Source organism: Sphingomonas antarctica (assembly GCF_965137005.1).
In the GTDB taxonomy this organism is placed as follows: domain Bacteria; phylum Pseudomonadota; class Alphaproteobacteria; order Sphingomonadales; family Sphingomonadaceae; genus Sphingomonas_O; species Sphingomonas_O antarctica.
In genome coordinates this window covers 233,005-287,741 of sequence record NZ_CBCRXM010000003.1, presented here as the reverse complement: position 1 = coordinate 287,741, position 54,737 = coordinate 233,005, and the positions used below count along the sequence as shown (strand labels likewise).

At 66.3% G+C, this 54,737-nt stretch carries 57 protein-coding genes (1 of these 57 running past the window's edge); 23 read left to right on the top strand and 34 right to left on the bottom strand.

What is annotated here, in order from left to right; all coding sequences use genetic code 11:
* Positions 1–721, bottom strand: the 5' portion of a protein-coding gene (locus ACM9ME_RS05235) for an RsmB/NOP family class I SAM-dependent RNA methyltransferase (RefSeq protein WP_415642385.1). Its footprint begins 473 nt before the window's first position; only the first 721 of its 1,194 coding nucleotides appear in the window; the start codon lies at positions 719–721; its stop codon lies beyond the left edge, outside the window.
* Here ACM9ME_RS05235 and ACM9ME_RS05230 point away from each other — a divergent pair.
* Complete coding sequence (locus tag ACM9ME_RS05230; protein WP_415642384.1) at positions 660–899, top strand: DUF1674 domain-containing protein; 240 nt, start codon at positions 660–662, stop codon at positions 897–899. The two genes, ACM9ME_RS05235 and ACM9ME_RS05230, sit on opposite strands and share 62 nt — an antisense overlap.
* 84 nt (positions 900–983) lie before the next feature.
* Here the strand turns inward: ACM9ME_RS05230 and ACM9ME_RS05225 are convergent, their stop codons facing one another.
* Together ACM9ME_RS05225 and tsaD are read right to left on the bottom strand one after the other, a co-directional pair.
* Positions 984–1,961: an NAD(P)H-dependent glycerol-3-phosphate dehydrogenase gene (locus tag ACM9ME_RS05225; RefSeq protein ID WP_415642383.1), complete on the bottom strand. Its 978-nt coding sequence runs from the start codon at positions 1,959–1,961 to the stop codon at positions 984–986.
* Entirely contained in the window at positions 1,958–2,995 is a 1,038-nt protein-coding gene (gene tsaD / locus ACM9ME_RS05220; protein WP_415642382.1) for a tRNA (adenosine(37)-N6)-threonylcarbamoyltransferase complex transferase subunit TsaD, read from the bottom strand. Before tsaD ends, ACM9ME_RS05225 begins: the two co-directional genes overlap by 4 nt.
* A 92-nt stretch (positions 2,996–3,087) precedes the next feature.
* On the opposite strand from tsaD, the gene ACM9ME_RS05215 reads away from it, so the two are divergent.
* From ACM9ME_RS05215 to ACM9ME_RS05195, 5 genes are all read left to right on the top strand, one after another.
* Positions 3,088–3,738 (top strand): uroporphyrinogen-III synthase, encoded by a 651-nt coding sequence (locus tag ACM9ME_RS05215; protein WP_415642381.1) that lies wholly within the window; start codon positions 3,088–3,090, stop codon positions 3,736–3,738.
* Complete coding sequence (locus ACM9ME_RS05210; protein ID WP_415642380.1) at positions 3,728–4,546, top strand: hypothetical protein; 819 nt, start codon at positions 3,728–3,730, stop codon at positions 4,544–4,546. The genes ACM9ME_RS05215 and ACM9ME_RS05210 overlap by 11 nt, the downstream gene beginning before the upstream one ends.
* Positions 4,547–4,552: 6 nt before the next feature.
* Positions 4,553–5,260, top strand: a complete 708-nt coding sequence (pgl, locus tag ACM9ME_RS05205) for a 6-phosphogluconolactonase (RefSeq protein ID WP_415642379.1) — start codon at positions 4,553–4,555, stop codon at positions 5,258–5,260.
* 37 nt (positions 5,261–5,297) lie between these two features.
* The gene (locus ACM9ME_RS05200) at positions 5,298–6,623 is read left to right on the top strand and encodes a glycosyl transferase family protein (protein WP_415642378.1); all 1,326 of its coding nucleotides are present in this window, start codon (positions 5,298–5,300) and stop codon (positions 6,621–6,623) included.
* A gap of 251 nt (positions 6,624–6,874) precedes the next feature.
* Complete coding sequence (locus ACM9ME_RS05195; RefSeq protein ID WP_415642377.1) at positions 6,875–7,645, top strand: hypothetical protein; 771 nt, start codon at positions 6,875–6,877, stop codon at positions 7,643–7,645.
* Here the strand turns inward: ACM9ME_RS05195 and ACM9ME_RS05190 are convergent.
* Genes ACM9ME_RS05190 through ACM9ME_RS05170 form a run of 5 tightly spaced genes read right to left on the bottom strand, consistent with a single transcriptional unit; the run spans position 7,642 to position 14,167 of the window.
* Complete coding sequence (locus ACM9ME_RS05190) at positions 7,642–8,832, bottom strand: PQQ-dependent sugar dehydrogenase (protein WP_415642376.1); 1,191 nt, start codon at positions 8,830–8,832, stop codon at positions 7,642–7,644. The two genes, ACM9ME_RS05195 and ACM9ME_RS05190, sit on opposite strands and share 4 nt — an antisense overlap.
* The gene (locus ACM9ME_RS05185) at positions 8,829–12,212 is read right to left on the bottom strand and encodes a chromosome segregation SMC family protein (RefSeq protein WP_415642375.1); all 3,384 of its coding nucleotides are present in this window, start codon (positions 12,210–12,212) and stop codon (positions 8,829–8,831) included. Before ACM9ME_RS05185 ends, ACM9ME_RS05190 begins: the two co-directional genes overlap by 4 nt.
* Positions 12,213–12,258: 46 nt before the next feature.
* Complete coding sequence (locus ACM9ME_RS05180) at positions 12,259–12,987, bottom strand: thioredoxin domain-containing protein (protein ID WP_415642374.1); 729 nt, start codon at positions 12,985–12,987, stop codon at positions 12,259–12,261.
* The gene (locus ACM9ME_RS05175; protein WP_415642373.1) at positions 12,987–13,643 is read right to left on the bottom strand and encodes a DsbA family protein; all 657 of its coding nucleotides are present in this window, start codon (positions 13,641–13,643) and stop codon (positions 12,987–12,989) included. The genes ACM9ME_RS05180 and ACM9ME_RS05175 overlap by 1 nt, the downstream gene beginning before the upstream one ends.
* Entirely contained in the window at positions 13,643–14,167 is a 525-nt protein-coding gene (locus ACM9ME_RS05170) for a DUF721 domain-containing protein (RefSeq protein ID WP_415642372.1), read from the bottom strand. Before ACM9ME_RS05170 ends, ACM9ME_RS05175 begins: the two co-directional genes overlap by 1 nt.
* An 11-nt stretch (positions 14,168–14,178) precedes the next feature.
* Between ACM9ME_RS05170 and mutY the strand changes: the two genes are divergently transcribed.
* Genes mutY through nudC form a run of 3 tightly spaced genes read left to right on the top strand, consistent with a single transcriptional unit; the run spans position 14,179 to position 17,331 of the window.
* On the top strand, positions 14,179–15,201 hold the full coding sequence (mutY, locus tag ACM9ME_RS05165; protein ID WP_415642371.1) for an A/G-specific adenine glycosylase: 1,023 nt from the start codon (positions 14,179–14,181) through the stop codon (positions 15,199–15,201).
* A complete protein-coding gene (locus ACM9ME_RS05160; protein ID WP_415642370.1) occupies positions 15,182–16,471 on the top strand; it encodes a serine hydrolase domain-containing protein in 1,290 nt (429 codons plus the stop codon). The genes mutY and ACM9ME_RS05160 overlap by 20 nt, the downstream gene beginning before the upstream one ends.
* Entirely contained in the window at positions 16,471–17,331 is an 861-nt protein-coding gene (nudC, locus tag ACM9ME_RS05155) for an NAD(+) diphosphatase (protein ID WP_415642369.1), read from the top strand. The genes ACM9ME_RS05160 and nudC overlap by 1 nt, the downstream gene beginning before the upstream one ends.
* Here the strand turns inward: nudC and ACM9ME_RS05150 are convergent.
* Positions 17,328–17,852 carry a GNAT family N-acetyltransferase gene (locus ACM9ME_RS05150; protein WP_415642414.1) on the bottom strand — a complete coding sequence of 175 codons (525 nt, stop codon included), beginning with the start codon at positions 17,850–17,852 and terminating at the stop codon, positions 17,328–17,330. The two genes, nudC and ACM9ME_RS05150, sit on opposite strands and share 4 nt — an antisense overlap.
* 1 nt (position 17,853) lies before the next feature.
* Positions 17,854–18,747, bottom strand: a complete 894-nt coding sequence (locus ACM9ME_RS05145) for a prephenate dehydratase (protein WP_415642368.1) — start codon at positions 18,745–18,747, stop codon at positions 17,854–17,856.
* Between the two features lie 91 nt (positions 18,748–18,838).
* Between ACM9ME_RS05145 and ACM9ME_RS05140 the strand changes: the two genes are divergently transcribed.
* Positions 18,839–19,501: a c-type cytochrome gene (locus ACM9ME_RS05140; protein WP_415642367.1), complete on the top strand. Its 663-nt coding sequence runs from the start codon at positions 18,839–18,841 to the stop codon at positions 19,499–19,501.
* Here the strand turns inward: ACM9ME_RS05140 and ACM9ME_RS05135 are convergent.
* On the bottom strand, positions 19,498–20,334 hold the full coding sequence (locus ACM9ME_RS05135; RefSeq protein WP_415642366.1) for an LOG family protein: 837 nt from the start codon (positions 20,332–20,334) through the stop codon (positions 19,498–19,500). The two genes, ACM9ME_RS05140 and ACM9ME_RS05135, sit on opposite strands and share 4 nt — an antisense overlap.
* A 9-nt stretch (positions 20,335–20,343) precedes the next feature.
* On the bottom strand, positions 20,344–20,979 hold the full coding sequence (locus ACM9ME_RS05130; protein WP_415642365.1) for an extensin family protein: 636 nt from the start codon (positions 20,977–20,979) through the stop codon (positions 20,344–20,346).
* A 103-nt stretch (positions 20,980–21,082) separates the two neighbouring features.
* Here ACM9ME_RS05130 and ACM9ME_RS05125 point away from each other — a divergent pair, with 103 nt between their 5' ends.
* The 3 genes from ACM9ME_RS05125 to ACM9ME_RS05115 all read left to right on the top strand — a co-directional run bounded on the left by ACM9ME_RS05125 (position 21,083) and on the right by ACM9ME_RS05115 (position 24,853).
* Complete coding sequence (locus ACM9ME_RS05125) at positions 21,083–22,252, top strand: phosphoserine transaminase (RefSeq protein WP_415642364.1); 1,170 nt, start codon at positions 21,083–21,085, stop codon at positions 22,250–22,252.
* Between the two features lie 95 nt (positions 22,253–22,347).
* Positions 22,348–23,928, top strand: a complete 1,581-nt coding sequence (gene serA / locus ACM9ME_RS05120) for a phosphoglycerate dehydrogenase (RefSeq protein WP_415642363.1) — start codon at positions 22,348–22,350, stop codon at positions 23,926–23,928.
* A 10-nt stretch (positions 23,929–23,938) separates the two neighbouring features.
* Positions 23,939–24,853, top strand: coding sequence for an ATP phosphoribosyltransferase regulatory subunit (locus ACM9ME_RS05115; RefSeq protein WP_415642362.1), 915 nt, complete (start codon positions 23,939–23,941; stop codon positions 24,851–24,853).
* 4 nt (positions 24,854–24,857) lie between these two features.
* Here the strand turns inward: ACM9ME_RS05115 and ACM9ME_RS05110 are convergent, their stop codons facing one another.
* On the bottom strand, positions 24,858–25,166 hold the full coding sequence (locus ACM9ME_RS05110) for a hypothetical protein (RefSeq protein WP_415642361.1): 309 nt from the start codon (positions 25,164–25,166) through the stop codon (positions 24,858–24,860).
* 89 nt (positions 25,167–25,255) lie between these two features.
* Between ACM9ME_RS05110 and ACM9ME_RS05105 the strand changes: the two genes are divergently transcribed.
* Positions 25,256–26,542 (top strand): adenylosuccinate synthase, encoded by a 1,287-nt coding sequence (locus ACM9ME_RS05105; protein WP_415642360.1) that lies wholly within the window; start codon positions 25,256–25,258, stop codon positions 26,540–26,542.
* Here ACM9ME_RS05105 and ACM9ME_RS05100 read toward each other — a convergent pair.
* The 3 genes from ACM9ME_RS05100 to ACM9ME_RS05090 are packed head-to-tail and all read right to left on the bottom strand — an operon-like array spanning position 26,539 to position 30,927.
* Entirely contained in the window at positions 26,539–27,309 is a 771-nt protein-coding gene (locus ACM9ME_RS05100) for an arginyltransferase (protein WP_415642359.1), read from the bottom strand. The two genes, ACM9ME_RS05105 and ACM9ME_RS05100, sit on opposite strands and share 4 nt — an antisense overlap.
* A 55-nt stretch (positions 27,310–27,364) precedes the next feature.
* The gene (locus ACM9ME_RS05095; RefSeq protein WP_415642358.1) at positions 27,365–28,591 is read right to left on the bottom strand and encodes a threonine ammonia-lyase; all 1,227 of its coding nucleotides are present in this window, start codon (positions 28,589–28,591) and stop codon (positions 27,365–27,367) included.
* A gap of 38 nt (positions 28,592–28,629) precedes the next feature.
* On the bottom strand, positions 28,630–30,927 hold the full coding sequence (locus ACM9ME_RS05090; RefSeq protein ID WP_415642357.1) for an FtsK/SpoIIIE family DNA translocase: 2,298 nt from the start codon (positions 30,925–30,927) through the stop codon (positions 28,630–28,632).
* Positions 30,928–31,106: 179 nt separating this feature from the next.
* Between ACM9ME_RS05090 and ACM9ME_RS05085 the strand changes: the two genes are divergently transcribed.
* From ACM9ME_RS05085 to ACM9ME_RS05070, 4 genes are read left to right on the top strand one after another with little or no spacing between them, the layout of a single operon-like run.
* A complete protein-coding gene (locus ACM9ME_RS05085; protein ID WP_415642413.1) occupies positions 31,107–32,303 on the top strand; it encodes an FAD-dependent monooxygenase in 1,197 nt (398 codons plus the stop codon).
* A 41-nt stretch (positions 32,304–32,344) separates the two neighbouring features.
* A complete protein-coding gene (locus ACM9ME_RS05080) occupies positions 32,345–33,829 on the top strand; it encodes a DHA2 family efflux MFS transporter permease subunit (RefSeq protein WP_415642356.1) in 1,485 nt (494 codons plus the stop codon).
* A 48-nt stretch (positions 33,830–33,877) separates the two neighbouring features.
* The gene (mgtE, locus tag ACM9ME_RS05075; protein ID WP_415642355.1) at positions 33,878–35,272 is read left to right on the top strand and encodes a magnesium transporter; all 1,395 of its coding nucleotides are present in this window, start codon (positions 33,878–33,880) and stop codon (positions 35,270–35,272) included.
* A 1-nt stretch (position 35,273) separates the two neighbouring features.
* Positions 35,274–35,663 (top strand): DUF1489 family protein, encoded by a 390-nt coding sequence (locus ACM9ME_RS05070; protein WP_415642354.1) that lies wholly within the window; start codon positions 35,274–35,276, stop codon positions 35,661–35,663.
* Here ACM9ME_RS05070 and ACM9ME_RS05065 read toward each other — a convergent pair.
* From ACM9ME_RS05065 to ACM9ME_RS05050, 4 genes are all read right to left on the bottom strand, one after another.
* A complete protein-coding gene (locus ACM9ME_RS05065; RefSeq protein ID WP_415642353.1) occupies positions 35,572–36,360 on the bottom strand; it encodes a head GIN domain-containing protein in 789 nt (262 codons plus the stop codon). The two genes, ACM9ME_RS05070 and ACM9ME_RS05065, sit on opposite strands and share 92 nt — an antisense overlap.
* 33 nt (positions 36,361–36,393) lie before the next feature.
* A complete protein-coding gene (locus ACM9ME_RS05060) occupies positions 36,394–37,104 on the bottom strand; it encodes a head GIN domain-containing protein (RefSeq protein WP_415642352.1) in 711 nt (236 codons plus the stop codon).
* 74 nt (positions 37,105–37,178) lie between these two features.
* On the bottom strand, positions 37,179–37,721 hold the full coding sequence (locus tag ACM9ME_RS05055) for a CarD family transcriptional regulator (RefSeq protein ID WP_415642351.1): 543 nt from the start codon (positions 37,719–37,721) through the stop codon (positions 37,179–37,181).
* Positions 37,722–37,893: 172 nt separating this feature from the next.
* Positions 37,894–38,787, bottom strand: coding sequence for a LysR substrate-binding domain-containing protein (locus ACM9ME_RS05050; protein ID WP_415642350.1), 894 nt, complete (start codon positions 38,785–38,787; stop codon positions 37,894–37,896).
* Between the two features lie 105 nt (positions 38,788–38,892).
* Here ACM9ME_RS05050 and ACM9ME_RS05045 point away from each other — a divergent pair, with 105 nt between their 5' ends.
* Positions 38,893–39,054: a hypothetical protein gene (locus tag ACM9ME_RS05045; protein ID WP_415642349.1), complete on the top strand. Its 162-nt coding sequence runs from the start codon at positions 38,893–38,895 to the stop codon at positions 39,052–39,054.
* 173 nt (positions 39,055–39,227) lie between these two features.
* Here the strand turns inward: ACM9ME_RS05045 and fdxA are convergent, their stop codons facing one another.
* The 4 genes from fdxA to ACM9ME_RS05025 form a co-directional block, all read right to left on the bottom strand.
* The gene (fdxA, locus tag ACM9ME_RS05040) at positions 39,228–39,569 is read right to left on the bottom strand and encodes a ferredoxin FdxA (protein ID WP_415642348.1); all 342 of its coding nucleotides are present in this window, start codon (positions 39,567–39,569) and stop codon (positions 39,228–39,230) included.
* Positions 39,570–39,639: 70 nt separating this feature from the next.
* Positions 39,640–40,092 carry a nuclear transport factor 2 family protein gene (locus ACM9ME_RS05035; protein ID WP_415642347.1) on the bottom strand — a complete coding sequence of 151 codons (453 nt, stop codon included), beginning with the start codon at positions 40,090–40,092 and terminating at the stop codon, positions 39,640–39,642.
* Between the two features lie 46 nt (positions 40,093–40,138).
* Positions 40,139–40,402 carry a S4 domain-containing protein gene (locus ACM9ME_RS05030; RefSeq protein ID WP_415642346.1) on the bottom strand — a complete coding sequence of 88 codons (264 nt, stop codon included), beginning with the start codon at positions 40,400–40,402 and terminating at the stop codon, positions 40,139–40,141.
* Positions 40,403–42,841, bottom strand: coding sequence for a helicase-related protein (locus ACM9ME_RS05025; RefSeq protein WP_415642345.1), 2,439 nt, complete (start codon positions 42,839–42,841; stop codon positions 40,403–40,405).
* Between the two features lie 70 nt (positions 42,842–42,911).
* On the opposite strand from ACM9ME_RS05025, the gene ACM9ME_RS05020 reads away from it, so the two are divergent.
* Positions 42,912–43,430 carry a peroxiredoxin gene (locus ACM9ME_RS05020; RefSeq protein ID WP_415642344.1) on the top strand — a complete coding sequence of 173 codons (519 nt, stop codon included), beginning with the start codon at positions 42,912–42,914 and terminating at the stop codon, positions 43,428–43,430.
* Between the two features lie 47 nt (positions 43,431–43,477).
* Complete coding sequence (locus tag ACM9ME_RS05015; protein ID WP_415642343.1) at positions 43,478–43,636, top strand: hypothetical protein; 159 nt, start codon at positions 43,478–43,480, stop codon at positions 43,634–43,636.
* A gap of 15 nt (positions 43,637–43,651) precedes the next feature.
* Here ACM9ME_RS05015 and ACM9ME_RS05010 read toward each other — a convergent pair whose 3' ends face one another.
* A complete protein-coding gene (locus tag ACM9ME_RS05010) occupies positions 43,652–43,915 on the bottom strand; it encodes an SWIB/MDM2 domain-containing protein (protein ID WP_415642342.1) in 264 nt (87 codons plus the stop codon).
* A 33-nt stretch (positions 43,916–43,948) separates the two neighbouring features.
* Positions 43,949–44,530, bottom strand: a complete 582-nt coding sequence (locus tag ACM9ME_RS05005; protein ID WP_415642341.1) for an OmpA family protein — start codon at positions 44,528–44,530, stop codon at positions 43,949–43,951.
* A 173-nt stretch (positions 44,531–44,703) separates the two neighbouring features.
* Between ACM9ME_RS05005 and ACM9ME_RS05000 the strand changes: the two genes are divergently transcribed.
* Entirely contained in the window at positions 44,704–45,201 is a 498-nt protein-coding gene (locus ACM9ME_RS05000) for a hypothetical protein (protein WP_415642340.1), read from the top strand.
* Here the strand turns inward: ACM9ME_RS05000 and ACM9ME_RS04995 are convergent.
* Positions 45,176–45,679 (bottom strand): DUF3833 family protein, encoded by a 504-nt coding sequence (locus tag ACM9ME_RS04995; protein ID WP_415642339.1) that lies wholly within the window; start codon positions 45,677–45,679, stop codon positions 45,176–45,178. The two genes, ACM9ME_RS05000 and ACM9ME_RS04995, sit on opposite strands and share 26 nt — an antisense overlap.
* 44 nt (positions 45,680–45,723) lie before the next feature.
* The gene (gene ppc / locus ACM9ME_RS04990; protein WP_415642338.1) at positions 45,724–48,360 is read right to left on the bottom strand and encodes a phosphoenolpyruvate carboxylase; all 2,637 of its coding nucleotides are present in this window, start codon (positions 48,358–48,360) and stop codon (positions 45,724–45,726) included.
* A 44-nt stretch (positions 48,361–48,404) separates the two neighbouring features.
* On the opposite strand from ppc, the gene ACM9ME_RS04985 reads away from it, so the two are divergent.
* Positions 48,405–49,655 carry a threonine synthase gene (locus ACM9ME_RS04985; RefSeq protein WP_415642337.1) on the top strand — a complete coding sequence of 417 codons (1,251 nt, stop codon included), beginning with the start codon at positions 48,405–48,407 and terminating at the stop codon, positions 49,653–49,655.
* Here the strand turns inward: ACM9ME_RS04985 and rpoN are convergent.
* From rpoN to ACM9ME_RS04955, 6 genes are read right to left on the bottom strand one after another with little or no spacing between them, the layout of a single operon-like run.
* Positions 49,652–51,073, bottom strand: a complete 1,422-nt coding sequence (rpoN, locus tag ACM9ME_RS04980) for an RNA polymerase factor sigma-54 (protein WP_415642336.1) — start codon at positions 51,071–51,073, stop codon at positions 49,652–49,654. The genes ACM9ME_RS04985 and rpoN overlap by 4 nt on opposite strands.
* Positions 51,074–51,082: 9 nt before the next feature.
* Positions 51,083–51,853: an LPS export ABC transporter ATP-binding protein gene (gene lptB / locus ACM9ME_RS04975; RefSeq protein ID WP_415642335.1), complete on the bottom strand. Its 771-nt coding sequence runs from the start codon at positions 51,851–51,853 to the stop codon at positions 51,083–51,085.
* Between the two features lie 10 nt (positions 51,854–51,863).
* Positions 51,864–52,385 (bottom strand): LptA/OstA family protein, encoded by a 522-nt coding sequence (locus tag ACM9ME_RS04970; RefSeq protein ID WP_415642334.1) that lies wholly within the window; start codon positions 52,383–52,385, stop codon positions 51,864–51,866.
* The gene (locus ACM9ME_RS04965; protein ID WP_415642333.1) at positions 52,385–53,029 is read right to left on the bottom strand and encodes an LPS export ABC transporter periplasmic protein LptC; all 645 of its coding nucleotides are present in this window, start codon (positions 53,027–53,029) and stop codon (positions 52,385–52,387) included. The genes ACM9ME_RS04970 and ACM9ME_RS04965 overlap by 1 nt, the downstream gene beginning before the upstream one ends.
* Complete coding sequence (locus ACM9ME_RS04960) at positions 53,022–53,639, bottom strand: ribonuclease D (RefSeq protein ID WP_415642332.1); 618 nt, start codon at positions 53,637–53,639, stop codon at positions 53,022–53,024. The genes ACM9ME_RS04965 and ACM9ME_RS04960 overlap by 8 nt, the downstream gene beginning before the upstream one ends.
* A complete protein-coding gene (locus tag ACM9ME_RS04955; protein WP_415642331.1) occupies positions 53,636–54,412 on the bottom strand; it encodes a TerC family protein in 777 nt (258 codons plus the stop codon). The genes ACM9ME_RS04960 and ACM9ME_RS04955 overlap by 4 nt, the downstream gene beginning before the upstream one ends.
* Between the last annotated feature and the right edge of the window lie 325 nt (positions 54,413–54,737).

Below are 54,737 nucleotides of genomic sequence, written 5' to 3'. Positions count from 1 at the left end.
CGCGCCAGCCGGCGCTGGCGAGTTGCATCGTCTTGCCGCCCGGCGCGGCGCACAGGTCGAGGACATGGCGTCCTTCGCCAGGCCCCAGCAACTGTGCGGGCAACGCGGCGGCGGGGTTCTGCACCCAGAAATCGCCCTCGGCATAGCCCGGCAGCTCGGCGATGCGGGTGCCCCGCACGAGCGTTTCCGACGCGCCGTCCTTGCGCGTGATCGCGACCGGCGGCTGTTCACCCAAGGCAGCGGCAATCTCGCCCAAGGCACCGAAACCCCAATGGCCCCAGCGGGCGGCGACGGCCTCCGGCAGCGTCGGTTTGGCGGGCAGCTTTTTTCCGCCGCGCACGATCGTGCCGAAGACGCCATGGACCAGTCGCTTGGGGCCGCCGGTGATCAACGGCAGCGCGGTGGCGATCGCGGCATGGTGCGGGGTGCCGAGCTTCAGCGCCTGGATTAAAGCGATGCGCAGGACGGTCCGCGCCTTCACGTCCTTGGCCAGCGGTTGCGGCGTCGCCGAATCGATCAACGCATCCAGATCGACCAGCCAGCGCAGCGTCTCGCTGGAGATGACCAATGCGAAACTCGCGTCTTCGGGCGGCAGCGCGCGCGTGAAATTGCCGTGCGCGGTGTCGAGCGTCTGGCCGCGGTTGATCACGGCGTCGAGCATGCGCAACGCTGCCATGCGCGCAGGAACGCCTCTTGCCTCTTCATTCTCGGGGTCCGACATTGTGCGCATGAACAGCAAGCGGCCCCCCCACGTCAAACCGCCCGCCTATTTGACGCCATCGCCGCCACTGCCTGCGCCGGAAGCCGTTGCGGAACAGAACGAACATGGCGGCCCCAAAGGGCTGGAGCCCACGCGTTACGGGGACTGGGAAAATAACGGCATCGCCTGGGATTTTTAGAACGCGTCGCCCCGGCGGAGGCCGGGGCCGCTACGAACGTGAGTGCTCCATCGGTAGCGGCTTCGGCCTTCGCCGGGGCGACGGCTACCCTTCAGCCCGCTGCGGCCGGCTGAGCAAGGCCGTCATGACGTCATCGACGGCCGCCGACCCTTCGAGCAGCGCGCAGACCGCTTCGACCACCGGCATGTCGACGTCGAGTTTGCGCGCCGATTCGCGCAGCACCGGCGCGGTAAAGGCGCCCTCGGCGACCGTCGCGCGGTCCGCCATCAACTCCGCCGCCGCAATGCCCTGACCCAATCCGACACCGAGCGAGAAGTTACGCGACTGCGTCGACGAACAGGTCAGGACCAGATCGCCGAGGCCTGACAGTCCCGCCAGAGTTTCCGCCCGCCCGCCGCGCGCCAAGCCGTAACGCGTCATTTCGGCAAAGCCGCGCGCGATCAAGGCGGCGCGCGCATTCTGCCCCAGCCCGCGCCCCTCCGCGACGCCACAAGCGATGGCGAGCACATTCTTCACCGCGCCGCCGATCTCCGCCCCGGTGACGTCGTCGGACGCGTAAATGCGAAAATTCTTGCGACCCAACCGTTCGGCGAGCGCGCGGGCAACCATCGCATCGCCGCAAGCCAGGGTCACGGCGGTGGGCAAACCCTGGGCCACTTCGGCGGCGAAGGTCGGACCGCTCAGCACCGCGACCGTCGCGTCCGGCTGAACTTGGGCGGCGGCTTCCGACATTAAGGCGTGGGTGTCCGCCTCGATGCCCTTGGCACACAGCACGAGCGGGCCGCTGAGTCGCGGCAATTGCGCCAGAATCCCGCGCAAATGCTGGGCCGGTACCACCGCCAGCACGGCATCGCATCCCGCCAGATCGTCCAATTTCTCGGACGCGCCGATCGACGGCGATAATTTCACGCCCGCCAGAAACAGCCGGTTCTCGTGCTCGGTATTGATGCAGCGGACGACGTCATGTTCGCGCGCCCACAGACACACCGGTTCGCCATGCGCCGCGGCGACCTGCGCCAGCGCGGTGCCCCAGGCACCACCGCCGATGACGCCAATCCTCACGCCTTCACCCCCGCACCGCGTGCCGCTTCGGCCGCGGGGTCGAGCGGCCAGCGCGCGCGCGCCATGGTGTCGAGCGGATCGGTCAGGCCTTGCGCGAATCGCTCGGCACCCGCCCACGCGATCATCACGCCATTGTCGGTGCACAGCCATAAAGGCGGCGCGACGAAGGGCAGTCCGCGCGCGATCGCCAGCTCCTCGAGGCTGATGCGAACCGCGCCATTGGCCGCGACGCCGCCCGCGACGACCAACGCCGTGACGTCATTATCGAGCGTCTCGAGCGCGCGGGCGGTGCGGTCGATCAGGCAATCGACCACCGCCTGCTGGAACGATGCGGCGATATCCTCGCGCGTGTAAATCCCCGCTTCGACCGCGCGTGCGACGGCACTTTTGAGGCCCGCGAAGGAAAAATGGGGCTCGCGCGATCCTTTCAGGGGGCGGGGCAACGGCACCGCCTTGGGATTGCCCGCGCGCGCTGCGGCCTCGACCGCCGGGCCGCCGGGGAAACCGAGGCCCAGCAACTTGGCCGTCTTGTCGAATGCTTCGCCCGCCGCGTCGTCGATGGTCGTCGCCAACCGCCGGTAATGCCCGACACCCCCGACCAGCAGCAATTGGCAATGCCCGCCCGAGACGAGCAACAACAAATAAGGGAATGCGAGATCGGCGTCGGCGAAACGAGGGGACAGCGCATGCCCCTCCAGATGATTGACCGCGATCAACGGCTTGTCGGCGGCGTAAGCCAGCCCCTTGGCGGTCATCAGCCCGACCAGCACGCCACCGATCAGCCCCGGTCCCGCCGTCGCGGCGATCGCGTCGACATCCGCCAATGACACGCCCGCTTCAGCCAACGCGGCCTCGACCAACGGCCCCACGGCTTCGACATGCGCGCGGGCGGCGATTTCGGGGACGACGCCACCGAATGGACGGTGATGCGCTTCCTGTGTGGCGAGCTTGTGCGCCAACACTGTCCGGTCATCTCTGACCAGCGCCACTGCGGTTTCGTCACAGCTCGATTCGATGCCGAGGATCAATGCCACGCCAGGGACTTAGGGCGTGGCGCGGTCGAGGGAAAGCGAGACCACGGTTCGGGGGCTTGACCTGTCGGCCCGCTTCTTACTTATCCGCGCAGGTGATCGTCATCATCCTCCGTCCCCAGCCGGGTGCCGATGCGACCGCGGCGCGGGCGCGGGCGCTCGGCCTGCAGATCGTCGTCGCGCCGCTGTTCGAAATCCAGCCGATGGCGTGGATCGCGCCCGATCCCGCGGCGTTCGACGCATTGCTGTTGACCAGCGCCAGCGGGGTCCGCGCGGCTGGCGAGAAATTGATGCGATTCGCGCATCTTCCCGTGGTGACCGTCGGCGAAGCGACCGCCGATGCGGCGCGCGGCGCCGGACTGGACGTTACCCAAATTGGCGAAGGTGACGGGGCGAGCGTCGTCGCGGCCAGTCGTTACCGCCATTTCGTCCACCTTGCCGGGCGACGCCATGTCCCGCTCGACAGTGCGCGCGTGACGTCGGTTGCGGTCTATGCGGCAGAAGCGCTGCCGCCGCCCAAACTGCCCGCCACCGGCGTCGCTTTGCTGCATTCGGCACGCGCAGCTCGACGATTTGGCGCGATTGTCCACGATCGGGCGGCCTACGCCCTGGTGGCGATCAGTCCGGGGGTGGCCGAAGCCGCCGGATCGGGCTGGCGCGCGGTCGTCTCTGCCGGTCGTCCCGCCGATGCCGCGATGCTGGCAATGGCCGCAAGCCTGTGCGAAGACCCCGATCATGGCGTCTGACCCCCGCAGCCGCACCTTCGGTACCTTGCTCGCCGCGGTGCTGATCGCGTTCGTCGCCGGGATCGGCGCGATGGCGCTGGCGATTCCGCGTTGGCAGGCCTGGCGCGCGACGCCCGTTGCGGCTGCGCCGACGACGGTCACGCAACCGGCGACCGCCACGGTGGTGCCGCCGGCCCAACCGCTGGCCACGACGACGCTGGGGCAGGCACAGGTCATCGACACCCGCGTCGCCGAAATCGAATCGCGAATGGCGCGCGTCGATCTTCGCGCCGCCGCCGCCGCCGGCAATGCCGACCGTGCCGAAAGCCTGCTGCTCGCCTTTGCCGCGCGCCGCGCGGTCGATCGCGGCGTCGGCCTCGGTTACGTCGAACAGCCGTTGCGCCAGCGTTTCGGCCAGACCCAGCCGCGCGCGGTCGGCAGCATCATCGGCGCCGCACAGTCGCCGGTGACCATCGCCGCGCTTCGTGCCGGTCTCGCCCAGCTTCAACCCGTCGTGACGCGACCCACCGCCAATCAGGGCTGGTGGCAGGCGACGCGCACGTCACTGGGCTCACTGTTCGTGGTCCGTCGCGAAGGCTCTGTGGCACCGACACCCGATGCGCGCCTCGACCGCGCGCGCCTCCTCGTCGAAAGCGGGCAAGTCGATGGCGCGATGACCGAAGTCGCGCGCCTGCCGCAGGGACCGCAGACCACTGCCTGGCTCGCCCTCGCGCGACGCTATGTCGAAGCGCATAACGCACTCGATTTGATCGAGGCGGAAGCGCTCACCCGACAGGATCCCCTAAGTCCCCCACCATTGGAGATGTGACCTCAAATGCCGATCGAAGCCGAATGGTGGGACTATGACGATGCGGATGAACTGGCCGACGCGGTTGCGGGCGATGTCGGGTTCATCCTGGATTCGGCGATCGACGCGCGCGGCGCGGCGCTGATCGCGGTGCCCGGCGGTACGACGCCCGTCGCGGCGCTGACCAGGCTCGCAGGCCAAAAGCGCGACTGGAAGCGCGTCACGATCATCCCGACCGACGACCGTCTGGTGCCGATGGGCGATGCCCTTTCGAACGTCACGATGATCGCCAAATTGTTCCTGTCGAAGGGTGCGCGCGTCGTGCCGCTGACCAGCGACAAGGCTCCCGATTACAAGGCGGCGGGACGGTCAGCCGATGCGTTGCTCGCCGATCTCGGCTGGCCACCGGATCTCGTCTGGCTGGGCGTCGGTGCCGACGGACATACCGCTTCGATTTTTCCGGGAGACGATTTCGATGAAGCGCTGAACGGCCCGCGCGAACGCCGCGCTCTGGGCGTCCGGCCCGCCGAAATGCCGAAGGAAGCGCCGGTCGACCGTGTCACCCTGTCGCGGGCGGCGATCGTGTCCGCGCGCACGCTGATCCTGACGATTACCGGCGATGCCAAGCGCGCGTTGGTCGAACGGGCGATCGAGGAGGGCGCGGCATCGCCGACACCGATCGGTCGCGTGCTCGCCGATTGCGAGCTGCCGGTGGACATCCACTGGGCACCCTGACTAGCGTCAAGGTGTTGTGGGGGTTGAACATCTTGTAGTGATCGCCGCGCGCGAACTCGCATTGTTCGCGGCGGCGGGGTTCCTGATCGGCGGGATCGACGAACTGCTCGTCGATCTCGCCTGGGCCGCGCGCTCGCTCCGCCGTGCCGTCGCATTCCGCCGCCGTCCGCGCGCCACCGTCGCGACGCTCCCGCTCCCCGCCGCGTCCGGCCGGTTCGCGATCTTCATTCCTGCCTGGGACGAAAGCGCGGTGATCGGCGCAATGCTGCGTCACTTGCTCGGCAGTTTCGGTGACTGCGTGGTCTATGTCGCAATCTATCCCAACGACCCGGCAACAGCTGCCGTACTGGCGGCGATTGCCGATTCGCGATTGCGAGTGGTGGTCAACGAGCGTGCCGGGCCAACGACCAAGGCCGACGCGCTCAACACCCTATGGCGTGCGATGCGCGCGGACGAGATATGCGACGGCGCGAAATATCGCGGCGTGGTCCTCCACGATGCCGAAGACGTCGTGCATCCCGACGAACTGATTGTTTTCGCCAGCCTGATCGACCGCTTTGCAATGATCCAGCTGCCGGTCCTGCCCCTCGTCGATCGCGGCTCACGCTGGATCGCCGGAACCTATCTCGATGAATTTGCCGAACATCACGGCAAGACCTTGCTCGCGCGCGAGGAAACCGGAGCGGGAATCCCGTCGGCCGGCGTCGGCTGCGTTTTCGCGCGCGCCGCGCTGGAGACCGTCACCGCCGGGCGTGATGGGCCGTTCGATGCGGCGAGCCTTACGGAGGATTACGAACTCGGCCTGCGTCTGCGTGCTGCGGGCGGGCGTGCCGCCTTCGTCCGGATCGAAGGGTCGGACGGGAAACTGGTCGCAACGCACGAGCATTTCCCGGCAACTCTGGAAGGGGCTATCAAGCAGCGCGGACGCTGGATCGCGGGAATCGCGCTGCACGGCTGGGACCGGCTGAACTGGCATGGTGGCGTCGCCGAACGCTGGATGCGCGCGCGCGACCGGCGCACGCTGATCGCCTCCACGGTGCTCGCGGCGGGCTATGTCGCGCTGTTGCTCTGGGCTGGATTGTGGCTGTTTGGGCGTGGCACACGCTTTTTCGATCTGCCCGCGTGGCTGACGATCAGCGTGACGGCACTGATGGTCTGGCGACTCGCGGTGCGCGCCGCCTTCGTCGTCGCGGCCTATGGCTGGCGGCAAGGTTTGCTGAGCTTCCCGCGCACCTTTGTCGCCAACGCCATCCTGATCGCCGCAAGTTGGCGTGCCGTGCGGCTGTACCGCGAATCGCGGCGGAGCGGGATGGTGCGGTGGGACAAGACCGCGCACGTCTTTCCCCAAAGCCCTTTATCTTGAAAGGTCTGCGCCTTGGGCCGCTCGGCGCGCCCGTCGCCCTGATTGCCGTCTGGATCGGGGTGCGGGTTGCGGTTTTGGCACCTTGGTTGACGACTGAGCGCGGAATGTTGCCAGGCGTTCCGCCTGCTCCTGTCGCGACGACCCCCAAGCCTCACGGCAAAGCTCACCAAAGTCCGACGATGGTTCTCGCAACGCTTGCCAAGATTACCCGTGAGCCTGGGGCCTTTAATAAGATACCGAATGTCCGGCAGATGCCAGCGACCGCCGCTCCGGCTTTCGCCGTTGCGTCTGCAGGACCTCAGAAATTCGTCGGGTTGCCAACCTCGGTCGATCCGGTCGCCAATGGGCGCTATCCGCAACTCCGCAGCGGCTTGGTCGATGCCAATTTCGTGCCGCGCCGGACACGGTTTCACGCGCTGACCGGCAGTGCGTGGGAATTGGTCAATGGTACCGGAGGTGCGGTCGGCGTGCCATCGCTCGGCGGTTCGCAATTGGGTGCACGCTTGTTCCTCCAAGGCGCGGACGCGCCGGTCGGGCTGACGGCGCGCATCAGCCGCGCCTTGGGCGCGCCTGACGTGGAAGTGTCGGCAGGCTATGCTTTGCGCGGGCGCGGCCTGGGACTGCTGGTCGAACGGCGTCAGCGGCTCGACGCGCAGGACGGCGCGTTTGTCGTCACCGCCTATGGTGGAGCCTATGACGTCAGGCTGCCTGCCGGAATGCGGTTCGATGGCTTTGCCCAGGCGGGCGTCGCGGGCGTGCATTCGCGCCGCTGGTTCGGCGACGCGCAGGCGCGGGTGACCAGGCGCGGCGAGATCTATCCGGGCATCAGCCTGGGCGCAGGCGGCGGCGCATGGGCCAGCGCGCAAGATGACACCCGCCGCGTGGAAGCCGGCCCGCTGGTCGAGATGCGGCTCCGCGCTGGCACGACCGGTATGCGGATTGCCGGGGAATATCGTTTTCGATTGACGGGCAATGCTAGGCCGCGCTCGGGCCCGGCAGTCACGATCGGTCTGGATTTCTAGGGCGTCGACAGCCGCAACAACGTCCTGTTCTGATCCTCGGCGATCAGGATACTGCCATCGGGGAGTTCGAGCAGCGCCGACGGAAACCCTTGCGGATGCACCCCTTCGCGGGTGGCCCAGCCGCTGACCACGTCGACTTCGCCGCCCACGGGGGCCAAGCCGTCGAGCGCGATCGCGACGATGCGGTGTCCCCGGGCGCGATAGCCGTGATAACCAAGGATCAGCTTGCCGGTCAGCACCTTCAGACGGGTGCCGCGATAGCGGATCATCGACAGCGGTGCGGCATGCGGGCTGAGCAGCATCGCCGGCGCACGCCTGGTCCGGCAATCGAAGCGCGGATATTCGGGGCTCGGCCGCCCCGCGTCGAAGCAATAGGGCCAGCCATAATCGCCCCCGCGCACGATCTTGAGCAACACGTCGTGCGGCAAGGCGTCGTCCGACAGGCGTTTGTCCGCCGAATCGATGTTGTCGCGACCGTTGGAGGCCGCGATCAGCGTGCCGTCGGGCGCAAAGGCATAGGCCATCGCATTGCGGATACCGGTGGCGAAGGGCGGCAGACTGGCGGCGGAGGCTGGCCGTACGGTCGTCGGGTCGAGCCGAAGGAGGCTGCCACGCGGCGGCCGTTCGCGCGTTTCGGGGCAGAGTGCCGCCGGATTGGGCAGCCTGCCCGCGTCCGTCTCGCAATTGTCGCTGCGCGCGCCGCTGCCGATGATCAGCGCGCCATCGGGCGCAAGGATGAAGGCGGTGAGATTGTGCCGTCCGTCGGTCGGCAAGCCCGAGACCATCACGCTGATCGTCGCTTGCGGGTTCGGCGCGCGCGGGTCGAAGCGGATGATCCGCCCGACTTCGCCGACATAGAGTTTGCCGTCGGCGGTTGCGGCAAGGCCGTTGGGCTGGTTCAAGCCGCTCAGCACAACCACCGGCGCGGCACGGCCATAATCGCCGAGCCTGAGAATGCGGCCGTGGCCGGGGGTGCGTGAGGCGAGGTCGGCGAGGTAGACGTCGCGCCCGATCAGCGCGAGCCCGCGCGGGAAACCAAGATGTTCGGCGACCAGCCCGACGCAGATGCCGCGCGGCGTCGTCAGCTGGACGCGCGGCAGGCCGTCACATGTGCCGGCGGCGACGTAAGTCGGCTTGGCAGTGGCGGGCGCGGCGATCAGCGCGACCAAGGCGAGGAGAAACCTCATTCCGCTGCAAGCAATTCTGTCGCGCCGCCCAGATCGACCGAGACGAGGCGGCTGATCCCCTGTTCGACCATCGTCACGCCGTACAAGCGATGCATCCGGCTCATCGTCAGGGCATTGTGCGTGACGACCAGGAAACGCGTGTCGGTGTCCGCCGCCATGCGGTCGAGCAGGTCGCAAAACCGCTCGACATTGGCGTCGTCGAGCGGTGCATCGACCTCGTCGAGGACGCACAGCGGCGCGGGGTTGGTCAGGAACAACGCGAAGATCAGTGCGACAGCAGTCAGCGCCTGTTCGCCGCCCGACAGGAGCGTCAGCGACGACAGCTTCTTGCCCGGCGGCTGCGCCATGATCTCGAGCCCGGCCTCGAGCGGGTCGTCCGAATCGATCAGCGCAAGGTGCGCCTCACCGCCGTTGAACAGGGTTGCGAACAAGCGGCGAAAATGCCCGTCGACGGCTTCGAACGCGGCGCGGAGCCGCTGACGCCCCTCGCGGTTGAGGCTGCCGATCGACCCGCGCAGGCGTGCGGTGGCTTCGGTCAATTCGGCGATCTCATCCGCCTGCGCGCCGAGCTGGGCGGTCACTTCCTCAAGTTCGGTTTCGGCGACGAGGTTGACGGGGCCGAGGCGCTCGCGTTCGAGGGTGGCGCGTTCGAGGGTGGCGGATTCCCCGGGGACCGGGCCGACCGATGCCTCGTCAAAGCCCAGTTTTTCGGGAAGGACGGGGGCGGGGCATTGAAAGCGCTCGGCGGAGACGCGGCCCATTTCGATGCGGCGCGCTTCTTCGTTCTCCGCGCGGGCGGCGCCACCGGCTCGGGCTTCGCGCGCTTCGGCGAGCGCTTCACCGGCTTTGGCGGCAATGTCTTCGCGTTCGCGCAAGACCGCCTCGCCCTCGACTTCGGCGCGGACCCCTTCGGCGCTGGCGAGCGCGGTACGCTCCACATTTCCGGCCAATGCGGCTCCTGCCTGGCTGGCGCGGCGGGGGTCGGCTTCGAGTTTTTCCGCTTCGGCGGCGATCGAGGCAGCGCGCTTGTCCATTTCGGCGACGCGACGCCCGGCAGCCCCGCTGCGCGCGCGCCAGTCCTCGGCCTCCTTGCGCGCCTGCGCCATGCGGGCGCGATCGACGGTCAAGCGATTGTCAAGCCCGGCCAGATCGTTGTTCAGCGCGGTCAATGCGCGGCGCGCCTCGGCAACCGCAGCGTCGAGCGCACCAAGAGCGGCACCATCCGATGACGACGGCAGGGCGTCGACGGCGATGCAAGCATCCTGCGCTGCGGCCTCTGCGGCGGCGACGATAACCGCCGCGCTCTGGATGCGGTCGGCGAGTTCGGCATGACGCGCCGTCAACCGTTCAAATTCCGCAGTGGCGGCGTCTTCGGTACGCAAGGCGTGGCGCAGCGCGGCGTCGGCCGCATCGCGATCGCGCCGCGCCTGTGCCAGCACGGTCGCCGCCGTGGCTTCAGCGCCCCGCGCCTCCGACAGCGCCGCGTCCGCCGCCGCCACGGCATCGCGCAGGCCCGGCAATTCGGTATCGAGCATGGCCAGCCGGTTGCGGCGGCGCAGCGTCTCGGCGGTCGCCTGACCGGCCTCGTCGGCGATGAAGCCGTCCCATCGGCGCATCCGCCCATCGCGCGTGACGAGCCTCTGTCCGGGGCCGAGCGGCTGGTCCTCGTCGCGTTCGACGACCGCGATCTGGGCAAGGCGGCGCGCGAGTTGGGGCGGGGCCGCGACGAATTTGGCCAATGGCTCGCCAGCCTGGAGCGGCGGTTCTGCCGTGTCTGCGCCGCCTCCCGCCCAGCGTCGAATGCCCTTGAGGCCGGCATCGAGGTCGCTGTCGAGCGCGGCGGCCAGCGCGGCCTCATAGCCCGAATCGACGCGGATCAGCTTGAGCACGCCCTCTCCCGCGTCGCGCGACGACGCGAGCGCGCGCGCCTCGCTCTCGGCGGCGGCGAGCGTGGCGCGCGATGCCGAAAGCGCCGGTTGTGCAATACCCACAGCAGCAGCCGCCGCTGTCAGCGCGTCCTGTTGCGCGGCGATGGTGCCGTTGGCTGTCGCTTGCGCGATTTCCGCTGCTTGGCGGTCCGATTGGGCCCGCTTCGCGGCGGCCTCCGCATCCGCGAGTGGCATGAGCGCAGCGGCTTCGCGCGCAAGGCGATCATGGTCGCTCTGTGCGCGTTCGAGCGCAGCGTTGGACGCGGCGCGCGCGGCTTCGGCGACGCGGCGTTCGGCATCGGCGCGGGCCTGGGCGGCGAGCGCGTTGGCGCGCGACAATTCGGCGGCGGCGACCTCCCGGTCCGCGTCGGCAAGGCGCGTCGCCAAAGCAGGGCGACTGGCGGCGGTGTTGCTGATCGCGGCGTCGAGCGCCTCGGCTTCCGCGGTCAGGCGCGCGATCGCGTCGGCGGCATCGCCGGCCAATTCGCCTTCGCGGGCGCGATCGGCCTCGAGCTGACGCCGGGACTGTCCGAGTTCGGCGAGCCGCGCCTCGATGCGGTTGCGCTCGGCCTCGGCACTGGCCTGGGCATGACGGGCTTCGGCGGCAGCGTCGCGCAGCGTCTGTGCCGTGCTGCGCAGGGTGGCGAGCCGATCGGCGGCCTCGCGGGCCCAGGCGGCGGCGGCGCGTTGCGCTTCGGCAGCGGATGCGGCGAGCGCTTCGGCGGTGACGGCTTCGTCGCGGGCGGCGCGCGCGGCATCGTTGGCGTCACGCCAGCGGGCGAAGATCAGCCGCGCTTCGGCCAGGCGCAATTCGTCGGTCAGGCGGCGATAGCGTTCGGCGGAGCGCGCCTGACGCCGCAGGACCGCGGCGCGGTTTTCGAGTTCGGCAAGGCTCTGGGCGACTTTCTCGAGATTGGTCTCGGTCGCCTTTAACCGGATCTCGGCTTCGCGGCGGCGAACGTGGAGGCCGGAAATGCCCGCTGCTTCCTCGAGCATCTGGCGGCGCTCGGCGGGCTTGGCGGCGATGATCGAGCCGATCCGGCCCTGACTGACCAAGGCGGGCGAATGCGCGCCGGTGGCGGCGTCGGCGAACAGCAATTGCGCGTCGCGCGCGCGGACGTCGCGGCCGTTGATGCGATAGGCCGATCCCGCGCCGCGTTCGATGCGACGCACGACCTCGACCTCGCCATTCTCATTGGTAGCGAGGATCGCGACTTCGGCGAACTGGCGTTGCGGGCGGCTGGCGGTGCCCGCGAAGATCACGTCTTCCATGGCGCCGCCGCGCAAGGATTTGGCGCTGCCTTCGCCCATCGCCCAGCGGATCGCCTCCAGCAGGTTCGATTTGCCGCAACCATTGGGGCCGACGACACCGGTCAATCCCGGCAGAACGCGCAGTTCCACCGGATCGACGAAACTCTTGAATCCAGTCAGCTTGACGCGCGACAGGCGCAACCGGCGGCCCTCCCCTCAGGGCAGCTTAACTTGGCTCAGGCGCGGTTCAAGCGCCCGCTTGCTTGAGCGCGGGCTCAAGCGTTTCCCAATTGGCTGAATTGGGAACGATCTGGCCGTTGATGAGGAAGGTCGGGGTGCCCACGAAGCCGTCCATCTTGTTCGCGGTTTCGACCATCTTGGCGAGCTGTTGCGCTTGCGTCTGGTCGGCCAGGCAAGCATCGGCCTTGGCCGCGCCGACGCCGCGCTGAGCCGCGAAATCCTTGAGTCCGGTCAATTCGGCAAGCTTGGGAAATTGTTGTGCCGGGGGCAGGTTCTGGATGCTTTCCAATTGCGCCTGCGGCACCGCCTGGATCTTGGCGAACCAGCTCGCCTGCGCGGCGTACATCGCCTCCAGCATGCCGAAATACGACGCCGGGCCGTTGCAGCGCGCGATCAGCGTTGCGGTGGTATCGACCGCGTCACGGACATAATTGCGGAATTCCCAGCTCAACTTGCCCTGCTGGACCAGCGCTTTCAGCGGCGCAGTGCCTTTTTCCGAAAATTCGGCGCAGTGCGGGCAGGTCAGCGAACCGTATTCGACCAATTTGATCGGCGCATTGGGGTTGCCCATGATGAAGCCGCCTTCGGGCGACGAGGCGAAGGTGGTGGTCCAGTCCTGACCCGCGGGCGCAGTCGCCCCGGCGACGGGCGCCGACGCGGCGACGGTCGTGTTGGTTTCTTCCTTCTTGCACGCGGCGAGCGCGAGAATGGCCATCAGGGCAGCGGTCTTTTTCATCAATTCACTTTCGCACGGAGTTGCGGTTCGAGACTTTTCCAGTCGCCGCCAAGGAGTTGGTCGTCGAGGATGAAGGCCGGCGTGCCGGGAATCTGACGCTTCTTCCAAGCTTCATCGGCTTGGGCGACCAGCGCGGCGCGCATCTTTGGATCGGCGAGGCACTGATTCTGGCGCGCGAGCGGCACGCCTTGCGCGGCCATCAGCGTCGACAGGCCCGAACCGGTGGCGAACGCCTTGACCGCTGCATCCATGCTGGCGGGGGCGGGGTTGGCGGCCTGCCACGCTTCGATCTTGGTGAACATCGCGTCCTGATTGGCAAACACGGTTTCGCTGCGCGTAAAGAAGCTCGCGGGCGCACCGCACCGCGTCAGCAAGGCGGCGGTCAAGTCCAGCCCGTCGCGGATCGCGTGGCGGAATTCGACCGACACCTTGCCCGAGCGGATGTAGTTCTGGCGCAGCGGGGTCGCCGATTCCTTGGTGAAATGCGCGCAGTGCGGACAGGTGTAGCTGAGATATTCGACCAGCCGGACCTTTGCCGCCGGGTTGCCCAGGACATACGCGCCGGTCGGCGTCTGCGTGACGCGGCGCGTCCAATCGGGAGCGGGTGCGGCGGCGGTCAGGCCGATGGCGGCGAGGATAGACAGGATCTGGCGCATCAGGATATTTTCCCCATGACGGGAATGGCGGTGGCGGTCGCAACTCCGCGGGCGAGCGATTCGAGGACGGCCTTCAACTCGGGATCGGCGATGGTCTTGAGCGACGCACCGAGTTCGACGGGCAAGGCAACGAGTTCCAGCGGTATGGCGCGCGCCGGGCGCTTTGGCATATTGCCTTGGCGGATCACCACTTTGGCGACCGCGCTGTAGCCGAAGAAGCGGTTGACCCGTTCGATGATGACGCCCGTCACATGGCTCATCATCGGGGCGTGCGCGCCGGTAACGAGCAAGGTCAGCGTGCCATCCTGGCGCTTGCCCTGCGGAAAGCGGATCGATTCGGGGACCGAGGCGTCGGCGTAGCGCTCCCCGACGATCTCGCGCCAGCGACTGACGACCGAGCTTTGCACGAAGCCGAAGCGACGAAACGCCATGCGCCCGACTTCGGGGACGATTTCCGACACCGCACGCGCCCGGCCGCCACGGGGGCGTTCAGCAGGCGCGATTATGGCTTTGGCCTTGGGCATCGCGCAGCGTCATGGCACAGGCTTGGCCCACGCTAAAGAGACTTTACCTGAACGACTTTTCCGCCCGCTTGCTGGACTGGTACGATGCCCACCGGCGTGACCTGCCGTGGCGCAGTGACACGCCCGATGCCTATGCGGTGTGGCTGAGCGAAATCATGCTGCAGCAGACCACCGTGGCGGCAGTGATGGCTTATTATCGGCGGTTTTTGACGCGGTGGCCGGATGTGCGGGCACTGGCGGCGGTCGAGGATGCCGAGGTGATGCGCGAGTGGGCGGGGCTCGGTTATTACAGCCGGGCGCGCAATTTTCTGGCGGCGGCGCGCATGATGGCAGCGGAGGGGTTCCCGGTTGACGAGGCGGGGTGGCGCCAGCTGCCGGGGGTCGGGCGCTATACGGCGGCGGCGGTCGCAGCGATTGCGCTCGGTCAACGGGCGGTGGTGGTCGATGGCAATGTGAAGCGCGTCGTTGCGCGGTTGTTCATCGTCGAGACGCCGCTGCCCGCCGAAGACGAGATTTACCGCCTGACCGACGCTATCACGCCCGGCGAGCGCGCAGGCGATTTCGCGCAGGCGATGATGGATCTGGGCGCGACGGTCTGCACCCCGCGCAGTCCGAAATGCTTGCTGTGTCCGGTTCGTGCGGGGTGTCGCGCTTACCGCCAGGGCAATCCAACCGACTATCCACGCCGCTCGCCAAAAAAGGCGCGGCCCGAACGGACGGCGACCGCTTGGTGGATCGAGCGCGGCGAAGGCGTCGCGCTGGTCCGGCGGCCGCCCAAAGGGTTGCTCGGTGGAATGCTGGGGTTGCCGGTCAGCGAAGATGCCGGCGCGGGCGAAAGGCTTGGGCAGGTGACGCACGTCTTCACGCATTTTCGCCTGACGCTCGATGTGCGGCGCGGAACCGAAATCGCGCTTGACGGCGACGTCGAGTGGTGGCCACGCGAAACGCTGGACGAAGCGGGTTTGCCGACCTTGTTTCGCAAGGCCGTAACGATAGCGATGCAGGAGGATGCGAATGTTCGATCAGGCGGTTGACCGGCGGCGGTTTATGGGTGGCAGCGCATTGCTGGGCGGCGTGTTGCTGGCTCAGCCGAGTTGGGCGTTGTCGCCGGCGATTCCCGATCCGGCCATCGCGGCGACGCAAGCTTTGTTCGACGCCTATATCGCCGACGACCGGTTGCCGGGCGCGGTCGGGGCGATCGGGCGCGGCACGCTCGCGCCGAACTTCGCGGTGCGCGGCAAGCAGGGGCGCGAAGCTGGTGCGTTGGCGATGAGCCCCGACAGCCTGTTCCGCATGTATTCGATGACCAAGCCGATCACCGGCATCGCGGCGATGATGTTGGTCGAGGACGGCAAGCTGCGGCTGGACCAGGATGTCGGCGATTTTGTGCCCGGTTTCCGCAAGCCGATGGTGGCGCTCGATCCGGTCAAGTCGCTCGATGCGCGGCCCGCGTCGAAGCCGCTGACGATCCGCCACGTCCTGACCCATTCGGGTGGCCTCGGTTATGCAATCATCAGCAAGGGCGCGCTGCACGATGCCTTTGTGCACAACGGTCTGGCATCGGGCGCGGTGAGCCACATGAAGTTGCCCGGTCTCGATGCGATCCCGCCCGCGCCGAGCCTCGCGGCGTTCGCGGAGCGGCTGGCGACGCTGCCGCTGATCGCCGATCCGGACACGCGCTGGAGCTATTCGTGCGGCCTCGATCTGATGGGCCACATCATCGAGCAGGCGAGCGGCATGGAATTCGAAGCGTTCCTGCGAAAGCGGATATTCCAGCCGCTGGGCATGACGAGCAGCTGGTTCCAGGTGCCGACGTCCGAATTGGCGCGGATGACGACCAATTACGGCATTCTCGGCACCGCGCGCGCGCCGATCGATCCGGGCGCGACGACCATTTTCGCGGACAAGCCAGCGCTGAAACTCGGCGGCTCGGGTCTGGTCATGAGCCCGCGCGATTATGACCGGTTCCTGCAAATGCTGGCCGGCTTCGGCGCGATCGGGCGCGTGCGGGTCATGAGGGAGGCGACGGCGCGGCTGGCAATGTCCAATTTGCTGGCGCCAGGCGTGGACACTAGCGGGACATTCGCCGCGGGTCAGGGGTTCGGCGCGGGCGGGCGCGTCCGCATCACGCCCAACGGGCTGGGCGAAGGCGTCGGCACTTATGGTTGGGGCGGCGCGGCGGCGACGGTGGCGTGGGTCGACCCATCGACCAAGTTCCGCGCGTCGGGCTTCGCGCAATATATGCCCGACAGCGCGATGCCCTTCACCAAGGACTTTTCGCGCACCGTCTATACCAGCCTGTGATGCCTCCGGCCCTTACTGGCTATCCGCTCGATCGGGCCGACCATTTGCGGCAGGATGCGGATGGCTATGCCGCCCTGTTCGACTGGCGCGCGCGGGTGCTGCTGCTCGACGGGGTCGAGCCGCAGCTGGGCGATGATGGCTCGTTAAATTGGGGCAGCCTGGCGGAGGTCGATGCCGAAGCGGACCTGATCTTCCTCGGGCTGGATCAGGGGCGGGCGCATTTCGTGCCGGCACCCGATGGGCCGATCAATGCGGTGATGCGCTCACCGGCGATGTTCGCGGCATTGAGCATGATGCGGGCGGGCGATGCGGCGATTTTCGGGACGGCGATCAGCCTGATCGGGTGGCACGGCGCGCACCGTTTTTGCGCGCGCTGCGGGCATGGCACGGCGGTGTTTCGTGGCGGCTGGGGGCGCAAGTGCGGCACCTGCGGCACGGAACATTTCCCGCGCACCGATCCGGTGGTGATCATGGTTGCCGAACATGACGGGCGGGCGCTGTTGGGGCGCAATGCGGGTTGGCCGGAGGGGCGCTATTCGGCACTGGCGGGGTTTCTCGAGCCCGGCGAGTCGATCGAAGAAGCCGTGCGCCGCGAGATCCTGGAGGAAACCAGCGTCCCGACGGGCGCGGTGCGCTATATCGCCAGTCAGCCGTGGCCGTTTGGCGGGTCGCAATTGATGATCGGCTGTGTGGCGGAGGCGCTGGACGACGCGATCACGCTCGATCCGAAGGAATTGTCCGATGCGCTCTGGGCGACAAAGGACGAGGTGCGCGCCGCGCTGGCGGGTGAACCCGGACGGTTCGTCGCGCCGCCGCCGTTCGCGATTGCGCACACCCTGCTGCGGGTGTGGGCCGCCTAAAGGGCCTTTTCTAAGACAACGAATTCGAGTTGTTGCTGCGGCAAGCCGAAGCGTTCGTCACCCATCGGAAAGGGGCGGCGTTCGCCGGTGAGGGCGTAGCCTTTGCGTTGATAGTAAGCGATCAGTTCGGTGCGGCCGTCGATGACGGTCATTTCCATCCGCGTGGCATGGAATTCGTCGCGCGCGGCCGCTTCGCAGGTGGCGATAAGTTTTGCGCCGATGCCGCCGGTTTGCAACTCTGGATCGACGGCGAGGAGGCCAAGATAGGCGGTGCCGTCGTTTTTCGCGGTGAGTTGGACGCAACCGGCCAGTGCGCCGTCGCGCTCCGCCAGCAAAATCCGCTGCTGCGGGTCGGCGATGATCGCGCCCAGCGTGTCTTCGTCGGTGCGTTGGCCGCCAAGCATGTCGGCCTCATGCGTCCAGCCGCGCCTGGCGCTATCGCCGCGATAGGCACTTTCGACCAGCGCACGCAGCGGCGTGAGGTCGGCGGCGGTCGCGGCGCGAATATCAGCCACGCGGATGTTACCCACGCGGCCTGGCCTGGGGATAGCTTCCGAGCAACCGCACCCATTTCGAATGGAAGGTCAGTTCATCGAGCGCGCGCGCGACCGCTGGATCGCTGGGGTGGCCGTCGAAATCGGCGAAGAACTCGGTCGCCGAAAAACTGCCGCCATGCTGATAGCTTTCGAGCTTGGTCATGTTCACGCCGTTGGTCGCGAACCCGCCCATCGCCTTGTACAAAGCGGCGGGGACGTTCTTAACTTCAAAGATTAGCGTGGTCATCGTCGGCGTACCCTCGGGCGGCGGCGGGGCTTCATCGCGCGACAGGATGACGAAGCGCGTCATGTTGTCCGAGGAGTCCGCGATCATGCTTTCGAGTGTTTCGAGGCCGTAAATCCCGGCAGCGAGCGGTGGGGCGAGCGCGGCGATGCTCGGATCGCCGGTTTCGGCAACCTGCGCGGCGGCCCCGGCCGTGTCCTCGTGCTGGACCGGCTGGATGTTTCGCGCGCGCAGCCAGCGGCGGCATTGGCCGAGCGCCTGCGGGTGGCTCATCGCCGCCTTGACGCCCGCGATCGGCCCCGTGCCCATCAGCGAATAATGGATCGGCAGGAAATGCTCGCCGATGATCGTCAGCCCGCTTTCGGGGAGCAGGAAGTGGATGTCGGCCACGCGCCCGTGCAGCGAATTTTCGAGGGGGATCATCGCGCGGGCGGCGCGGCCTTCCTTCACCGCGTCGATCGCATCCTCGAACGAAAAGCACGGGATCGGCAGCGCCCCGGGACAGGCTTGCTCGATGGCGATATGCGAATTGGCACCCGGCGCGCCCTGGAACGACACCGCATTGTCCGGATCATGCTCGGCGGCGGCCAGCATTTTTTCGACGATCGGGCGCGCGGGAGCGGGAAAGCGGTTCATGGCGCGCCCGCGTAAGCGAAGCACTGCGCTTGCGCCACCCCGCCTGCTTTCCTAAAGCGCCGCGACTATTTCCGAACAGGGTGGAAGACGCATGGACGACCGGTTCAACACGATCTCGATGATGGTGCTCGGCGCGGGGATCGTGGCGCTGGGCGCGACGATCGTGTCGAGCGAGTATTTCCGCGGCGAAAAGCCGGAACATCCGGGATATGTCGTCGAAGGCGTCGTCGAAGAGAGTGCCGACGCCGGTGCCGTCGCCGATCCGCCGATCGCGATGCGGATGCAGACCGCCGAGGAGGCCAAGGGCGCGGAAACGTTCAAGAAGTGTGCATCATGTCACACGATCACCCAGGGCGGTGCGAACGGCATCGGCCCGAACCTGTATGCCACAGTCGGTGAAGCCGCCGGCGAGGGCAAGGGCGGCTACGCTTTCTCCGATGCGCTCAAGGGCAAGGGCGTGAAATGGGGCTTTGCCGAGCTCGATCAGTGGCTGACCAAGCCCAGCGCCTATGTGCCGGGCACCAAGATGAGCTTTGCGGGCCTCAGCAACGCGATGGATCGCGCCAACGTCATCGCCTATCTGAACAGCCAGGGGTCGAACCTGCCGCTGCCGGCCGCGCCAGCCGCCGGGGCGAGCGGCGCGCCCGAAGCGCCGGCTGGGCAAGGTGCCAAGACCGACACGCCGCCTTCGGGGCCGCAGCCGGGCGGGACGCCGGGCAATAGCAGCGCACCGGCGACCAAGCCGGGCGCTTAAGCCGCGTAGAAATCCTGGACGATCTGCCACGCCTCTTCGGCGGTATCGACGAAGCGGAACAGGTTCAGGTCCTGCGGGCCGATCACGCCTTCTTCGACCAACGCCTCGAAATTGACGACGCGGTTCCAGAAGTCGCGCCCGAACATCAGGATCGGGATCGGCTTGATCTTGCCCGTCTGGATCAATGTCAGCAGCTCGAACGTCTCGTCGAACGTCCCGAACCCGCCGGGAAACACCGCCACGGCGCGCGCGCGGAGCAGGAAGTGCATCTTGCGCAGCGCGAAATAGTGGAACTGGAAACTCAGCGTCGGGGTAACATAGGGGTTGGGCGCCTGTTCGTGCGGCAGGACGATGTTGAGGCCGATCGACTCCGCGCCGACATCCGCCGCGCCGCGATTGGCCGCCTCCATCACCGACGGACCACCCCCCGAGCATACGACGAAGTGGCGCTTGCCATCCTCGTCATGCGCATTGGTGCTGGCGAGGGCAGCGAGCTTGCGCGCTTCGGCATAGGTCCAGCTATTGGCCTCGAGCCGCGCGGCGATCTTGGGATCGGGGTTCTGTGATTTGACGCCGGGTTCGGGAATCCGCGCCGAGCCGTAGAACACCATCGTCGAGGCGATGTTGGCTTCGTCGAGGAACAGTTCGGGTTTGAGCAATTCCAGCTGGAAGCGGACGGGGCGCAGGTCGGGGCGCAGCAGAAAGGCGTTGTCCTGGAATGCCAGCTTGTACGACAGGCTGTCGGTCTGCGCGGTGTGGACGATGTTCTTGGCGTCGACGGCGCCTTGCGATGCGTCGGGAAAGACGCGCGACGGGATGTGTGTTTCGGTCATCCCGGCCCCTTAGCGGCAGAGTCGCGCGCCGCCCATATCCAAGTGGAGATGGTTCTCGTGCAGCGCATTATAGTCGGGCGACAATACCGTCCTGAACCGGCGGCAGGCAGCATCGCGGACTGCGCGCAGGAAGCGGCCATTGGCGGGATCGCCGCGCCATCCGCCGAGCACCGCGATGCGCCGCCCGTCCTTGAGCACGAAGGCGGACACATCGACGGCATTGGCGAAGGCGTGTTCGGACAGTCGGCCCTCCGCCGCGTTGTTGACGTTGCGGCAGGCATAGGTGCCGAACGTCTCGACCTTGACCACCGGGCTGCCGAACTCGCCCATCGCCGGGATCTGCAGGTCGGACTGCACCCATTGCGCGAAACTGGACGCGAGCGGGCACGTCATCGCCCCCAAATTGGTGATCGGCGTACCAATATCGAGCAATTGCACCGCGCCTTTCGCCGAGCAGCCATTGCCGAAGTCGCGGTCGGGCAGCAGCCGATAACGCGCCACGCCGAGGTCGAGTTTCGACAAGCATTGACGCAACGCGGCGGAATCCATGACGCGCTCGGCTTGCGGCGGCGGGCGCTGGCGGCGCGGTGCGCCGATGCACGAGGCGAGCGCCAGCAGGCACAATAAAAGCACGGCGCGGCGCATCGATGGCGAGGTTAGCGGCTTGACGCACCGCAGCAAGACTCTAGGGCGGTCGACGGGCCACGCTGTCCCAACGCAGCGCGTGCTCTCTGTGAGGAGAGACTGAATGACGACGTTATCGGAACGCCCGGCGCCATCGGTTGCGCCTGCGCAACGAGACCGGCCAACAACCCGGCCTGCACGCCCCTATTTTTCATCGGGACCCTGCGCCAAGCCTCCGGGCTGGGATGCCTCGCGCCTCGCCACCGGCGCGCTGGGCCGCTCGCATCGCGGCAAATTGGGCAAGGCGCGGCTTAAATATTGCATCGATCTGATGCGCGAAATGCTCCAGCTGCCTGACACCCACCGCATCGGCATCGTGCCGGGCTCGGATACCGGCGCTTACGAAATGGCGATGTGGACCTTGCTCGGTGCGCGTCCCGTCACGACGATGGCGTGGGAGAGTTTCGGCGAAGGCTGGGTGACCGACGCGGTCAAGCAACTCAAGCTCGATCCGACCGTCCTGCGCGCCGATTATGGGGAAATCCCCGATCTGGATTCGGTCGATTGGTCGAGCGATGTCCTGTTCACGTGGAACGGCACCACGTCGGGTGTGCGCGTTCCCGATGGCGAATGGATCGCCGCCGACCGCGAAGGATTGAGCATCGCCGACGCGACCAGCGCGGTGTTCGCTTATGATATTCCATGGGACAAGGTCGATGTCGCGACGTTCAGCTGGCAAAAGGTGCTCGGCGGCGAGGCGGCGCACGGTGTGCTGATTTTGGGCCCGCGCGCAGTCGAGCGGCTGGAGGCACACACGCCGTCATGGCCGCTGCCAAAAATATTCCGGCTGATGGCCAAGGGTGCGCTGAACGAGGGCGTGTTTACCGGCGAAACGATCAATACGCCTTCGCTGCTCGCGGTCGAGGATGCGATCTTCGCGCTCGAATGGGCCAAGTCGATCGGCGGTCTGGCCGGGCTGCAGCAGCGCGCAGCGGACAATGCCGCGGCGCTCGATGAAGTGGTCGAAAGCCTGCCGTGGCTGTCGCATCTGGTCGATGATCCGGCGATCCGCTCGAAGACCAGCGTGTGCCTCAAGGTCGAAGGTGCTGACGAAGCCAAGATCAAGGCGCTTGCCGGCGTTCTGGAGGCCGAGGGCGCAGGCTATGATGTCGCGGGTCACCGCGATGCGCCTGCGGGTCTGCGCATCTGGTGCGGCGCGACGGTCGATGCCGCCGACATTACGGCGCTGGGTCCGTGGCTCGATTGGGCCTGGGCGCAGGTCAAAGCCAGTTGATCGTCGCCCCGGCGAAGGCCGGGGCCGCTGCACACGGCAGCGCTTTCATTCCAACGGCCCCGGCCTCCGCCGCGGCGACGTGAGGTTCCAAACAAATGCCCAAAGTTCTTATTTCCGACAAAATGTCCCCCCTGGCCGCCCAGATCTTCCGCGAACGCGGGGTCGAGGTCGATGAGATCACCGGCGAAACCAAAGATCAGCTGATCGCGCGGATCGGCGAGTATGACGGCCTCGCCATCCGCTCCTCGACGAAAGTGACCAAGGAAATCCTGGCCGCCGCGACCAACCTCAAGGTCATCGGCCGCGCCGGTATCGGCGTCGACAATGTCGATATCCCCGCGGCGTCCGCGCAAGGCGTGGTGGTGATGAACACGCCGTTCGGCAACTCGATCACCACCGCCGAACACGCCATCGCCCTGATGTTCGCGCTGGCGCGGCAATTGCCAGAAGCCGATGCCTCGACCCAGGCGGGCAAGTGGGAAAAGAACCGCTTCATGGGCGTCGAGCTGACCGGCAAGACGCTCGGCCTGATCGGCGCGGGCAATATCGGCTCGATCGTCGCCGACCGCGCATTGGGGTTGAAGATGAAGGTGGTCGCCTATGATCCCTTCCTCACCGCCGATCGCGCGGTGGAACTCGGCATCGAAAAGGCCGATCTCGACACGCTCCTCGCCAAGGCCGATTTCATCACACTGCACACGCCGCTGACCGACCAGACGCGCAATATTTTGAGCCGCGAAAACCTCGCCAAGACCAAGAAGGGCGTGCGCATCATCAATTGCGCGCGCGGCGGATTGATTGACGAAGCGGCGTTGAAGGACGCGCTCGATAGCGGTCAGGTCGGCGGTGCCGCGCTCGACGTGTTCGTCGAGGAACCGGCGACGGCATCGCCTTTGTTCAACACCCCAAACTTCATCTCGACCCCCCACCTCGGCGCATCCACCAACGAAGCGCAGGTCAATGTCGCGCTGCAGGTCGCCGAGCAGATGGCCGATTTCCTGGTCACCGGCGGCGTGACCAACGCGCTCAACATGCCGTCGTTGAGCGCCGAGGAAGCGCCCAAGCTGAAGCCGTATATGGCGCTCGCCGAACGACTCGGATCGCTGGTCGGCCAACTCGCACATGACGGACTGACCGCGATCTCGGTCGAGATGGAGGGGGCCGCCGCGGCGCTCAATCCAAAACCGATCACGTCCGCCGTCCTCGCCGGGCTGATGCGCGTGCATTCGGACACGGTGAACATGGTCAATGCGCCGTTCCTGGCGCGCGAGCGCGGCATGGACGTGCGTGAAGTTCGCCGCGAGCGTGAGGGCGATTACCATACGATGGTGCGCGTCACCGTCGCGACGCAAGCGGGCGAACGCTCGGTCGCGGGCACCTTGTTCGGCAACACCGCTCCGCGTCTGGTCGAGCTGTTCGGCATCAAGGTCGAGGCCGATCTGGCGGGCGACATGTTGTACATCGTCAATGAAGACGCGCCGGGATTCATCGGGCGGCTGGGTTCGACGCTGGGTGAAGCGGGCGTCAATATCGGCACGTTCCACCTCGGTCGCCGCGATGCGGGGGGCGAGGCAGTGCTGCTGCTATCGGTCGATACGCCGGTCCCGGCGGCGGTGCTCGACGCGATTTTGAAGCTGCCCGGCGTGAAGCGCGCCACGGCGCTCAAATTCGATTAGGGCGCGCTCAATGACGATTCCCGCCGGATTGTTGCCCGAGGGGCTGCGCGACCGTTTGCCCGGCGAGGCGGCGGCGGCATTGGCGCGTGTGGCGGCGATGCTCACGGCAATCGGGGATGCCGGGTTCGCTCAGGTGTCACCGCCTCTGGTCGAATATGAGGACGGGCTGGCGGCGCGGCTGCAGGGTGCGCGCACCGATCTGGCGCGGTTCGTCGATCCGAAGACACAGCGGCTGTTGGCGGTCCGGTCGGACATCACCCCACAGATTGCCCGTATTGCCGCGACGACGCTGGCCGCGGCGCCGCGCCCGTTGCGGCTCGGCTATGCCGGGCAGGTCGTCAAACTGGCGGCGGGCGGCCTCGATCCGGCGCGCGAACGGACGCAGATCGGCGCGGAATTGATCGGTCTGGACACGGTCGACGCAGCGCTCGAGATCGTTGCGCTGGCCTTGGCCGCCCTCCGAGCCGGCGGGGCGAAAGACATCACCGTCGATCTGACGTTGCCCGATCTGGTCACGATCCTCTGCGGCAAGATCGAACCTGCCGAGCGTGTGGCGGCGATCGATCATTTGCTGGATATGAAGGATGCAGGCGGGCTGGTTGCGGCGGAACTGGGCCACTGGCTGCCCCTGCTCGGGGCGATGGGCGAACCCGGCAAGGCGTTGAGCGCGTTGCGTCGCTTCGACCATGCCGGGCTTTTGACCAGCCGCATCGACGGTATAACGCGCATCGCCGACGCGCTGGCCGCCGATGGCGCACGCGTCACCGTCGACCCGACCGAACGGCACGGCTTCGAATATCAAAGCTGGTTCGGTTTTTCGCTTTTCGCCGGCGAACGCGAAATCGGCCGCGGCGGCAGTTATGTCATCGCGGGTACCGACGAACCGGCGGTCGGATTTTCAGTTTATCCGGGCAGTTTCGGCTGAAACCTTATCGCGGGGATGTCGTGGCATTGTCGGCGGGCGGCACCGCCGGCTGATTGCTCGCCTGAGCTTGCTGACGCATTGCGCGCATCGCTTCCATCCGCTTGGCAATTTCACCCTTGCAACCGTCGGACAATTTGTCGCGGCTGGCCATCATGCATTGACGGCGCGCATCGCGATCGGTGCTGGCGGGGCACAGCGTCTGGACCTCGGCGCGGCAGGCGTCGCTGAGCATCGGGCGCGGTGCCGGTACATCCTGTGCCATCGCGGCGACGGCGGAAAAAGCGAAGGGAATGAGCAGGGCGATCGAGCGCATGGCGGGTCTCCGGCACGAGCAGGGTGGACGCGCGCGCGTATCGCCCATAACCGGCGCACGCCTTTCCCATATCTGAACGGAACCGAATCTTGGCCAACGTCACCGTAATCGGCGCGCAATGGGGCGACGAGGGCAAGGGCAAGATCGTCGATTGGCTCGCCGCGCGCGCCGATGCCGTGGTGCGCTTCCAGGGCGGGCATAATGCCGGGCACACGCTGGTCGTCGGCAATGAGGTCTATAAATTGAGCCTGCTGCCATCGGGCATCGTGCGCGGCACGCCGTCGATGATCGGCAATGGCGTCGTGCTCGATCCGTGGCATTTCCGCGACGAGGTCGAAAAGCTCCGCGCGCAAGGCGTAGCGATTTCACCGGAGACCTTGTCGGTCGCCGAAACCTGTCCCTTGATCCTGCCATTCCACCGCGATCTCGATGCGTTTCGCGAGGATGCCTCGGCGTTCAAGATCGGCACCACGCGGCGCGGCATCGGTCCGGCGTATGAAGACAAGGTCGGGCGCCGCGCGATTCGCGTGTGCGATCTGGCGCATCTCGACAGCCTCGCTCCGCAGATCGACCGGCTGTGCGCGCATCACGACGCGATCCGCGCCGGGTTCAACGTCGGCCCGGTCGATCGTGAGCGATTGATGCGCGATCTGGCGGCGATCGCGCCCGCGGTGCTGCCTTACGCGCGTCCGGTGTGGCGATTGCTCGACCAGGCGCGGCGCGACGGCAAGCGTATCCTGTTCGAAGGCGCACAGGGCATGCTGCTCGACGTCGATCACGGGACCTATCCGTTCGTCACCTCGTCCAACACCGTATCGGGAACCGCGGCGAGTGGGTCCGGCATGGGTCCCGCCGCGACCGGTTTCGTGCTGGGCATCGTTAAGGCCTACACCACGCGCGTCGGGCAGGGGCCGTTCCCAACCGAGCTGGACGATGAAACGGGTGAGCGGCTGGGCACGCGCGGGCATGAATTCGGCACCGTGACGGGGCGCAAACGGCGCTGCGGCTGGTTCGACGCGGTGCTGGTGCGGCAGGCGGCGGCTGTCGGCGGGATCACCGGCATCGCGCTGACCAAGCTCGACGTGCTCGACGGGTTCGAGACGCTCAAAATCTGCACCGGCTACCGCGTTGGCGGCAAGACTTACGATTACCTTCCGCCACATGCGATCGATCAGGCGGCGGCCGAGCCGATCTATGAAGAGATTGAAGGCTGGAGCGAATCGACCGCGGGTGCGCGCAGCTGGGCGGAACTGCCGGCACAGGCCGTCAAATACATCAAACGCGTCGAAGAATTGATCGACTGCCCCGTGGCACTGGTTTCAACCAGCCCCGAGCGTGAAGATACGATCTTGGTCCGCGATCCGTTCGCGGGCTAGAGTTTATGGGCGCCGGGGCTGCCCTCGGCGCCTTCGCTGCGGAGTGACGGCGCCGCTTCCGCATCGGTGACCCGCTGCCAGCCCGCAGGTCCCAACCGCTCCATCGGGCGGAAGCGCGCCTTATATTCCATCGCCTTCGCGCCCTGTACCCAATAGCCGAGATAGACGTGTGGCAGGCCGGCATCGGCGGCGCGGGCAATGTGATTGAGGATGATGAAGGTGCCGAGCCCGTCATAATCGGGATCGAAAAAGCTGTAGATCAGCGACAGCCCGTCGGCCTGGCGGTCGGTCAGACAGGCGCCGACCAGCCGTCCGTCGTCGCGATATTCGACGACATAGGAATCGACCGGCGACACTTCGATCATTTCGGCGAAGTCGGTTTCGTCCATGCCGACCATCCCGCCGCGTGCGTGTCGCGCCTCGAGATAGCGTTGCAACAACCCGAATTGTTCGGCGGTCGCCCAGGGGCGGCAGGCGGCGATGTCGAGCCCGGCATAATGCCGCGTCAAACGGCGCTGCGTCGCATTGGGGGCGAATTCCTGAGTCAATGTGCGCACCGAAACACAGGCTGAGCACGTCACGCATGACGGGCGATACGCCACGCTCTGGCTGCGGCGGAAACCGATCTGCGACAGCGCGTCGTGCAACTCGGCGGCGCCCGCCCCATGCAGTTCGGTGAACAATTTGCGCTCGGTCTGCCCGGGCAAATAGGGGCAGGGCGACGGGGTCGTCACAAAGAACCGGGGAAATTTGGTCTGGACGCTCACGAGTCGAGGTTATGCGCAAAGCGGCAGAGTGTGAAAAGCCGGTTAACTCTCTTTTTCAGGCGAGCTCGATCGGGGCCACGTCATACTCCGCCGCTTTGAGCGCCGCGACCAGCCGTTCCAGATGCGCCCCGTCGCGGGTTTCGCATTCGATTTCGGTGACCAGCCCCTTGGCGGGGAGGTTCGTGAACACGCGCTGGTGATACACCTCGATGATGTTGACCTGCTGCTCGTGGAACACCTTGGCGACATGAAACAGCGCGCCGGGACGGTCCTGCAGGCGAATGCGCAGACGCGCGAGGCGGCCTGATCGTGCCAGATCGCGCAGCAGCACATTGGCGAGCAGCCGCGTATCGATATTGCCGCCGCACAGCACGATGCCGACGTTCTTTCCCGCGAACTTTTCGGGATCGGACAGTAACGCGGCGAGACCCGCTGCACCAGCGCCCTCGACCACGGTTTTCTCGATCTGCAGCAACAGGCTGACCGCGCGTTCGAGTTCGCGCTCGCTGACCAGCATGATGTCGTCGGCGACCGCGCGGACGATTTCGCGCGTGATGTGTCCCGGCTCCTTGACCGCAATCCCCTCGGCCAGCGTGTCGCCGCCGCACGGCAGGTCGGCGCCGGTGATGACGTCGTACATCGACGGATACAGCTCGGCCTGGACGCCGTGCACCGCGATGCCCGGACGCAGCGCGCGCGCCGCGGTACCGATACCCGACAGCAGTCCGCCGCCGCCGATCGGAATGACCAGCGTGTCGATCTCCGGCGCATCGGCGAGCATTTCGAGCCCGACCGTGCCTTGCCCGGCGATCACGTCCAGATCGTCGAACGGGTGAACGAAGGTCAGGCTGCGCTCGATCTCGAGTTCGCGGGCATGTGCATAAGCCGCGTCGAACGTCTCGCCGTGCAGGATCACCGTCGCGCCATGTCCTTCGGTCTGCATCACCTTCACCGTCGGGGTCGGGTGCGGCATGACGATGGTCACCGGAATGCCCAGCCGCGCGCCGTGATAGGCCAGCCCCTGCGCGTGATTGCCCGCCGACGCCGCGATCACGCCCTTGGCGCGATCGACCTCGGCCATCAGCAGCAATTTGTTGAGCGCACCGCGTTCCTTGTATGCCGCCGTGAATTGGAGGTTTTCGAACTTCAGCCAAATGTCGCAGCCGAGCATGTTGGACAGCGTCTGGCTTTTCATCGTCGGCGTGTGGATCACCGCCCCCGCGATGCGCGCAGCGGCGGCTTGAATATCGGCGAGCGTGACGAGCGGCTGGGTGGAAGGCATGCGCGGCCCCTTAGCGTGCGTGGCCGCTACGGCAAACGTCAGTGCTGACGGCCGTCCGTATCCATCAGCACTTCGCGCCGCCCGACATGGTCGGGCCGCGAGACGAGGCCGTCAGTTTCCATCCGCTCGATCAACCGCGCCGCCGAGTTGTAACCGACGCGCAATTGCCGCTGGAGCCAGCTGGTCGAGGCCTTCTGGCTCTCCGCGACCAACTGCCGCGCCTTGCGATACAATTGATCCTCTGCCGAATCTTCGCCGGTCGGCGCGCCGTCGAGGTCGAAGCCGCCGTCCTCGGGCTCCTCGGTCACCGCCATGATGTAATCGGGCGTGCCCTGGCCGCGCCAGTGATCGGCGACCGCCTTGACCTCTTCGTCGCTGACGAACGGGCCGTGGACGCGGACGACCTGCTTGCCGCCGGGCATGTACAGCATGTCGCCCTTGCCCAGCAGTTGTTCGGCGCCCTGTTCGCCGAGGATCGTGCGGCTGTCGATTTTCGAGGTTACCGCGAACGAAATTCGCGTCGGCAGATTCGCCTTGATCACGCCGGTGATGACGTCGACGGAGGGACGCTGCGTCGCCATGATCAAATGAATGCCCGCGGCGCGCGCCTTCTGCGCGAGGCGCTGAATCAGGAATTCGACCTCCTTGCCCGCAGTCATCATCAAATCCGCCAATTCGTCGACGATCACGACGATCTGCGGCAGCGGCTCGAAATCCAGGCTCTCTTCTTCGTAGATCGGCTGCCCGGTTTCGGCATCGTAACCGCACTGGATGCGCCGCCCGAGCTTCGAACCCTTGGCCTTCGCCGCGAGCACTTTCTCGTTGAAGCTGGCGAGGCCGCGCACGCCGATCGACGCCATCATGCGATAGCGGTCTTCCATCTGCTCCACCGCCCATTTGAGTGCGCGGATCGCCTTCGCTGGCTCAGTGACGACCGGGGCAAGGAGGTGCGGAATGTCCTCATAGCTGGACAGTTCGAGCATTTTCGGATCGATCATGATCATGCGACACTGATCCGGGGTCAGCCGGTACAGCAGCGAACAGATCATCGCGTTAAGTCCGACCGACTTGCCCGAGCCAGTGGTCCCCGCGACCAGCAGATGGGGCATCGGCGCAAGGTCGGCGATCACCGGATCGCCCGCGATATTCTTGCCGAGTACCAATGGCAGCGACCCGCCGGTATCGTCGAACGCGTCGCTGGCGATCAGCTCGTGCAGCACCACCGCCTCGCGCCGCGCATTGGGCAGTTCGATGCCGATGACCGTGCGGCCGGGGATCGTCGCGATGCGCGCCGACAGCGCCGACATGTTGCGCGCGATGTCGTCGGCCAGCTGCACCACGCGGCTGGCCTTGATGCCCGGGGCGGGCTCCAGCTCGTACATCGTCACGACCGGGCCGGGACGGACTTCCTTGATCTCGCCCTTCACATTGAAGGTATCGAGCACGGTTTCGAGCAGCCGCGCATTCTTTTCGAGGCTCGCTTTGTCGAGCGCGGGACCGGTCGAGGGCGGCGCGGGCGTCAGCAGGTCGAGCGACGGCAGGACGTATTTGTCGCGCAAGGCGAGGCTCGGCTGGCGATCCTTATTGGGTGCGCGGGCCGGGGCGCGATCGGCAATGACGGGTTTGGAGCGGACCGTTTCGGGCAAGGCAGCGCGCGGCAATGCGGGCTTGGCCGGTCGCGGCATTTTGACGATCGAGGGTTCATCGTCGAACGCGATCTCGTCGCGCGCCGCGCGCTCGCGCCGCGTGAACAGGAACGCGCGTTCGACCTCGTCCAGCGCCAGCGAGCGCGCCCAGACGAAGGTGGCGATCAGCGCGAACAGCCCCGCGACTGCCCAGCCCGCCGGTGCAACCCACGCCGGATCGGGAACCAACGACAAGGCGGACGCCGCGCCCTTGCCGACCAACATGCCGATCACGCCGCCATAGCCTGCGGGCAGCCCCGGCGCTTCGCCACCGACGACGATGCCGATGGCTGCCGCGAACAGGGCGACCGCGAGGAGGGTGCCGAGCAGCTGGCGCTTCCACCCGGCGGGGTGCGAATCGCGCCACAGCCGGAGTGCCAGGACGGCAGATACCGGCAGCCACAATGCCGACGCCGGTCCGAACAACGTCAGCAGGACATCCGCAGTCCATGCGCCGGGCACACCGATCCAGTTGTGCGTCGCGCCACCCGCGGCGGTGTTCATCGACCCATCGGTGGCGCGATAGCTGAGCAAGGCCAGTCCCAGCGCCAGCGTCACCGCGAGCAACAGCACCGCACCGGTCAGCGTCCCGCCGCGTACCGCGCCGCGCTTCATCGCATCCTGCCAATTGCCCTCGGCCCGGCTCGCCATTGTCCCCGCTCCGTTTGTTCGGTCGTGTGTGGAAGAATCCCATGTCGGGGAGTCGCCGTCAATGCACGTCGCGTCGCCCCGGCGGAGGCCGGGGCCGCTCGCTGTGGAGCACGACCGTGGCCGACGGCCCCGGCCTCCGCCGGGGTGACGGCGTGGGTCGGGGCGGCTATTGCACCCTCATGCAACGCACGGACGTCCTCATCCTCGGCGGCGGGTTGGTCGGGCTCACGCTCGCATTGGCGCTGGACCGGCACGGCGTCAGCAGCGTGGTCGTCGATCCTGCCGATCCGGCAACCACCCTTTCACCGACGTTCGATGGACGCGCCTCGGCGATCGCGTCGGCCAGCTGGAACATGCTCGAAGCGATCGGGATTGCCGAACGGCTGGTCCCGCATGGTCAGCCGATCCACCGCATCGAGGTGCGCGACGGGCTGCAACGCGATCCGCTGGTGTTCGCGGACGAGCGGCCCTTGGGCACGATGGTCGAGAACCGCATCTTGCGCCGCGAATTGCGTGAAGCCGCGCTGGCATCGTCCAATATTGACCTGCGCATGCCCGCGCGGGCCGAGGTCGACCGGCGCGAAGACGGCGTGTTCGCGACATTGTCGGACGGCTCTGAAGTCCGTGCCGACCTGCTCGTCGCGGCCGAGGGACGCCGGTCGCCGACGCGCGACGCGGCCGGCATTCGCATCGCGCAGTGGCAATACGCGCATTCGGCAATCGTCACGGCATTCGATCACGAGCGCGACCACGGCGGCGTGGCACACGAGATTTTCTATCCTGCCGGCCCGTTTGCCTTGCTGCCGATGATCGGTGGCAAGCGCTCTGCGGTCGTGTGGAGCGTCCACGGCAAGGATGCCGCCGGCATGATGGCGCTCAGCGACCACGCTTTCGCGGTCGAAGCCGAAAAAGCGGCGGGCGGACTGCTTGGCAAGTTCACCATCGCCGCCCCACGTGCCGCTTGGCCGCTCGGCTTCCATCATGCCGCGACGATCATCGGCGAGCGGCTGGCTTTGGTCGGCGATGCGGCGCACGGCATTCACCCGATTGCCGGGCAAGGGCTCAATCTCGGCTGGCGCGATGCTGCCGCACTGGCGCAAGTGATCGTCGAGGGCAGCCGGCTCGGCCTCGATCTCGGCGATGCACAATTGCTGGCGCGGTATCAGCGCTGGCGCGGGTTCGATGCGATGGCGGTATCGGTCGCGACCGACTCGTTCACGCGGCTGTTCGGCGTCCCCGGTCGAATTCCCCGCGCCGTCCGCCGTTTCGGCATCGGCGCGGTCGAACGCATCGCGCCCCTCAAGAGCTTCTTCATGGCCGAAGCGCGCGGCGAAGTCGGCGAACTACCGACGCTGCTGCGGGGCACGATGATCTGACCGATCCGACCGTCCTCCCGTCCGGCAGGCGTCTGCTGATCATGACCCTGACGATGGCGGCGACGTTCATCGTGGTGCTCGATACGACCATCGCCAACGTGGCCTTGCCGCATATGCAGGCAGCCTTGAGCGCGTCACCGGATACGATTTCATGGGTGTTGACCAGCTACATCCTCGCGAGCGCGGTGGCACTGCCCCTCACCGGCTGGCTATCGGCACGGCTCGGACGGCGGATGCTGTTCACCGTTGCGGTCGCCGGCTTCACGATCTCCTCCGCTTTGTGCGGCGTCGCCAATTCGCTGACCACGATGGTCGCGGCGCGATTGATCCAGGGGCTGTGCGGTGCCGTCCTCGCGCCGATGAGCCAGGCGATCATGTACGACATCAACCCGCCCGAAAAGCACGTTCAAGCGATGACCCTGTGGGGGCTGGTGATCATGGTCGGGCCGATTCTGGGGCCGGTCGTCGGCGGTTATCTCACCGACAATTTCAACTGGCGCTGGGTGTTTTACATCAACGTGCCGATCGGCATCGTCACCGCGATCGGCGGCTGGTTGCTGCTTTCGGGCGGCAAGCAGGCCGGGCGGCGGTTCGACCTGACCGGCTTCGTGTTGCTGGCGACTGCGCTCTGCTCGATGCAGCTATTGCTCGATCGCGGCGTGCAGCTCGACTGGTTCGACGCAACCGAGATCTGGGTCGAACTCGGCATCTGTTTGATGACGTCGTGGATGTTCATCGTCCACACCGTGACGACGAAGGACACGGTGCTGCCGCGCGCGCTGTTCGCCGACCGCAACTTCGTCACGGCATGCGTATCGATCTTCGTACTGGGCGGGATTTTGATGGCGGGTGCGGCGCTGGTGGCACCGATGCTGCAGGCGTTGCTCGGCTATCCGGTGTTGCTGGCGGGGGTGCTGACCGCGCCGCGCGGTGTCGGCACGATGGCGGGGATGCTTCTGGCGGGACGGCTGGCCAGGATCATCGATCCGCGCGTCCCGATCCTCACGGGGATGGCATTGCTGGCGTTGTCGCTGTGGATGATGACCGGGTTCGACCTGCAGATGGACCAGCGGCCGATCATCGTCACCGGGCTGATCCAGGGGCTGGGCCTCGGACTTGTCGTGCTGCCGATGAACCTGCTGGCCCTGTCGACTTTGTCGAGCGCCCTTAGAACGGACGCTGCGTCACTGTACAATCTGATGCGCTCGATCGGCGGGTCGGTGGCGATTTCGCTGATGACCGCCCTGATCGCGCGCAACACTCAGGTCAGCCATTCGACGCTGGGCGGCCATTTGTCGCAAACCCGGCTGCCGTTTTTGGGGCAGGGGATCTTCGAACAGCTCGGCTTCGACGGCGCGGCGATCACCCAGATGATGAACAGCGAAGTCACGCGCCAGGCGGTGATGATCGCCTATCTCGACGATTATTATGTGATGATGTGGGCGGCGATCGCGGTGATGCCGCTGATCTTCGTGATGCGCCGTTCGCGTGCCGACTTGCCCGACGTGGTGGTGGACGCGCATTAGCCTTCGGGCCATAGGGGGCGCGAACCCGCATCCGAGGAGGCAGCAGCGATGAGCGAGACCGGCCTCTCCGACCGTCCCGAAACGCAACTCGACGAAGACGACCGGCTGCGCCCCGCATTCGTGCGTGACGTGCTGGCGGCGGTCGAGGCGCGTGACGATGCCCGCGCGCGCGAACTGGTCAGCCCGCTGCACCCCGCCGATCTGGCCGATCTGTTCGAACTGACCCCACGCGAATTGCGCGGCACGTTGACCCGTGCCTTGGGCGATCTGGTCGACGCGGACGTGTTCGCCGAACTGAACGAACATGTCCGCGAGGAGATGGTCGATACGATGAACGCGACGCAAGTCGCGGATATCGCCGCCGAACTCGATACCGACGACGCGGTCGCGATGATCGAGGATATGGAGGCCGACGATCAGGCCGCCGTGCTCCGCGCGCTCGACCCCGACGATCGCGCCGCGATCGAGGCCGCGCTGAGTTACCCTGAGGAATCCGCCGGGCGCCTGATGCAGCGCGAGCTGATCGCGGTGCCCGAACATTGGACCGTCGGCCACACGATCGATTATCTGCGCGAAAATCAGGAACTGACGACCGATTTCTGGGAGATTTTCGTCGTCGATCCGGCGCATCGCCCGGTCGGCACCTGTGCGCTGAGCTGGATTTTGCGGACGCCGCGCGGCGTGCCGATCGTCGACGTCATGAAGCGCGAACAGACGCTGATCCCAGTCGATATGGATCAGGAAGAGGTCGCGCTGCGGTTTCAGAAATACGCGCTGATCTCCGCCGCCGTCACCGACGACAGCGAACGGCTGGTCGGCATGATTACCGTCGACGACATCGTCCACGTCATTCAGGAAGAGGCTGGCGAGGACATCACCCGCCTGTCCGGCGCGGGCGACGGCGACATTAACGAGCCCATCGGGCTGACCGTGCGGACCCGGCTGACCTGGCTGATCGTCAACCTCGGCACCGCCGTCATCGCCGCCAGCGTGGTCGGACTGTTCGAAGGCACGATTGCCCGCTTCGCATTGCTCGCGGTGTTGATGCCGATCGTGTCGGGCATGGGCGGCAATGCCGGGACACAGACGCTGGCGGTGGTCGTGCGCGCGCTGGCGACCAATCAACTGACCAGCTCGAACACCGTCCGCATGGTGTTTCGCGAGCTGCGCATCGCGCTGGCCAACGGCCTGTCGCTGGGCCTGCTGATCGGCACGGGGGTCGGGCTGGTCTACGGCAATCCGACGCTGGGTCTGGTGATCGGCGCGGCGATGGTCATCAACAATCTGGTCGCCGGGCTGGCAGGAATTGCTGTGCCGGTGCTGCTCGATCGTCAGGATGTGGACCCGGCGGTGTCTTCGGCCGTTTTCGTTACCATGGCGACCGACGTGATGGGATTTTTCAGCTTCCTCGGCCTCGCCACGCTCGCGGGACTGGGTCAATGACGTGCTGCATCTGACCAAAGTCGGTTACGGCGCACAGTCGCTGGAGGAAGTGATGGGCTGGTTCGCCAATCGCGAGCCCGAATATCATCACGTCACGCGCTACAAGCCCAAGCGCGCCGAAGAAATTGCCGGGCAGGGTTCGCTGTTCTGGATCGTCAAGCATCGCCTCGTCGCGCGCACGCCGATCCTGCGGTTCGAGGAAGCGGAGGGCGGCAAATGTGCCATCGTGCTCGACACGCGGATGGTGCCGGTGATCCCCAGCCCGAAACGCGCGCATCAGGGGTGGCGCTATCTGGAAGCTACGGACGCCCCGTCCGACGCATTTGGCGGAGACCTGGCGGAACTCCCACTCGCACTTGCGGGAGAGCTTCGCGTCCTGGGGCTGGTATAGCCGCGGCCAGCGCGACCGGCGTACCCGCCGCCTTGCCGCACAGCACGCTCGCCGATCCCTCGCGTTTCACGGTGCATGCCATGCGGCCATAGACCGTCGCGCTGCCCGTGCCCTTGGCGCTGACGGCGGCATCGCGCGAAGCGCTGGCGGTCAACGTCCCGCTGCCGTCGAGGGTGATTTTGGCATCGGCGATGGTCAGCCGCGTCGCATCGAGCGTGCCGCTGCCGCGTGTTTCGAGCGTGCCGTTACGGGCCGTGCCGGCCAGTGTCAGCGTCCCGGTGCCGGCCGCAATGGCGGTCAATTGATCGCTGGCGACAGCGCCAACCGAAATGCGTCCCGATCCGTCGAGGGTTACGCGCGTTTCCGGTCCGGTCATGCGATCGATGGTCAGCGTGCCCGGCCCCGCCAGTGCCGCGCGGGCTAGCGTTCGGGTGACGAGGGTCACGCGCGCGGGCCTGGCGTCATTGGCATCCTCGGTCGCGCGGATGACGGCAGTGCCGCCTTCGACATCGACCCGGACATGATCCAGCGCGCGCGTGTCACCGGTGATACGCCCGGACGTGCCGCGCGCGGTGGTGACCGCAACGATGAACGGCCCTTCGACGCGAACCCCGTCGAAATCGGTGATCGTCAGGGTGCGCTCGGCCGCCGCAACCGGCGCGGCGAGCATGAGCAGGACAAGGCATATGCGAAACATGCCTCGTCCTGACATGCTATGGTTAGCGCGACCTTAAGGCGCGCAATTCACGTCGCCCGATCCGCGCTTGTCGCTGGTGCAATTGCCCGTTCCGCGAATCGTGACGTTGCCCGATCCTTTCAGCACGACATTGGCCGACTTGGTCGCATGGGCGGAGACATCCCCCGATCCGCGCAGATTGACCTGCGCGGTTTCGGCCATCAGCTGCGCCGCATCGATACCGCCCGAGCCAGCCAGTTCGGCTTCGACACTGCGCGTCTGGCCACCCGCCTTGAGATCGCCCGATCCCATCAGCGACAGCTTCGCGGTCTGGGCGATGACCTTCGCGACGGTCAGATCGCCCGACCCCTTCAGCATGGCGTCGAACCGGTCGCCACCGCCCTGATCGACGTTGAGGTCGCCGCTGCCTTTCAACGTCGCGCCGCTGATCGGCTTGGCGACGGTCACCGTCACCGTGACGTCGTGACTGTTATGGCCCCAGCCGAACAGCTGGAAATGGGCACCACCGTCGCGCGTGACGAGCAAGTCGCTGCCCTTCAGCTCGATCTCGATCTTGTCGAGGTCGTCGTTGCGGCCGGTCGCGACGATCGACGGCGTGCCGCCGGTGACGACGCGGACATTGGCCGGACCGCCCAGCGTAACCGCATCGAAATTGCCGGGAATCGGAAAGCTCCGCGTGCCCGTGCTGGTGTCGCCCGCCGCCGTGCAGGCGGACAGAGCGAGAAGAGGAATCAGTACGCGCATATGACAAGGCCTCCGGCTGTATTACCTAAGCAATACAGCCGGAGGCCTATCAATGCAAACCCTGTTTTGAGCGGTTATGCCGCTTCGGCAGGCGCAGCCGTCTTGTTATAGATCGCGGCCGACGCACGAAGGATAGTGTGGATTTTCTCCAGCGCGGTCTTTTCGTCGGTCTGTTCCATCGCGCCCAATTCACGCGCCAACCGAGACGCCGCGGCTTCGAAGATCTGACGTTCCGAATAGCTTTGCTCGGGCTGGTCTTCGGCACGGAACAGATCCCGGGTCACTTCGGCGATCGACACCAGGTCGCCCGAATTGATCTTGGCTTCATATTCCTGCGCGCGGCGCGACCACATGGTCCGCTTGACCTTGGGCTTGCCCTTCAGCGTGGTCAGCGCATCGTCCATCTGCTTGTTGGACGACAGCTTGCGCATCCCCGCGCTTTCCGCCTTGTTGGTCGGAACGCGCAACGTCATTTTTTCTTTTTCGAAGCGCAGAACATAGAGTTCGAGCGGCATGCCCGCGATCTCGGATTTTTGCAGTTCGACCACGCGGCCAACGCCGTGCTTCGGATAAACAACATAATCGCCAACGTCGAAAAGGAGCGCCTTGGCAGCCATTGATGACCTTTCTATCGGGGTGCGACGTTACATCGTCGTGGCGGATCGACTCCGTCAGACGATATTCGGCACCCCTTCGTGTCAGACAGGACAGCGCAGATTCGCGCTGCTTGGCGTTGGTTATACACGCTTTGTCATAAAATTGCCAGACGACGGCCAATGTCCGGACAAGTCAGCTTTCCCGCTCCTCGGCGATCGTCGCCAGCAACCAGTCGCGAAAGCGCCTGACCTTGGGCAAATGCCGCCGCGTTTCGGGAACGACCAGCCAATAGCCGAAGCCGCGCGTCGAAACCTGGCCGAACAACTGCACCAGTCGGCCTTCGGCCAGGTCGGTTTTCCAGAAAAACGGCGTCAGCATCGCGACGCCTTGCCCGGCCATCGCGGCATGGCCTTCGCTCGCTTGCGAATCGAGACGGATGCCCGCGCGCATCTCACAAGGATCGACCGCGACACCGGCCTCGCCCAGCCAATAGGGCCACCACGGATCGTCCGCGCCGATCAGCGGCAGGTCGAGCAGGTCGGAGGGCGTTAGCTTGCCGCCGTGGCGCGCCAGAAACGCCGGGCTGCACATCGGGGTGAATTCGACGCCTAGCAACAAATCGGCATGCAGCCCGGGCCAGTCGCCATGCCCGCTGCGGATCGCCAGATCGGCATTGCTGCTCGCGAAATCGACCAGCAAATGATCGGCGTCGAGCCGCACCGCGAGCTCGGGATTGGCCAACTGGAACGACCCGATATGCCAGGCGAGCCAGGTGTTGGCGAAGGTCAGCGTCGTCGAAATCGTCAGTGTCGCGCCCAGATCGCGCCGCAACCGCCCGAACCCGCCGTCGATCAGATCGAACGCGCGCGTCACGTCTTCGGCGACGGCACGCCCGGCGTCGGTCAGCAACACGCGGCCCCGCTCGCGGCGGAACAGGGTGGTGCCGACGCGTTCCTCCAACAATTTGACCTGATAGCTCACCGCCGCCTGCGTCATGTTGAGCTCGGCCGCCGCATTGGTGAAGTTCTGGTGACGCGCCGCCGCTTCGAAGGCGCGCACGGCGGCGAGAGGCGGCAACTGGCGCATGCCCGGTAACATAAGGTGAGCTTATACCAGGCGTCCAGCCTTTGATTAGCGCGAGCGGCGTGGGGCGCACATATTCCTGTCACCAACCAGGCACAGGAGCTTCCCATGAACGAAGATTTTACCAGCCGCGAATGGGCCGAAAGCCATCAGCGTTTCAGCGACGATTTCGCTCGCGGTATGAAGGCATTGTGGCGCGGGTTCGAATTGTTGACGGCCGCGCAATTCGATGCGCCGTGGTCGCGCATGAGGCGCACTCCGTCAGCGTAGCTGGCGGGGAGACGCCGAATGCCTGCCGGCCTCGCAACGCGAGGACCGACGACGGCGAATTTACTTCGCCGTCCTGCTTCGCATTTCCATAGGTTCGTTACCAGCGCCGCACCAAAGCCGCGTCGTCGGTCGGGCTAAATCGCCCGCCGTCCGGACTGCGCCGTCTCGGCTTGTCAGTCCCCCTGACCCGGCTCGGGCGAGAAGAACTTGTCGTATTTGTCCTCTTCGCCCTTGTGATCGTCGGCATCGTCGGGGGTCTGATCGTTCTTGCGCGTGACGTTGGGCCATTGCGCGGAGAAGGTGTTGTTGAGCTCGAGCCATTTTTCCAGCCCGTTTTCGGTATCGGGCAGGATCGCTTCGGCGGGACATTCGGGTTCGCACACGCCGCAATCGATGCATTCGCTGGGGTTGATGACGAGCATGTTCTCGCCTTCGTAGAAGCAATCGACCGGGCACACTTCGACACAGTCCATATATTTGCATTTGATGCAGGCGTCGGTGACGACGTAGGTCATGGCTCGGTTCCCTGAAAATGCCCTCGGCCGGAGCGTTAAGAGTCGTCGCTGCCAGCGTCAATCGGGTCGCTTAGTCTTCGATCGGTGGCGCTACCGCTTCGGGAAAACCGTTTGCCGCCAGGCGGCGGCAGGCCTCGGCGTAAATTTCGGTGTCGAGATAGGCGTGAAGACTGACGACCTTGCCCCATTTCATTCGCACGACATGGACGCCGTCATTCACATAAGGCGAACCATCGGCCAGCGTCGCGGTATCGCGCCATTCGATCGTCACCGTCGTGTCGGCCGGCCAGCCGCTCACGGCGATGTGCTTGATCGTGAAGTTCAGATCGGGCGACAGCCGGTAAAGGCGCTCAAACCACGCGCGCATCGCCGCGGTGCTGTGGCGGGTGCCACCGAGTGCATGCGTGCCGGAGAAAATATGTTCGAAGCGTGGCGCCATGCCCGCCAGCGCCGTCTCGTAATTTCCCGCGCTGAGGTCGGCGAACAGTCCCGCGACGCGACGGCGAACGATGGCATGATACATCCCGAAAGCTCCAATCCCGATAGTTAGATAGGTAGCTATATGAAACCTATTCTGCAACAGGTTTGTTCAGGTCCTCGCACAGCAGTTGTGCCTCTTCGGGCGGGCCACGCCGCACGGGCAGAGTGAGGATGCGCAGCGCCTTGACCCCGACGGAATGCGGCATGGTCAACACCTGCCCCGGCACGACAGGATGTGCATCGCGTTCGATGCGCTTGCCATCGAGGCGGAGGTGTCCGGCGGCGACGAGCGCCTGCGCGGACGCGCGCGTTTTTGTAAGCCGCGCGAAATACAGGAATTTATCGATCCGCAATCAAGTCCCCAACGCCGCGAGTGCAGCAAATCGGTTGCCCGGCGCGGGCGTCACCGGGGCGGGACGCTTGGCCGGGCGATAGCGCCACCGCTGTCCTGCCAGGCGAAACCCCGCCGCGCGCAGCAGTGCGGCGAACGTCTCGGGGGTCACGCCCATCGACGTCGCCAGCGCCGGATCGGGCGCGAAGGCGGGATCGTTGCGGCGTTCGTGTAGCGCCCGAAGGATTTTCTCGGCGACGTCGACCCGCACCCATTGTGCACCGAACGCGCGAAAGCCGAGCCGCGGGTCCGCGGCCACCGTCGCCCCCGGCAGCGCGAGCGGGTCGGGTTTGCGACCGGCTGCGGTCAGCAAGGCGGACAGCAGCGGCAACACGCGCGCCTTGAGCAGATTCACGTCGAACAGATCGAGCTGGCCGATGGTTAGTCCGGCGCGGCGCAACGTGGCGCGATCGTCGGGCGTCAACGCGGCAATCGCGGTCGTGAGCTCTTCCCGTGCTACGAAGCCACCGTTCGCGGCAATCGGCGCGAGGACGGCGCGAATGCGTGGCGGGGTTGCCGGGTCGGTCGCGGCGCGGCTCATGTCGAGCAACGCCGACAGGCGACGCGCTATTTCCGCTTTAAGCCACAGGTCCAGCCGCGCGGCGATCCGATCGTGCTCGGCCTCGGACAGGGCATCGATGGCGCGATCGTTGATCAGGTGCGGCGTGGTGAGGGTTTTGCCGCGTGCGAGCGATGCGATGGCGTAATCGCGCCAGTGGAGCGCGGCTCCAACCAGCGCGAATTCGCTATCCGACGCCGCGACCAAGTCCGCCACCAGCGCCGAACGTGTCTTGCCCAGCGCGCGTTCGGCGGCCGCGAGCAATTGCTTGCGGTCGCTCGCCGGGGCGCTCGCATCGACGCGAAACGCAAAGCCGTCGAGATGGCCGAGCAATTGGCCCTCGACCACCACCGCGCCGTCGTCGCGGATCTGGACATCGAGCAGCGCCAGGTCGCGGCCGATCGCCTTCATCAACACGCTGGTGCGCCGGTCGACAAAGCGTTCGGTCAGCCGCGCATGAAGCGCATCCGACAACCTTTCTTCCAGCGCCGCGCTGACCCCCGCCCAATGTGCCGGATCGGCGAGCCAGTCGGCGCGCTGCGCGGCATAGGCCCATATCCGCGCGGCGGCGATGCGTCCGCCGATCGTGTCGATATCGCCGTCCACACGGTCGAGCCGAGCGAGTTCGTCGGCAATCCACCGCGCCGGGATGCGCCCGTCGCCTTCGCTCAAATGCTGGAACACCCGCTGGACCAGCCGCGAATGGTGTTCGGGCCCAGCCTTGCGGAAATCGGGCAGCGAGCACGCCGCCCACAACCGTGCGACCATCTGCTCGCCGCGCCCCCGGCTGCTGACCATGTCATCATCGGCGAGGCGTTTGAGCACCGCGAGATCGACCGCTTCGGGCGCGGCCCGCAATTCTGGGCGGTCGGGCGTCAGTTCGAGACTGGCGACGAGATCGGCGACACTGCCGAAATCCAAATCGCTGTTGCGCCAGTACAGCGCTTCGACGCGCGGTATGCGGTGCGCCTCGATCGCCTCGACCTCTTCGGGGCGGAAGACGTTGGCCGCATCTTCCCCGCCCAGCGAGCCGAAGGTGCCGTCGCGCTGATGCCGCCCGGCGCGCCCGGCAATCTGCGCCATCTCGGCTACCGTCAGCCGCCGTCGGCGCGTACCGTCGAATTTGGTGAGGCCCGCGAACGCGACATGCGTCACATCCATGTTGAGCCCCATGCCGATCGCGTCGGTGGCGACGAGGTAATCGACCTCGCCAGCCTGAAACATCGCCACCTGCGCATTGCGCGTGCGGGGCGAAAGCGCCCCCATCACCACCGCCGCACCACCCCGCGCGCGACGCAGCATTTCGGCGACGGCGTAGACTTCCTCGGCGCTGAACGCGACGATCGCCGATCGCTTGGGCAGCCGCGACAACTTCTTCGCCCCGGCATAGCTCAGCGTCGAAAAACGCGGGCGGCGGGTGATCTCGGCGTTCGGGACGAGCTTGCGGACCAATCCGGAAATGCTGTCGGAGCCGAGGATCATCGTTTCTTCATAGCCACGCGCGTGGAGCAAGCGGTCGGTGAACACATGCCCGCGTTCGGGATCGACGCCCAATTGCGCCTCGTCGATCGCGACGAACGCCGCATCACGATCGGTCGGCATGCTCTCGGCGGTACAAATCAGCCAGCGCGCGCCGGGCGGCATGATCCGCTCTTCACCGGTCAGCAGCCCGACTTCCTTCGGCCCTTTGATCGCGACTACGCGGTCGTAAACCTCGCGCGCCAACAGCCGCAGTGGAAAGCCCATGATGCCGCTGGCATGGCCGCAGAACCGCTCGACCGCCAAATGCGTCTTGCCGGTGTTGGTCGGCCCCAGCACGGCGGTGATCTTGGGGCCGGACATGCCCCCGAATGTCGTGGCTTGAACGCTTTCGCGCAAGTTCTAGGTTGCGGCAATATCTGGAGGATTTCCCATGAAGGCCGCACTCGCCACTTTCGCCGCATTGATCGCAATGCCCGCCATCGCGTCGCTCCCCGTCGGGGCCAAGGCCCCCGATTTTCAGACGATGAGCGCCAAGGCGGGCAAGACCGCGCCGCTCAAACTCAGCGACGCGCTCAAGCGCGGACCCGTCGTGCTGTATTTCTTCCCCGCCGCGTTCACGCCGGGCTGTACCATCGAAGCGCATGAATTCGCCGAAGCGACCGACGATTTCGTCAAGGCCGGCGCGACCGTCATCGGCATGGCGGGTGACAGCATCGACAAGCTCGCCAAATTTTCGGTCGAGGAGTGCCGCAACAAATTCGCGGTGGCGTCGGCGACGCCGGACATCATCAAGGGCTATGACGTGACGTTGCCGCAACTGTCGACACGGTCGAACCGCACGTCATATGTCATCGGCCGCAACGGGCGGATCGCCTACGTCTATTCGGACAAGGCGCCCGAGGCGCATATCACCAACACGCTGGCGGCGGTGAAGGCGCTGAAACGGTAACCTCATCCGCTAACCGTTGTTTAGCGGCAGGCGGTTACGGTCGCCGCATGTGGCCGTTCACCGGAAAGCGTATCTTTGCCAACCGCTGGTGGGCGCTCGCATTCGCGGCGTTCGTCTGCTGGCAGGCGGCAGATATGGCGGACAGCGCGAGCAGCGCGACAAATTCCGCGGCCAGTGTCGGGGGCGCGCTCGGTAATTCGAACTGAGCGCGCCCGCCGGGCTTACTTGACGTGCTTCGACAGATACTTGTTCATTTCGAACATCGAGCATTTGTCGACACCGAAGACCTTTTTCAGGTTCGCGTCGGCCAGAATCTCGCGCTTGTTGGCGGGGTTCTGAAGATTGTTCTTCTTGATATATTCCCACACCTTGCTGACCATCTGGCCGCGCGTGATCTGGCCCTTGCCGATCACCGCTTCCAGCTCGGGCGACGGGGTCATCGGCTGTTGCAGCGCGTTCGGCTTTTTCGTCGGGGTCGTGGCCATCAAATCCTCCCTGCTAGTCTCTGTTCGGCACCCTTAGGGGATGCGCTGTGACGGTGGATGTGCCGGAGAGCGCCCTGCGTCAAGCGTCGAGGTCCGATGCCACACCCATTTCAACGCGCACTTCCAGCCGGGGGCGCCCTCACTGCCGTCTCCGGCGCGGATATTGAGCTGGTTCGGGTCGGCCGCCAGCGCCAGCAAGGCGTCGCGGATCGACACGCTGCGTTCCTCCGCCAGGCTGCCCGGACCATTGGCGGTGATGGTGACGCGCGCTTGCGGATAGGCGGTCAGGATTTGTGACAGGACTTGCAGGAACGGGCGGTCCTCGTCGCGGATCGCCGCCGAACTGGGATCGAAGCCAAGTCGGTCGAACATGAACGTGCGCGGGCTGGTCGGCCCCGTAGCGAGCCATGTCGCCAGATCGTAATTGAGGATCGAACCGCGATCGATCGGCAGGCCGCTCGGCAAATTGACCGGCGCATAGGTCATGAATTCGGAACTGCGCTGTTTCGGCTTGGGTGCCTCGCGCTCGGCAACCGGGGTTGCGGCAATCACATCGGCAACATCGGGTTCGTTGAAGATCACGACCGCGACGACGATGACGAGCAACAGCGCCACTGCACCACCGATCCACAATCTGATACGACGGGGCGAAGGCTCGGCCAGTGCCCGTCTGCCTGTGACGGGCGTGCGCCATTCGGTCAGCGGCTCGAGCGACGATTTCCTGTCACGATCCGGTCCGGAACCGGCTGGTCCTTTGAAGCGCATATATCCCCCGCCACGAGGATGTCATGCGTTCCGGCGCAAGGCAATTCCGATCATGGCATCGCCAGCGTCTCGACAGCCCCGGCTTCGGGCGGCAGGAGGGGGCGCATGATCCATTCACCCGCTACGAACCGCCGCACCGCCGCGTTGCATCGCTTATGACGATCGGCTGGAAACTGCATCCGGAGGAGCGCGAGGTGCTGCTCGCGAAATTTCCCCCGGCTTACGACAATGTCGTGGCGGATCACGTGACGCTGCAATCCGATCACGGCGCGGGCACCCCCGAATTGCCGCCGCCGGCGCATGCCCGGATCATTGGCTGCGCCGATGACGGGTCGGGTTGTCAGGCAATGGTCGTGGAAGTTGCGGGAAGCAGCGCGCGTCCGACCGGCGGGACGTATCACATCACCTGGTCGCTTGGCGAAGGGCGCCGCGCCCGCGAATCGAACGATGTCATCGCGACGCACGGCTTTGCCGCGATCGACGACGACACGCGGATTACATTGGACCCCCGCGCCTGGTGATCGTTTCCTCCAAGGTCGCGACGACGATGCCCAGCTTCTTCACGGTCAGGCGGTTGTCGGCATAGGTCGTGTCGGGCGCGAGGCTCAGCCATTGCTCGACCGCCCCATCCTTTGACGGATAGCGAATGTGCAGCCGGTCGCCCTCGACCTCTGCCGTCACCGGGCCGGTCGCTTCGGTCAACGTGCCGCTATATTTCCCCGGACCGTCGCGCCGCAGCCGCCATTGACGGTCCTTCGAACTCTCGCCGCGCACTGAAATATGCTGGTCGATCACCAGCGTATCGCCATCGACCCGCCCGACACTGTCGACGCTGACCGACTTGTAATCTTTGGTGATGATCTTGAGCTGTGCGTCGCCATGCGACCGGCCGAGAAAGAATTTGAACGGGTCGAACACCGGCGAAGCATGCGCCGCGGGCGGGGTCATGCCGCACGCGGCCAGCGCCAGCGTGAAAGCGAGAGGGAGCGGGAGTTTCATCGCGCGGTGAACGGACGGCGCAGCGAAACGGGTGCAATCGCGCCTCATCCGCTGTTCCTCAGCGCGGTAGCGATGGCATTGATCGACAGCTGGATCCCCTCCGCAATGCGCGGATCGGTCTCGCCGGACCGATGGCGTTTGAGCAACTCGATCTGCAACAGGTTGAGCGGCTCGATATAAGGCAAACGCAAGCGGATCGAGGCGTCGAGCGCGGGGTTGTGTTCGAGCAGCCGCGACTGCCCCGTCACCTCGAGCAACTGGTCGCGCGTCCGCTCCCACCCTTCGCGGATGCGCGCGAAGATTGGCGCACCGTCGTCGCCCGCCAGTGCGGCGTAGCGCGCGGCAATGCCCATATCGGATTTGGCCAGCACCTGTTCCATATTGGCGAGTATGGCGGCAAGGAACGGCCAATCGGCCATCTCCTTCAGCAACGCGCGGTCTTCGAACCCCGCCAGCGCTGTCCCGACACCATACCAGCCCGGCAGCATCACCCGCGCCTGTGCCCAGCTGAACACCCACGGAATTGCGCGCAAATCCTCGATCGCGTCCGATTTGGTGCGGCTGGCCGGGCGCGAACCGATCTTCAGCGTCGCGATTTCCGCGACCGGGGTCATCGTGCGGAAGAACTGGCGGAAATTGGGCGTGTCGTAGACCAGCCCGCGATACGCCTTGAACGCCGCCGCGCTGATCGTGTCCATCGCCCCGGCAAAGCGCGCCCCATCTTTCGCGTGCAGGGCAGGCGGCTCGAGCGTGGCAAGCAACGTTGCCGCCGCCATCGCCTCCAAATTGGTCCGCGCCGCCTCCGCCGATCCGTATTTCGCGGCGATCACCTCTCCCTGTTCGGTGATGCGGATGCGGCCGCCGACGGTGCCCGGCGGCTGCGCAAGAATGGCGGCAAAACTCGATCCGCCGCCGCGCCCGACCGCGCCGCCTCGTCCGTGGAACAGCTGCATCGCGATGCCCGCGTCCGCGAACACCGCCGCCAGATCGAGGCTCGCGCCATACAGCCGCCAGGTCGAGGTGAGGTAGCCGCCGTCCTTGTTCGAATCCGAATAGCCGAGCATCACCTCCTGATGCCCGCGCGCTTTGGCGGCCTCGGCCACTTCGGACAGCCCCAGCCACTCGGTCATGATATTCGGCGCCGCGTCCAGATCGCCGATCGTCTCGAACAGGGGCACGGGCGTGACGGCGTCGAGCCCCGCCTCGCGCAGCAGCAGCGTCAGTTCAAGCAGGTCTGAAACGCTCGCCGCCTTGGAAATGATCGCCCGCTCGATCGCGCGCTCGCCATATTGGGTCCGCGCCGTCGCTGCAGCGGCGAAAATCGCCAGTTCGCCGGCGGTTTCCTCGGAATAACCATGGCGCGGCAGCATCGCCGGACGGGGGCTGGCCAGCACTTCGCGTAGCCGCTTGGTTCGCCCCGCTTCGTCGAGGCTCAGATAATCCGCTTCGACCCCCGCAACCGCCAGCAGTTCGGCCACCGTCCGCTCATGGACATCGCTGTTCTGGCGCAAATCGAGGCTGGCGAGGTGAAAGCCGAACAGCTCGACCGCGCGGATCAGCCGCGCCAGCGCGCCCTCGGTCCGCAAGGCCTTCGCCTGCCTCGAAATCCCACGCGCCAGCACGACCAAATCGGCGCGCAACGCTTCGGGTTTGGCGTAGGGCTCGGCGACCAGCCGCGACGGCTTGGGACACGGCTTGCCCGTCAGCGTGACGAACGTCGCGCACAGCCGCGCGTAAATCCCGGCGATGGCGCGGCGATACGGCTCGTCGGTGCGGCTGGGCGCATTGTCGCCGCTCGCCTCCGCCAGCGCCTGCACATCCGCGCCGACCGCCGCCAATTCGCTCGACACCGAGAGCTGCGCGCCGAGTGCATCGACCTCGGCCAGATAATGGCCGAGCACTGCTTCGCTCGCGCGGCCCAGCGCCATGCCGAGCGACTCCGCGACGACGTTGGGATTGCCGTCGCGATCCCCGCCGATCCAGCTGCCGACGCGCAAAAACGGCGCGACCCGCTGTCCCAAAGCGCGGTCCCAGTGCACGTACAGCGCGGGCAGCACGGGCAGGAACACGTCGCGCAACCAGGCAATGGCCGTATCGACCTCATCGGCGACGTACAGCCGCTCGCGCCTGAGCGAGCGCGTCAGCCACAGCAAGGCGATCTGCCGGGCGATCGCCTCGGTCACCGGCTCGCCCTCCGGAGTCTCCTGCGTCCCCGCATCGCGCAACAGCATCAAATCGGCGATGCGGTTGCGATGGTCGATCATGGACTTGCGCCGCACTTCGGTCGGATGTGCGGTCAGCACCGGCATGATCAAGGCGCGGCTCAGCGTCTCCGCGACCTTGTCCCGCCCGATGCCGCCTTGCTCCAGCCGCGCCAGCGCGTCGGCCACGCCGATCGCATTGTCGTTGGTCCCGCCCGCGCGATCCTCCGCCAGATTGGCGAGCATCGAAAACAGCATGAACCCGCGCGTGAAGGCGAGCGTGCTGTCGAGGTCGAGCGCGTCAAGCCCGGTGTCCGTCCCCTCCACGCCGCGCGCGCGGTCCACCGCCGCGCTGCGAATATATTCGGTGCGCCGGTACAGCGCCTCGCCGCCCTGATCCCGGATCACCTCGCCCAGCAACGCGCCGAGAAAGCGGATGTCCGGATTTTGCGAGAGGTTTTTCGATTCGGGCTGCATCATGGATGAGTGTGGCGGCTCGCAGGCCGTCCGCCTAGAGTGCTGCGATGCACTATGATGACAATCTGACCGCCGCCCGCCCGAGCTTCGTCACGCATCTCGAATGTTCGGAGACCGGCGAGGCCTACCAGGCCGACCAGATCCACGGGCTCAGCCGCGCGGGAAAACCGCTGCTGGTGCGCTACGATCTCGATGGCGTACGCGGCGCGCTGACCAAGGATATCCTCGCCGATCGTCCGCGCGACCTGTGGCGCTGGCGTGAATTGCTGCCGGTGCGCGATGCGGCGAATATCGTCAGCCTGGGTGGGGCGGAAACGCCGCTGATCCCGCTACCCCGGCTGGGCGCGCGGCATGGCGCCGCAGCCCCCATAGCCAAGGACGAAGGCCGTCTGCCGACCGGCAGTTTCAAGGCGCGCGGGCTGGTCATGGCGGTGAGTATGGCCAAGGCGCTGGGCATCACGCGCATCGCCATGCCGACCAACGGCAATGCCGGCGCGGCGCTCGCGGCCTATTGCGCGGCCGCCGGGATCGAGGCGTTCGTGTTCTGCCCCGACGACACGCCCGAAGTGAATGTCCGCGAAATCGCGTTGCAGGGTGCGAAGGTGTGGCGCGTTAACGGGCTGATCGGCGATTGCGGCGCCATCGTCGGCGCGGGCAAGGAGCCGATGGGCTGGTTCGACCTCTCGACGCTCAAGGAGCCGTACCGGATCGAAGGCAAGAAAACGATGGGCCTCGAACTGCTCGAACAGCTCGACTGGCAGGTGCCCGACGCGATTTTCTACCCAACTGGCGGCGGCACCGGACTGATCGGCATGTGGAAAGCCTTTACCGAACTCGAAGCGCTCGGCTTCATCGGCTCCGAACGCCCGCGCATGATCGCGGTGCAGGCATCGGGCTGCGCGCCCATCGTTCGCGCCTGGGAAGCCGGCGAACGCCACGCCGCCAAATGGGAAGACGCGCACACGGTGGCCGCGGGCATCCGCGTCCCCGCCGCGATCGGCGATTTCCTGATCCTGGACGCGGTGCGCGACAGCGGCGGCTTGGCGATGGCGGTGGACGATGCCGACATCATCGCCGCGCGCGACCGCATCGCCGCCGAGGATGGCCTGCTCCTCTGCCCCGAAGGTGCCGCCACCGCCGTGGCTTGGGAGCAAGCGGTCGATCAGGGCTTGGTCGGGAGGCAGGATCGCTGCGTGCTGTTCAATTGCGCCACCGGGCTGAAATACCCGATGCCCGCTGCCGACGCCTGGCTCGACCGGCACCAGCCGGCTGATTGGGCGGCGATCGCCGCGGCCTAACCGTTCCCGGCAATCGCCGCCGCCCGCCGCCGCTGGATGCTCGAACCGAGCCCGATCGCCTCGCGATATTTGGCGACCGTCCGCCGGGCGAGGTCGAAGCCCTGGGCCTTGAGCAGGTCGACCAACGTATCGTCACTTAGGATCGCATTGGGCTTCTCAGCGGCAATTAACACCTTGATCGCCGCCTTTACCGCCGTCGCCGATGCCGCTTCACCATCGTCCGTCGCGACGCCCGAAACGAAGAAATAGCGCAGCTCGAACGTCCCCAGCGGCGTCCCGAGATACTTGCCCGATGCCGCCCGGCTGACGGTCGATTCGTGCATTTCGACGACCTCCGCGACCCGCGTCATCGTCAGCGGGCGCAGCGACGCGACGCCGTGGCGAAAGAAATCCTGCTGGTGCTTCACCACTTCGCCCGCCACCGCGAGCAGGGTCTTACGTCGCTGCTCCAGCGCGCCGAGCAGCCAGCGCGCCCCCGTGGCGCATTCACTGAGCCACGCCTTGGTCTTGGCGTTATCGGGCAATCCCTTGCCGTAACGCTGGTCGAGCGTGATCGTCGGCAGCGTCGCCTGATTGATCTCGATCGTGAACTTCCCGCCGCGCTCGACGACGAACAGGTCGGGCTCAACCGTCTCGGTCCGCGTCGTGCCGAACCGCAGCCCCGGCTTGGGATCGTACCCGCGCAGCTCGCGGATCATGTCGGCCATGTCCTCGTCATCGGCGTTGCACAGCCGCTGCAGCTGCGCGATCCGCCCGGCGGCGAGCAAATCGAGATTGGCGATCAGCGTCGCCATGCACGGGTCGTAACGGTCCGCCGCTTTGGCCTGCAGCTCGAGACATTCGGCGAGGGTTCGTGCGCCGACGCCGACGGGGTCGAAGCCCTGAATGATTTCGAGCACTTTGTCCGCCTCGCGCGTCGAAATCTTCAGCCGCGCGGCGATGTCGCCCAGCGGCTCGGCCAGGTACCCCGCATCGTCGATGCAATCGATGATCTGGCGCGCGATGAGCAAATCCACGCCGTCGAGGATCTCGCCCGCCTGCGTGCCCAAATGGTCGCACAGGCTGCCTTCGGCACAGGCCAGCTGGTCGAAATCGAAGCCATCGTCGCCCGCGGGACTGTCGAGCCGCGAGGCGTGATCGACGGTCTCCTCCGACCAGCCGAGATCGAGCGGCGCGTCGGTGGCGGCGTCGCCATGATCGACCAGCGATTCGGTGCTTTCGGCCTGCGTGTCGTGGCGCGCCGCCGCCTCGCCCCCGCCGTCGTCGACGATCAGCATCGGGTTGCGCTCGATCTCCTCGGCCACCGCCGCGGCGAGCTCGACATTGGTCAGCGTCAGCAGGTGGATCGCCTGCTGCAACTGCGGCGTCATCGCCAGCGATTGCGTGGCGCGAATATCGAGGCGGGGGCCGAGGCTCACGCCCCGGTCTTACAGGGAGAAGCTCTCGCCGAGATAGAGGCGGCGGACATTTTCGTCGGCGACCAGCGCTTCGGGCGAGCCGGCGAACAGCACCTGGCCGTCGTAAATGATGCAGGCGCGGTCGCAGATGTCGAGCGTTTCGCGGACATTATGGTCGGTGATCAGCACCCCGATGCCGCGCTTTTTCAGCTGGCAGATCAGGTCGCGAATGTCCGAAATCGAAATCGGGTCGATGCCCGCGAACGGCTCGTCGAGCAGCATGATCGACGGGTCCGCCGCCAGGGCGCGGGCGATCTCGCAGCGGCGGCGTTCGCCCCCCGACAGCGCGGTCGCCACCGAATCGCGCAGGCCGTCGAGATGGAATTCGCCGAGCAATTGATCGAGCCGGGCATTGCGCGTCGCCTTGTCCGGCTCGGCCAGTTCGAGCACCGACATGATGTTCTGCGCGACCGTCATGCCGCGAAAGATCGAGGTTTCCTGCGGCAGATAACCCAGCCCGAGGATCGCGCGGCGATACATCGGCAGGCCGGTAATATCCTCGCCGTCGAGCAGGATGCGCCCCGAATCGGGTTTGACGAGCCCCATGATCGAATAAAAGCAAGTCGTCTTGCCCGCGCCGTTGGGGCCGAGCAGGCCCAGCACTTCGCCGCGCGCGATCGACAAGGATACGTCGGTCAGGACCTTGCGGCGGTCGTAACTTTTGGCGATCGACACCACCGACAGCCCGTCGGTGGCCGTTTCCGCGGCGTTGGCGCGGTCGATGGTTGCGGCGTCGGCCATTGCGGCGGCGCTAATTGCCGGTGCGTTGCGGCACGGTGAACCGGCCGGTGACGCGCCCGCCCTGACCCGTCACGGTCGCGCCCCCCGCGGCCGATCCGTCGATCACCGAACGGCCCGAATTCAGGTCGATGACCAACCGCCCGCCGCGCACGGTGTTGCCGCCCTGAACCAGGGTCACCCCGCCCAGCATGGTGATGATCCGGCGGTTGAGGTCGTAGATCGCGTTGTTGCCGCGCGCGGTCTGGTCCGCGCTTTTCACCGTCACGCCGCCCGTCGCATCGAGCCGCTGGATCGACGGATTGCCGCCGCCCGACGCGCTGGCATAAGCCACGGTCAGGCGCGACGCGTCCATGATCAGGCCTTCCTGCACGACATGGACATTCCCCGCGAAGACGGCACGGTTGGCGCGGTCCTGCACCTCGATACGGTCCGCCGCGACGTCGACCGGGGCATTGCTGTTATGGTTCTTGAGCGCCTGCGCGCCCGCCATTTGGGCGCTGCACAGGAGCATCACGGCGATAAGCTGGCGCATCACCGCCCCTTGGCCGCGCCCTGCACGATGTGCAAGCGCGCACCGCCGGACAGGATCACGGTCCGGCTGTTTAGGTCCGCGCTCATCCTGTTGCCCGAAAAGGCGCCCAGCGGCATCTTGCCCTGTACCGGCTTGTCGCTCGACAGGCTTTTTCCCGCCAAACTCGCCATCACGTCACGCGTTTCCAGGCGATAGCCGCCCTGCGACTGATAGGTCATCGGACCGTCAACCTGCAGCTGCCGTTGATCCATATTGTAATGGGCGGCGGGCGCGCGGAGCACACCGGGGCCGTCGTCGAGCACGATCCGCGCCGACAGATCGTTGAGCTGAACCACCGGCACTTTCGAACTGGCCTGCACCCCCGATCCGGCGTCGAGGCTGAACGGCCGTCCCTGATCGTCCTCCCCGCGATAAGTGGCGCGGGTCAGGCGCATGCGTTCCTTGGCCATATCGACCTTGTCCTTGGCGAGGACGAAACTGATCTCGTTGCGCTTGGCCAATGGCGCGACGACCAGAACCGCGACCAGCGCGCCGATGAACACCGGCAGGACGCGGTTCAGCGTGCGCACCATCCGGTCGTGGCTGCCCCCCGGCCGCGCCCAGACGCGGCGCGTATCGCGCGTCTGGATCGCCAGCTCAGACATGCGCGAAGATATCGACCTCGGGCCACCCGGCCAGATCGAGCGCGGCGCGCGCCGGCAGGAAATCGAAACACGCCTGCGCCAATTCCATGCGGTTTTCGCGGATCAACCGGATGTTCAGCGCGTCGCGCAAGCGGTGAAGGTAACGCACATCCGACGCGGCATAGTCGCGCTGGGCATCGCTCAGCTCGGGCGCGCCCCAGTCGGACGATTGCTGTGCCTTGGACAAATCGGTCTGCAGGATTTCGCGGACGATTTCCTTCAGCCCGTGGCGATCGGTATAGGTCCGCACCAATCGCGACGCGATCTTCGTGCAATAAGCCGGTGCCGCGACGACCCTGAGATAAGCCTGGATCGAAGCAATATCGAACCGCCCGAAATGATAGAGTTTGAGCCGCGCCGGATCGGCCAGCACCGCTTTCAGATTGGGCGCGGCGTAATCGCTGAGTGGGCCAAAGCGGACGAGATGCTCATCGCCGCCGCCGTCCGAAATCTGCACGACGCACAGCCGGTCGCGCGCCGGATGCAGGCCCATGGTTTCAGTGTCGACCGCCACCGGTCCGGGCGCGAGGACGCCTGCGGGCAGATCTTCTTCGTGAAAATGGACGGTCATGCGATGGTACCCTTGCGACGGCGCGCCCAGATGTTGAGCCCTTCGACCGCCCCGGAGAAGCCCATCGCGGTGTAGATATACCCTTTCGGCACATGCGCCCCGAACCCTTCGGCGATCAGCACCATCCCGATCATCAGCAAAAATCCGAGCGCCAGCATCACCACGCTGGGGTTTTTCGCAATGAAATCGCCCAGCGGATTGGCCGCGACCAGCATCAGCCCGACGGAGATCAGCACCGCCGTCACCATGACCGGCAGATGGTCGGTCATCCCCACCGCCGTCAGGATCGAGTCGATCGAAAACACGATGTCGAGCGCCACGATCTGTACGATCGCCGCGGTCAGGGTCAGCTGCACCACGCTTTTCTCGCCATGCGCGCCGTCGGTGCCGCCATCGACGCTGTGGTGGATTTCGCGTGTCGCTTTCCACAGCAGAAACAGCCCGCCGGCGATCAGGATCAGGTCGCGCCACGACAAGGCGGTCTCGAACGCCGGCTCGCCATGCGCGCCCAGGGGGCCGGTCAGGCCCAGATCGATCACCGGCGCGGTCAGCCCGACGATCCACGCAATGGCCGACAGCAGCACCAGCCGCATCACGAGCGCGAGGCCCAATCCCAAACGACGGACCCTGGCGCGGTCGGCCTCGGGCAGCTTGTTCGACAGGATCGAGATGAACACCAGATTGTCGATGCCGAGCACGACTTCCATCACCACCAGCGTGACGAGGGCAAGCCAGATCGCGGGATCGGTGGCGAGGGTCAGGATGTCGGTCATGTCCGGCGCCTAGTGGCACAGGCGGCGCATTCGGAAAAGGCTCGCAGCAAAGCGGTTTTTCCGTTACGCGCGAGTCTGGCGCACTGGGTTTTTGCGCTGCGAATCGATTCTGCCCCGCGTCCGGGGCAACGGTTCGTGAGATGGGACGCGGGCGAGCAGACGGGAATACGAGAACTAATATGAGTTTCAACAAGGGTGGCCGCGGCGATCGCGGTGGGCGTGGTCGTGACAAGCGCGATGGTTTCGGTGACGAAGGCGGCGGTGGCGGCTTTGGTGGCGGCGGCGGTGATTTCGGTGGCGGCGGCGGTGGCNANAGCGGCGGCGG

What these genes read in the sequence shown, in the direction of transcription:
- ACM9ME_RS05230 (WP_415642384.1), top strand. Translation starts at nt 660, where the DNA reads ATGCGCAACGCTGCCATGCGCGCAGGAACGCCTCTTGCCTCTTCATTC.
- ACM9ME_RS05210 (WP_415642380.1), top strand. Translation starts at nt 3,728, where the DNA reads ATGGCGTCTGACCCCCGCAGCCGCACCTTCGGTACCTTGCTCGCCGCG.
- pgl (WP_415642379.1), top strand. Translation starts at nt 4,553, where the DNA reads ATGCCGATCGAAGCCGAATGGTGGGACTATGACGATGCGGATGAACTG.
- ACM9ME_RS05195 (WP_415642377.1), top strand. Translation starts at nt 6,875, where the DNA reads ATGCCAGCGACCGCCGCTCCGGCTTTCGCCGTTGCGTCTGCAGGACCT.
- ACM9ME_RS05190 (WP_415642376.1), bottom strand. Translation starts at nt 8,832, where the DNA reads ATGAGGTTTCTCCTCGCCTTGGTCGCGCTGATCGCCGCGCCCGCCACT.
- ACM9ME_RS05180 (WP_415642374.1), bottom strand. Translation starts at nt 12,987, where the DNA reads ATGAAAAAGACCGCTGCCCTGATGGCCATTCTCGCGCTCGCCGCGTGC.
- ACM9ME_RS05175 (WP_415642373.1), bottom strand. Translation starts at nt 13,643, where the DNA reads ATGCGCCAGATCCTGTCTATCCTCGCCGCCATCGGCCTGACCGCCGCC.
- ACM9ME_RS05170 (WP_415642372.1), bottom strand. Translation starts at nt 14,167, where the DNA reads ATGCCCAAGGCCAAAGCCATAATCGCGCCTGCTGAACGCCCCCGTGGC.
- mutY (WP_415642371.1), top strand. Translation starts at nt 14,179, where the DNA reads ATGGCACAGGCTTGGCCCACGCTAAAGAGACTTTACCTGAACGACTTT.
- ACM9ME_RS05160 (WP_415642370.1), top strand. Translation starts at nt 15,182, where the DNA reads ATGTTCGATCAGGCGGTTGACCGGCGGCGGTTTATGGGTGGCAGCGCA.
- nudC (WP_415642369.1), top strand. Translation starts at nt 16,471, where the DNA reads ATGCCTCCGGCCCTTACTGGCTATCCGCTCGATCGGGCCGACCATTTG.
- ACM9ME_RS05145 (WP_415642368.1), bottom strand. Translation starts at nt 18,747, where the DNA reads ATGAACCGCTTTCCCGCTCCCGCGCGCCCGATCGTCGAAAAAATGCTG.
- ACM9ME_RS05140 (WP_415642367.1), top strand. Translation starts at nt 18,839, where the DNA reads ATGGACGACCGGTTCAACACGATCTCGATGATGGTGCTCGGCGCGGGG.
- ACM9ME_RS05135 (WP_415642366.1), bottom strand. Translation starts at nt 20,334, where the DNA reads ATGACCGAAACACACATCCCGTCGCGCGTCTTTCCCGACGCATCGCAA.
- ACM9ME_RS05130 (WP_415642365.1), bottom strand. Translation starts at nt 20,979, where the DNA reads ATGCGCCGCGCCGTGCTTTTATTGTGCCTGCTGGCGCTCGCCTCGTGC.
- ACM9ME_RS05125 (WP_415642364.1), top strand. Translation starts at nt 21,083, where the DNA reads ATGACGACGTTATCGGAACGCCCGGCGCCATCGGTTGCGCCTGCGCAA.
- serA (WP_415642363.1), top strand. Translation starts at nt 22,348, where the DNA reads ATGCCCAAAGTTCTTATTTCCGACAAAATGTCCCCCCTGGCCGCCCAG.
- ACM9ME_RS05115 (WP_415642362.1), top strand. Translation starts at nt 23,939, where the DNA reads ATGACGATTCCCGCCGGATTGTTGCCCGAGGGGCTGCGCGACCGTTTG.
- ACM9ME_RS05110 (WP_415642361.1), bottom strand. Translation starts at nt 25,166, where the DNA reads ATGCGCTCGATCGCCCTGCTCATTCCCTTCGCTTTTTCCGCCGTCGCC.
- ACM9ME_RS05095 (WP_415642358.1), bottom strand. Translation starts at nt 28,591, where the DNA reads ATGCCTTCCACCCAGCCGCTCGTCACGCTCGCCGATATTCAAGCCGCC.
- ACM9ME_RS05090 (WP_415642357.1), bottom strand. Translation starts at nt 30,927, where the DNA reads ATGGCGAGCCGGGCCGAGGGCAATTGGCAGGATGCGATGAAGCGCGGC.
- ACM9ME_RS05085 (WP_415642413.1), top strand. Translation starts at nt 31,107, where the DNA reads ATGCAACGCACGGACGTCCTCATCCTCGGCGGCGGGTTGGTCGGGCTC.
- ACM9ME_RS05080 (WP_415642356.1), top strand. Translation starts at nt 32,345, where the DNA reads ATGACCCTGACGATGGCGGCGACGTTCATCGTGGTGCTCGATACGACC.
- mgtE (WP_415642355.1), top strand. Translation starts at nt 33,878, where the DNA reads ATGAGCGAGACCGGCCTCTCCGACCGTCCCGAAACGCAACTCGACGAA.
- ACM9ME_RS05065 (WP_415642353.1), bottom strand. Translation starts at nt 36,360, where the DNA reads ATGTTTCGCATATGCCTTGTCCTGCTCATGCTCGCCGCGCCGGTTGCG.
- ACM9ME_RS05060 (WP_415642352.1), bottom strand. Translation starts at nt 37,104, where the DNA reads ATGCGCGTACTGATTCCTCTTCTCGCTCTGTCCGCCTGCACGGCGGCG.
- ACM9ME_RS05055 (WP_415642351.1), bottom strand. Translation starts at nt 37,721, where the DNA reads ATGGCTGCCAAGGCGCTCCTTTTCGACGTTGGCGATTATGTTGTTTAT.
- ACM9ME_RS05050 (WP_415642350.1), bottom strand. Translation starts at nt 38,787, where the DNA reads ATGCGCCAGTTGCCGCCTCTCGCCGCCGTGCGCGCCTTCGAAGCGGCG.
- ACM9ME_RS05045 (WP_415642349.1), top strand. Translation starts at nt 38,893, where the DNA reads ATGAACGAAGATTTTACCAGCCGCGAATGGGCCGAAAGCCATCAGCGT.
- fdxA (WP_415642348.1), bottom strand. Translation starts at nt 39,569, where the DNA reads ATGACCTACGTCGTCACCGACGCCTGCATCAAATGCAAATATATGGAC.
- ACM9ME_RS05035 (WP_415642347.1), bottom strand. Translation starts at nt 40,092, where the DNA reads ATGTATCATGCCATCGTTCGCCGTCGCGTCGCGGGACTGTTCGCCGAC.
- ACM9ME_RS05025 (WP_415642345.1), bottom strand. Translation starts at nt 42,841, where the DNA reads ATGTCCGGCCCCAAGATCACCGCCGTGCTGGGGCCGACCAACACCGGC.
- ACM9ME_RS05020 (WP_415642344.1), top strand. Translation starts at nt 42,912, where the DNA reads ATGAAGGCCGCACTCGCCACTTTCGCCGCATTGATCGCAATGCCCGCC.
- ACM9ME_RS05015 (WP_415642343.1), top strand. Translation starts at nt 43,478, where the DNA reads ATGTGGCCGTTCACCGGAAAGCGTATCTTTGCCAACCGCTGGTGGGCG.
- ACM9ME_RS05010 (WP_415642342.1), bottom strand. Translation starts at nt 43,915, where the DNA reads ATGGCCACGACCCCGACGAAAAAGCCGAACGCGCTGCAACAGCCGATG.
- ACM9ME_RS05000 (WP_415642340.1), top strand. Translation starts at nt 44,704, where the DNA reads ATGCGTTCCGGCGCAAGGCAATTCCGATCATGGCATCGCCAGCGTCTC.
- ACM9ME_RS04995 (WP_415642339.1), bottom strand. Translation starts at nt 45,679, where the DNA reads ATGAAACTCCCGCTCCCTCTCGCTTTCACGCTGGCGCTGGCCGCGTGC.
- ppc (WP_415642338.1), bottom strand. Translation starts at nt 48,360, where the DNA reads ATGATGCAGCCCGAATCGAAAAACCTCTCGCAAAATCCGGACATCCGC.
- ACM9ME_RS04985 (WP_415642337.1), top strand. Translation starts at nt 48,405, where the DNA reads ATGCACTATGATGACAATCTGACCGCCGCCCGCCCGAGCTTCGTCACG.
- lptB (WP_415642335.1), bottom strand. Translation starts at nt 51,853, where the DNA reads ATGGCCGACGCCGCAACCATCGACCGCGCCAACGCCGCGGAAACGGCC.
- ACM9ME_RS04970 (WP_415642334.1), bottom strand. Translation starts at nt 52,385, where the DNA reads ATGCGCCAGCTTATCGCCGTGATGCTCCTGTGCAGCGCCCAAATGGCG.
- ACM9ME_RS04965 (WP_415642333.1), bottom strand. Translation starts at nt 53,029, where the DNA reads ATGTCTGAGCTGGCGATCCAGACGCGCGATACGCGCCGCGTCTGGGCG.
- ACM9ME_RS04960 (WP_415642332.1), bottom strand. Translation starts at nt 53,639, where the DNA reads ATGACCGTCCATTTTCACGAAGAAGATCTGCCCGCAGGCGTCCTCGCG.
- ACM9ME_RS04955 (WP_415642331.1), bottom strand. Translation starts at nt 54,412, where the DNA reads ATGACCGACATCCTGACCCTCGCCACCGATCCCGCGATCTGGCTTGCC.